56 protein-coding genes, 1 tRNA gene, 1 pseudogene and 1 riboswitch (1 of these 59 running past the window's edge) are annotated in these 54,878 nt (G+C 71.4%); of the genes and pseudogenes, 26 read left to right on the top strand and 32 right to left on the bottom strand.

The genetic code is table 11. From position 1 onward, the window contains the following. Window positions 1–129 precede the first annotated feature (129 nt). Complete coding sequence (locus AB0F04_RS14120) at window positions 130–405, bottom strand: MoaD/ThiS family protein (RefSeq protein ID WP_003991133.1); 276 nt, start codon at window positions 403–405, stop codon at window positions 130–132. A gap of 102 nt (window positions 406–507) precedes the next feature. Next, on the bottom strand, window positions 508–1,794 hold the full coding sequence (gene thrC, locus AB0F04_RS14115; RefSeq protein ID WP_362041117.1) for a threonine synthase: 1,287 nt from the start codon (window positions 1,792–1,794) through the stop codon (window positions 508–510). A gap of 18 nt (window positions 1,795–1,812) precedes the next feature. Then, window positions 1,813–1,969, bottom strand: a riboswitch (SAM riboswitch). A 180-nt stretch (window positions 1,970–2,149) separates the two neighbouring features. On the opposite strand from thrC, the gene AB0F04_RS14110 reads away from it, so the two are divergent. From AB0F04_RS14110 to otsB, 3 genes are all read left to right on the top strand, one after another. Then, complete coding sequence (locus tag AB0F04_RS14110) at window positions 2,150–3,094, top strand: glucosyl-3-phosphoglycerate synthase (protein WP_362041116.1); 945 nt, start codon at window positions 2,150–2,152, stop codon at window positions 3,092–3,094. A gap of 73 nt (window positions 3,095–3,167) precedes the next feature. Then, window positions 3,168–4,556, top strand: coding sequence for a trehalose-6-phosphate synthase (locus AB0F04_RS14105; protein WP_362041113.1), 1,389 nt, complete (start codon window positions 3,168–3,170; stop codon window positions 4,554–4,556). A 7-nt stretch (window positions 4,557–4,563) separates the two neighbouring features. Further along, a complete protein-coding gene (gene otsB / locus AB0F04_RS14100) occupies window positions 4,564–5,475 on the top strand; it encodes a trehalose-phosphatase (RefSeq protein ID WP_362041111.1) in 912 nt (303 codons plus the stop codon). An 82-nt stretch (window positions 5,476–5,557) separates the two neighbouring features. On the opposite strand, the gene AB0F04_RS14095 is transcribed toward otsB, so the two are convergent. Next, on the bottom strand, window positions 5,558–5,803 hold the full coding sequence (locus AB0F04_RS14095) for a DUF3263 domain-containing protein (protein WP_362041108.1): 246 nt from the start codon (window positions 5,801–5,803) through the stop codon (window positions 5,558–5,560). A 40-nt stretch (window positions 5,804–5,843) separates the two neighbouring features. Next, window positions 5,844–7,097: an extracellular solute-binding protein gene (locus tag AB0F04_RS14090; protein ID WP_362041105.1), complete on the bottom strand. Its 1,254-nt coding sequence runs from the start codon at window positions 7,095–7,097 to the stop codon at window positions 5,844–5,846. A 129-nt stretch (window positions 7,098–7,226) separates the two neighbouring features. Between AB0F04_RS14090 and AB0F04_RS14085 the strand changes: the two genes are divergently transcribed. The 3 genes from AB0F04_RS14085 (at window position 7,227) to AB0F04_RS14075 (ending at window position 10,430) form a co-directional block, all read left to right on the top strand. After that, the gene (locus AB0F04_RS14085; RefSeq protein WP_362041103.1) at window positions 7,227–8,168 is read left to right on the top strand and encodes an ROK family protein; all 942 of its coding nucleotides are present in this window, start codon (window positions 7,227–7,229) and stop codon (window positions 8,166–8,168) included. Window positions 8,169–8,248: 80 nt separating this feature from the next. Next, window positions 8,249–9,379 (top strand): N-acetylglucosamine-6-phosphate deacetylase, encoded by a 1,131-nt coding sequence (gene nagA / locus AB0F04_RS14080; protein ID WP_362041101.1) that lies wholly within the window; start codon window positions 8,249–8,251, stop codon window positions 9,377–9,379. 121 nt (window positions 9,380–9,500) lie between these two features. Further along, on the top strand, window positions 9,501–10,430 hold the full coding sequence (locus AB0F04_RS14075; RefSeq protein ID WP_362041100.1) for a 1-phosphofructokinase family hexose kinase: 930 nt from the start codon (window positions 9,501–9,503) through the stop codon (window positions 10,428–10,430). Window positions 10,431–10,435: 5 nt separating this feature from the next. On the opposite strand, the gene AB0F04_RS14070 is transcribed toward AB0F04_RS14075, so the two are convergent. After that, on the bottom strand, window positions 10,436–11,398 hold the full coding sequence (locus AB0F04_RS14070) for a carbohydrate-binding protein (RefSeq protein ID WP_362041097.1): 963 nt from the start codon (window positions 11,396–11,398) through the stop codon (window positions 10,436–10,438). 117 nt (window positions 11,399–11,515) lie between these two features. Further along, entirely contained in the window at window positions 11,516–13,174 is a 1,659-nt protein-coding gene (cdgB, locus tag AB0F04_RS14065; protein WP_362041095.1) for a diguanylate cyclase CdgB, read from the bottom strand. Window positions 13,175–13,511: 337 nt separating this feature from the next. Here cdgB and AB0F04_RS14060 point away from each other — a divergent pair, with 337 nt between their 5' ends. Next, a complete protein-coding gene (locus AB0F04_RS14060; RefSeq protein ID WP_362041092.1) occupies window positions 13,512–14,096 on the top strand; it encodes a flavin reductase family protein in 585 nt (194 codons plus the stop codon). Window positions 14,097–14,141: 45 nt separating this feature from the next. Next, the gene (locus AB0F04_RS14055) at window positions 14,142–14,609 is read left to right on the top strand and encodes a GNAT family N-acetyltransferase (protein ID WP_362041091.1); all 468 of its coding nucleotides are present in this window, start codon (window positions 14,142–14,144) and stop codon (window positions 14,607–14,609) included. Here AB0F04_RS14055 and arfB read toward each other — a convergent pair. Beyond that, on the bottom strand, window positions 14,606–15,043 hold the full coding sequence (gene arfB, locus AB0F04_RS14050; RefSeq protein ID WP_362041090.1) for an alternative ribosome rescue aminoacyl-tRNA hydrolase ArfB: 438 nt from the start codon (window positions 15,041–15,043) through the stop codon (window positions 14,606–14,608). The two genes, AB0F04_RS14055 and arfB, sit on opposite strands and share 4 nt — an antisense overlap. 160 nt (window positions 15,044–15,203) lie before the next feature. Between arfB and AB0F04_RS14045 the strand changes: the two genes are divergently transcribed. Beyond that, window positions 15,204–15,779, top strand: a complete 576-nt coding sequence (locus tag AB0F04_RS14045) for a TerD family protein (protein WP_010035999.1) — start codon at window positions 15,204–15,206, stop codon at window positions 15,777–15,779. 169 nt (window positions 15,780–15,948) lie between these two features. Further along, window positions 15,949–16,461, top strand: a complete 513-nt coding sequence (locus AB0F04_RS14040) for a GNAT family N-acetyltransferase (protein WP_362041088.1) — start codon at window positions 15,949–15,951, stop codon at window positions 16,459–16,461. Window positions 16,462–16,466: 5 nt separating this feature from the next. On the opposite strand, the gene AB0F04_RS14035 is transcribed toward AB0F04_RS14040, so the two are convergent. Then, on the bottom strand, window positions 16,467–17,912 hold the full coding sequence (locus AB0F04_RS14035) for a M1 family metallopeptidase (protein ID WP_362041931.1): 1,446 nt from the start codon (window positions 17,910–17,912) through the stop codon (window positions 16,467–16,469). A gap of 7 nt (window positions 17,913–17,919) precedes the next feature. Here AB0F04_RS14035 and AB0F04_RS14030 point away from each other — a divergent pair, with 7 nt between their 5' ends. Beyond that, window positions 17,920–18,420: a hypothetical protein gene (locus tag AB0F04_RS14030; protein ID WP_107457172.1), complete on the top strand. Its 501-nt coding sequence runs from the start codon at window positions 17,920–17,922 to the stop codon at window positions 18,418–18,420. 25 nt (window positions 18,421–18,445) lie between these two features. Here the strand turns inward: AB0F04_RS14030 and AB0F04_RS14025 are convergent, their stop codons facing one another. After that, entirely contained in the window at window positions 18,446–19,123 is a 678-nt protein-coding gene (locus tag AB0F04_RS14025; protein ID WP_362041086.1) for a pentapeptide repeat-containing protein, read from the bottom strand. A gap of 129 nt (window positions 19,124–19,252) precedes the next feature. Here AB0F04_RS14025 and AB0F04_RS14020 point away from each other — a divergent pair, with 129 nt between their 5' ends. Both AB0F04_RS14020 and AB0F04_RS14015 read left to right on the top strand, forming a co-directional pair. After that, window positions 19,253–20,413, top strand: coding sequence for an FAD-dependent oxidoreductase (locus AB0F04_RS14020; RefSeq protein WP_362041083.1), 1,161 nt, complete (start codon window positions 19,253–19,255; stop codon window positions 20,411–20,413). Between the two features lie 105 nt (window positions 20,414–20,518). Continuing rightward, window positions 20,519–21,502 (top strand): zinc-binding dehydrogenase, encoded by a 984-nt coding sequence (locus AB0F04_RS14015; RefSeq protein ID WP_362041081.1) that lies wholly within the window; start codon window positions 20,519–20,521, stop codon window positions 21,500–21,502. Window positions 21,503–21,571: 69 nt separating this feature from the next. Here AB0F04_RS14015 and AB0F04_RS14010 read toward each other — a convergent pair whose 3' ends face one another. Next, the gene (locus AB0F04_RS14010; protein ID WP_362041079.1) at window positions 21,572–24,775 is read right to left on the bottom strand and encodes a Tat pathway signal protein; all 3,204 of its coding nucleotides are present in this window, start codon (window positions 24,773–24,775) and stop codon (window positions 21,572–21,574) included. A 206-nt stretch (window positions 24,776–24,981) separates the two neighbouring features. Between AB0F04_RS14010 and AB0F04_RS14005 the strand changes: the two genes are divergently transcribed. Continuing rightward, window positions 24,982–25,890 carry an aminoglycoside phosphotransferase family protein gene (locus AB0F04_RS14005; protein WP_362041077.1) on the top strand — a complete coding sequence of 303 codons (909 nt, stop codon included), beginning with the start codon at window positions 24,982–24,984 and terminating at the stop codon, window positions 25,888–25,890. Window positions 25,891–25,927: 37 nt separating this feature from the next. Here AB0F04_RS14005 and AB0F04_RS14000 read toward each other — a convergent pair whose 3' ends face one another. The 5 genes from AB0F04_RS14000 to AB0F04_RS13980 form a co-directional block, all read right to left on the bottom strand. After that, complete coding sequence (locus AB0F04_RS14000; protein ID WP_362041075.1) at window positions 25,928–26,335, bottom strand: DUF2752 domain-containing protein; 408 nt, start codon at window positions 26,333–26,335, stop codon at window positions 25,928–25,930. After that, window positions 26,332–26,739 (bottom strand): CD225/dispanin family protein, encoded by a 408-nt coding sequence (locus AB0F04_RS13995; protein ID WP_362041073.1) that lies wholly within the window; start codon window positions 26,737–26,739, stop codon window positions 26,332–26,334. Before AB0F04_RS13995 ends, AB0F04_RS14000 begins: the two co-directional genes overlap by 4 nt. A 28-nt stretch (window positions 26,740–26,767) precedes the next feature. After that, window positions 26,768–27,202: a hypothetical protein gene (locus tag AB0F04_RS13990; RefSeq protein WP_362041072.1), complete on the bottom strand. Its 435-nt coding sequence runs from the start codon at window positions 27,200–27,202 to the stop codon at window positions 26,768–26,770. Beyond that, on the bottom strand, window positions 27,199–29,286 hold the full coding sequence (locus AB0F04_RS13985; RefSeq protein WP_362041071.1) for a CHAT domain-containing protein: 2,088 nt from the start codon (window positions 29,284–29,286) through the stop codon (window positions 27,199–27,201). Before AB0F04_RS13985 ends, AB0F04_RS13990 begins: the two co-directional genes overlap by 4 nt. Before the next feature lie 173 nt (window positions 29,287–29,459). Continuing rightward, window positions 29,460–29,533: transfer RNA gene (locus AB0F04_RS13980), tRNA-Thr, on the bottom strand. A 297-nt stretch (window positions 29,534–29,830) separates the two neighbouring features. Between AB0F04_RS13980 and AB0F04_RS13975 the strand changes: the two are divergent. From AB0F04_RS13975 to AB0F04_RS13960, 4 genes and pseudogenes are all read left to right on the top strand, one after another. After that, a pseudogene (locus AB0F04_RS13975) lies at window positions 29,831–30,438 on the top strand (WYL domain-containing protein). 187 nt (window positions 30,439–30,625) lie between these two features. Continuing rightward, window positions 30,626–31,714: a sn-glycerol-3-phosphate ABC transporter ATP-binding protein UgpC gene (gene ugpC / locus AB0F04_RS13970; RefSeq protein WP_362041069.1), complete on the top strand. Its 1,089-nt coding sequence runs from the start codon at window positions 30,626–30,628 to the stop codon at window positions 31,712–31,714. Between the two features lie 217 nt (window positions 31,715–31,931). Then, window positions 31,932–32,381: a hypothetical protein gene (locus AB0F04_RS13965; protein WP_362041067.1), complete on the top strand. Its 450-nt coding sequence runs from the start codon at window positions 31,932–31,934 to the stop codon at window positions 32,379–32,381. A 107-nt stretch (window positions 32,382–32,488) separates the two neighbouring features. Continuing rightward, entirely contained in the window at window positions 32,489–33,220 is a 732-nt protein-coding gene (locus AB0F04_RS13960) for a nucleotidyltransferase family protein (protein WP_362041065.1), read from the top strand. A 151-nt stretch (window positions 33,221–33,371) separates the two neighbouring features. Here the strand turns inward: AB0F04_RS13960 and AB0F04_RS13955 are convergent, their stop codons facing one another. The 6 genes from AB0F04_RS13955 to AB0F04_RS13930 form a co-directional block, all read right to left on the bottom strand. Continuing rightward, complete coding sequence (locus tag AB0F04_RS13955) at window positions 33,372–35,054, bottom strand: DoxX family membrane protein (protein ID WP_362041064.1); 1,683 nt, start codon at window positions 35,052–35,054, stop codon at window positions 33,372–33,374. A 128-nt stretch (window positions 35,055–35,182) separates the two neighbouring features. Then, window positions 35,183–36,124 carry a 23S rRNA (guanosine(2251)-2'-O)-methyltransferase RlmB gene (gene rlmB, locus AB0F04_RS13950; protein WP_362041061.1) on the bottom strand — a complete coding sequence of 314 codons (942 nt, stop codon included), beginning with the start codon at window positions 36,122–36,124 and terminating at the stop codon, window positions 35,183–35,185. A gap of 109 nt (window positions 36,125–36,233) precedes the next feature. After that, window positions 36,234–37,631 (bottom strand): cysteine--tRNA ligase, encoded by a 1,398-nt coding sequence (gene cysS / locus AB0F04_RS13945; protein WP_362041060.1) that lies wholly within the window; start codon window positions 37,629–37,631, stop codon window positions 36,234–36,236. 100 nt (window positions 37,632–37,731) lie between these two features. Further along, window positions 37,732–38,226, bottom strand: coding sequence for a 2-C-methyl-D-erythritol 2,4-cyclodiphosphate synthase (ispF, locus tag AB0F04_RS13940; protein ID WP_104785887.1), 495 nt, complete (start codon window positions 38,224–38,226; stop codon window positions 37,732–37,734). Beyond that, the gene (gene ispD / locus AB0F04_RS13935; protein ID WP_362041058.1) at window positions 38,216–38,980 is read right to left on the bottom strand and encodes a 2-C-methyl-D-erythritol 4-phosphate cytidylyltransferase; all 765 of its coding nucleotides are present in this window, start codon (window positions 38,978–38,980) and stop codon (window positions 38,216–38,218) included. Before ispD ends, ispF begins: the two co-directional genes overlap by 11 nt. 329 nt (window positions 38,981–39,309) lie before the next feature. Continuing rightward, window positions 39,310–39,792 (bottom strand): CarD family transcriptional regulator, encoded by a 483-nt coding sequence (locus AB0F04_RS13930; protein ID WP_003953493.1) that lies wholly within the window; start codon window positions 39,790–39,792, stop codon window positions 39,310–39,312. 612 nt (window positions 39,793–40,404) lie between these two features. Here AB0F04_RS13930 and AB0F04_RS13925 point away from each other — a divergent pair. Further along, window positions 40,405–41,091, top strand: coding sequence for a DUF461 domain-containing protein (locus AB0F04_RS13925; RefSeq protein ID WP_362041057.1), 687 nt, complete (start codon window positions 40,405–40,407; stop codon window positions 41,089–41,091). Between the two features lie 73 nt (window positions 41,092–41,164). Here the strand turns inward: AB0F04_RS13925 and AB0F04_RS13920 are convergent, their stop codons facing one another. Further along, window positions 41,165–41,845, bottom strand: coding sequence for a response regulator transcription factor (locus tag AB0F04_RS13920; RefSeq protein WP_030243122.1), 681 nt, complete (start codon window positions 41,843–41,845; stop codon window positions 41,165–41,167). Continuing rightward, window positions 41,842–43,131, bottom strand: coding sequence for an ATP-binding protein (locus AB0F04_RS13915; RefSeq protein ID WP_362041055.1), 1,290 nt, complete (start codon window positions 43,129–43,131; stop codon window positions 41,842–41,844). Before AB0F04_RS13915 ends, AB0F04_RS13920 begins: the two co-directional genes overlap by 4 nt. Before the next feature lie 246 nt (window positions 43,132–43,377). Here AB0F04_RS13915 and phoU point away from each other — a divergent pair, with 246 nt between their 5' ends. The 3 genes from phoU to AB0F04_RS13900 all read left to right on the top strand — a co-directional run bounded on the left by phoU (window position 43,378) and on the right by AB0F04_RS13900 (window position 44,951). Next, window positions 43,378–44,079, top strand: a complete 702-nt coding sequence (gene phoU, locus AB0F04_RS13910) for a phosphate signaling complex protein PhoU (RefSeq protein ID WP_351626475.1) — start codon at window positions 43,378–43,380, stop codon at window positions 44,077–44,079. 159 nt (window positions 44,080–44,238) lie between these two features. Then, window positions 44,239–44,394, top strand: a complete 156-nt coding sequence (locus AB0F04_RS13905; RefSeq protein ID WP_167345925.1) for a hypothetical protein — start codon at window positions 44,239–44,241, stop codon at window positions 44,392–44,394. 305 nt (window positions 44,395–44,699) lie between these two features. Continuing rightward, window positions 44,700–44,951, top strand: a complete 252-nt coding sequence (locus AB0F04_RS13900) for an SCO4226 family nickel-binding protein (RefSeq protein WP_053670838.1) — start codon at window positions 44,700–44,702, stop codon at window positions 44,949–44,951. A gap of 63 nt (window positions 44,952–45,014) precedes the next feature. On the opposite strand, the gene AB0F04_RS13895 is transcribed toward AB0F04_RS13900, so the two are convergent. From AB0F04_RS13895 to AB0F04_RS13880, 4 genes are all read right to left on the bottom strand, one after another. Further along, window positions 45,015–46,160, bottom strand: coding sequence for a DUF6596 domain-containing protein (locus AB0F04_RS13895; protein ID WP_362041051.1), 1,146 nt, complete (start codon window positions 46,158–46,160; stop codon window positions 45,015–45,017). Further along, a complete protein-coding gene (locus AB0F04_RS13890; RefSeq protein ID WP_362041929.1) occupies window positions 46,153–46,575 on the bottom strand; it encodes a YciI family protein in 423 nt (140 codons plus the stop codon). Before AB0F04_RS13890 ends, AB0F04_RS13895 begins: the two co-directional genes overlap by 8 nt. A gap of 131 nt (window positions 46,576–46,706) precedes the next feature. Continuing rightward, window positions 46,707–47,336 carry a DinB family protein gene (locus tag AB0F04_RS13885; RefSeq protein ID WP_362041050.1) on the bottom strand — a complete coding sequence of 210 codons (630 nt, stop codon included), beginning with the start codon at window positions 47,334–47,336 and terminating at the stop codon, window positions 46,707–46,709. Between the two features lie 461 nt (window positions 47,337–47,797). Continuing rightward, entirely contained in the window at window positions 47,798–48,262 is a 465-nt protein-coding gene (locus AB0F04_RS13880; protein WP_362041048.1) for a hypothetical protein, read from the bottom strand. A 201-nt stretch (window positions 48,263–48,463) separates the two neighbouring features. On the opposite strand from AB0F04_RS13880, the gene AB0F04_RS13875 reads away from it, so the two are divergent. Then, the gene (locus tag AB0F04_RS13875; protein ID WP_362041047.1) at window positions 48,464–48,868 is read left to right on the top strand and encodes a hypothetical protein; all 405 of its coding nucleotides are present in this window, start codon (window positions 48,464–48,466) and stop codon (window positions 48,866–48,868) included. Between the two features lie 126 nt (window positions 48,869–48,994). Here the strand turns inward: AB0F04_RS13875 and AB0F04_RS13870 are convergent, their stop codons facing one another. Next, window positions 48,995–49,756: a phosphoglyceromutase gene (locus AB0F04_RS13870; protein ID WP_362041045.1), complete on the bottom strand. Its 762-nt coding sequence runs from the start codon at window positions 49,754–49,756 to the stop codon at window positions 48,995–48,997. A 167-nt stretch (window positions 49,757–49,923) separates the two neighbouring features. On the opposite strand from AB0F04_RS13870, the gene AB0F04_RS13865 reads away from it, so the two are divergent. Continuing rightward, window positions 49,924–51,192 (top strand): MFS transporter, encoded by a 1,269-nt coding sequence (locus tag AB0F04_RS13865; RefSeq protein WP_362041043.1) that lies wholly within the window; start codon window positions 49,924–49,926, stop codon window positions 51,190–51,192. A gap of 101 nt (window positions 51,193–51,293) precedes the next feature. Here AB0F04_RS13865 and AB0F04_RS13860 read toward each other — a convergent pair whose 3' ends face one another. After that, a complete protein-coding gene (locus AB0F04_RS13860) occupies window positions 51,294–51,854 on the bottom strand; it encodes a GNAT family N-acetyltransferase (RefSeq protein ID WP_362041041.1) in 561 nt (186 codons plus the stop codon). Between the two features lie 245 nt (window positions 51,855–52,099). After that, the gene (locus AB0F04_RS13855) at window positions 52,100–52,435 is read right to left on the bottom strand and encodes a DUF6233 domain-containing protein (protein WP_362041039.1); all 336 of its coding nucleotides are present in this window, start codon (window positions 52,433–52,435) and stop codon (window positions 52,100–52,102) included. Between the two features lie 173 nt (window positions 52,436–52,608). Here AB0F04_RS13855 and AB0F04_RS13850 point away from each other — a divergent pair, with 173 nt between their 5' ends. Then, window positions 52,609–53,028, top strand: coding sequence for a nuclear transport factor 2 family protein (locus AB0F04_RS13850; protein WP_362041037.1), 420 nt, complete (start codon window positions 52,609–52,611; stop codon window positions 53,026–53,028). A gap of 89 nt (window positions 53,029–53,117) precedes the next feature. Here the strand turns inward: AB0F04_RS13850 and AB0F04_RS13845 are convergent, their stop codons facing one another. Together AB0F04_RS13845 and AB0F04_RS13840 are read right to left on the bottom strand one after the other, a co-directional pair. Continuing rightward, window positions 53,118–53,825 carry a hypothetical protein gene (locus AB0F04_RS13845; RefSeq protein ID WP_362041035.1) on the bottom strand — a complete coding sequence of 236 codons (708 nt, stop codon included), beginning with the start codon at window positions 53,823–53,825 and terminating at the stop codon, window positions 53,118–53,120. Window positions 53,826–53,971: 146 nt separating this feature from the next. Then, the gene (locus AB0F04_RS13840; protein WP_362041033.1) at window positions 53,972–54,409 is read right to left on the bottom strand and encodes a DUF2000 domain-containing protein; all 438 of its coding nucleotides are present in this window, start codon (window positions 54,407–54,409) and stop codon (window positions 53,972–53,974) included. Between the two features lie 49 nt (window positions 54,410–54,458). On the opposite strand from AB0F04_RS13840, the gene AB0F04_RS13835 reads away from it, so the two are divergent. Next, window positions 54,459–54,878, top strand: the 5' end (the start) of a protein-coding gene (locus AB0F04_RS13835) for an AraC family transcriptional regulator (RefSeq protein WP_362041031.1). The gene runs 441 nt beyond the window's last position; only the first 420 of its 861 coding nucleotides appear in the window; the start codon lies at window positions 54,459–54,461; the stop codon falls past the right edge of the window.

Genomic DNA, 54,878 nt, shown 5'->3' with positions numbered 1-54,878 from the left:
CCGCGTTCCCCAACTGTACCCCGCTCAACCACACAGAATTGCCCCCTCCGCTTCTCTCACGGAGGGGGCAATTCGATAAACTCTCAGTGACGGTCGTTACCGAAGGTAACAACCAGCCGACCGACCGGTTCAGCCGCCGGCGACGGCGGGAATGATCGACACACCGGCACCGTCCGGCGTCGCCGTCTCCAGACCCTGCTCGAACCGCACGTCGTCGTCGTTGACGTAGACGTTGACGAACCGCCGCAGCTTGCCCTGGTCGTCCAGCACGCGGGCGGCGATCCCGGTGTGGTTCTTCTCCAGATCGGCGATGACCTCCCCGAGGTTCGCGCCCTCGGCGGCGACCTCGGCCTGCCCGCCGGTGTAGGTACGCAGGATGGTGGGGATCCGAACGGTGACGCTCATCGGGATATGACCTCCGGTTTCGATTGAGCTACGGCTGGGGCGCGTCCTCAGGGGCGCGGGGAACTGCGCGACCAGCCCCCACCGGCCCGCAGCGAACGACGATCAGACGAGCCCGGCCTCACGGAACGAGTCCAGGTTGGGCCGGATGGTCGCGGTCAGCCCGGTCCCGGCCACCGCATCCAGCGTCTTGAGGCCGTCTCCGGTGTTGAGCACGACGGTGGTCTTGGAGGTGTCGAGAGCCCCGCTCTCGATCAACTTCTTCGTCACCCCCACCGTCACCCCACCGGCGGTCTCCGCGAACACACCCTCGGTCCGCGCCAGCAGCTTGATCGCCTCGACGACCTGCTCGTCCGTCACGTCCTCCACCGCACCGCCGGTCCGCCGCGCGATGTCCAGCACGTACGGCCCGTCCGCCGGGTTGCCGATGGCGAGGGACTTGGCGATGGTGTCCGGCTTCTGCGGGCGCACCACGTCGTGCCCGGCCTTGAACGCCGTGGACACCGGCGAACAGCCGAGCGCCTGCGCGCCGAAGATCTTGTACGGCTTGTCCTCGACCAGACCGAGCTTGATCAGCTCCTGCAGACCCTTGTCGATCTTCGTGAGCTGGGAACCGGAGGCGATCGGCACCACGAGCTGGTCCGGCAGCCGCCAGCCGAGCTGCTCACAGATCTCGTACGCCAGGGTCTTGGAACCCTCCGCGTAGTACGGCCGCAGGTTGACGTTGACGAAGCCCCAGCCCTCACCGGCCGGGTCGCCGATCAGCTCGGAGCAGAAGCGGTTCACGTCGTCGTAGTTGCCCTCGATGCCGACGAGCTCGCCGCCGTAGATCGCTGCCATGACGACCTTGCCCTGCTCCAGGTCGTGCGGGATGAACACGCAGGAGCGGAAGCCGGCGCGGGCGGCGGCGGCCCCCACGGCGCCGGCGAGGTTGCCGGTGGAGGAGCAGGAGAGCGTGGTGAAGCCGAAGGCGCGGGCGGCCTCCAGGGCCTGGGCGACGACACGGTCCTTGAAGGAGTGCGTCGGGTTGCCGGAGTCGTCCTTCACGAACAGCTTCCCGGCGTCGACACCCAGCTCACGCGCGAGGTTGTCGGCCTTGACCAGCGCGGTCCAGCCCGGGTTGATGTTCGGCTTGTCCGCCACGTCGGCCGGGACGGGCAGCAGCGGGGCGTAGCGCCAGATGTTCGCGGGACCCGCTTCGATGCGCTTGCGGAGCTCTTCGGTGTCGTAGGCCGAGAAGTCGTAGGCGATCTCCAGCGGGCCGAAACACTCCTCGCACGCGAAGACCGGGCCGAGGGGCACGCGGTGGCCGCACTCGCGGCAGCTGAGCGCGGCGGCGGGGCCGAGGTCTACGGTGGATTCAGTGGTGCTTGCAACAGTCTGCGCAGCCATGTGAGGCGAGGCCCTTTCTCCTCATCTTCCTCACGACGCATCTCGCCGTGAGACGGATTTGGCACCTTCCCGAGCCGGGAGCCTCGCGCGTGTGGTCGCCAGTGACCTACGAGTACCGACTGGAGGGTTGCCGGGGCTTCATCGGGCCGTTTCCCTCTGCCCCTCTGGATGAGCTGTATGTGGTTGTAGGCGGCGGGTGACCCCGGACATGTGATGGTCATCCGCGTTGTTCAAGACTGTAACCGACGACCAGGAGAGTTGAGATAGTCGTCCGAACCGCGAGATGACTGCATCCGTCAGCCGCTACCGCGGCGGGCAGTCCGTCCCGCCGAGAGCACGCAAAGGAGCCGCCACGGTGCTGGAAGAAGTCGAGCGCTGGCTGAGCACCCGTTCCTGGTCAGCGAACGAGCGCCCGCTCCACCAGATCCTCGCCGCCAAGCAGCGCACGGGCCGGTCGGTCAGTGTCGTGCTGCCCGCGCTGAACGAGGAGGAGACGGTCGGCGACATCGCCGCCGTCATCCGCCATGACCTGATGCTGCAGGTCCCGCTCGTCGATGAGCTGGTCGTCGTCGACTCGGGGTCGACCGACCGCACCTCCGAGGTGGCCGCCGCCGCGGGCGCGCGGGTGGTGCACCGGGACGAGATCCTCCCCCGCCTGCCCGCCGTGCCCGGCAAGGGCGAGGTGCTGTGGCGCTCACTGCTCGTCACCCGCGGGGACATCGTCTGCTTCGTCGACGCGGACCTGAGGGACTTCTCGTCCGACTTCGTCTCGGGGATCGTGGGCCCCCTGCTCACGGACCCGGACGTGGACCTGGTGAAGGCCATGTACGACCGCCCCCTCGGCGGTGCCGCCGGGCAGGGCGGCCGGGTCACCGAGCTGATGGCCCGCCCGCTGCTCAACATGCACTGGCCCCAGCTGGCCGGCTTCGTGCAGCCGCTCGGCGGCGAGTACGCGGCCCGCCGCTCACTGCTGGAGCAGCTGCCGTTCCCCGTCGGGTACGGCGTGGAGCTGGGCATGCTGGTGGACGCCCTGCACCTGGTGGGCCTGGACGCCCTCGCCCAGGTGGACGTGGGGGTGCGCAAGCACCGGCACCAGGACGGGCAGGCGCTGGGCCGGATGGCCGCCGCGATCTACCGCACCGCCCAGCTGCGGCTGGCCCGCGGGCATCTGATCCGGCCGTCCCTGACCCAGTTCGAGCGGGGGGCGGACGGCTTCGAGCCGCGGACTCACTCCGTGGACACCGAGGAGCGCCCGCCGATGGTGGAGATCGCCGAGTACCAGGCGCGGAAGGCGGCCTGACCGGGGCCCTTTTCGGCCGGGTGCGGCAGATCCGCACGTTTGAGCGTTCGGGGGCCGGGCTAGGTTGAGGCTTATGTCTTCGACGTACGGTGCTGCACAGGTGCTGGTGGCCTCCAACCGTGGCCCGGTCTCGTACACGGTGGGTGAGGACGGTTCGCTGGACGCCAAGCGGGGCGGCGGCGGGCTGGTGTCCGGGCTCTCCGCGATCGGCTCGGACGCGGACGCGCTGTGGGTGTGCTCGGCGCTCTCCGACGGTGACCGGGAGGCGGTGCGGCGCGGCGTCGGCGAGGACGGCGTGCGGATGCTGGACATCCCGGCCGACGTGCACGCCGACGCGTACAACGGCATCGCCAACTCGGTCCTGTGGTTCGTGCACCACATGCTCTACCAGACGCCGCTGGAGCCCGTCTTCGACGCGGAGTTCCGGCGGCAGTGGGCGTCCTACGAGGCCTACAACCGGGCGTTCGCCGAGGCGCTGGCGGAAGAGGCCGCGCAGGGCGCGGCGGTCGTGGTGCAGGACTACCACCTGACGCTGGTGCCGGGCATGCTCCGCGAGCTGCGGCCCGACCTGCGCATCGGGCACTTCTCGCACACGCCGTGGGCGCCGCCGGAGTACTTCCGGATGCTGCCGGACGACGTGGCCGGGCAGGTGCTGCGCGGCATGCTCGGCGCGGACCGGCTGGGCTTCCTCACCGAGCGCTGGGCGGAGGCGTTCACCGCGTGCGCCGAGCGGTTCGCGGGCGGGCTCGGCGGCACCAGGGTCGGCGTGCACGGCCTCGGCGCCGACGCGGACTTCCTGCGCGCGCGCTCCCACGAGCCGGACGTCGAGGAGCGGATCGCCGCGCTGCGCGAGGAGATCGGCGAGGGCCGCCGCACCATCGTCCGGGTGGACCGCACCGAACTGTCCAAGAACATCGTGCGCGGCCTGCTGGCCTACCGCCGGCTGCTGGAGACCCACGCCGAGTGGCGCGAGCGGGTGACGCACGTCGCCTTCGCCTACCCCTCCCGGCAGGACCTCGCGGTGTACCGGGACTACACGGCCGAGGTGCAGCGGCTGGCGGACGAGATCAACGCCGAGTACGGCACGCCGGGCTGGAAGCCGGTCGTGCTGCACGTCAAGGACGACTTCGCCCGCTCCCTGGCCGCCTACCGGCTCGCCGACGTGGCCCTGGTCAACCCCATCCGCGACGGCATGAACCTCGTCGCCAAGGAGGTCCCGGTCGTCTCCGACGCGGGCTGCGCGCTGGTGCTGTCGCAGGAGGCCGGGGCGCACGAGGAGCTGGGCGAGGACGCGATCACGGTGAACCCCTACGACGTGACGGGCACGGCGGCGGCCCTGCACGAGGCGCTGTCGATGCGCCCGGAGGAACGCGCCGAACGCACCAAGCGCCTGGCCGCGGCGGCGACGGCCCTGCCACCGGCCCGGTGGTTCCTGGACCAGCTCGACGCGCTGAGGGGCTGAGGACCGGATGAGCAGCCAGAGGGGCGTGTCGAGCCGGGGCCCGGCGAACGAGTCGCCGGCCGCGCAGCGCGGGCGGGGCGGCCTGCCCGGGCCCGACGCGGCGGCCCTCCCCACCCCCGCCACCCAGGCCGGTCAGGACGGTCTCGCCGCTCTCCTCGCGCAGCCCGGGAAGGCACTGATCGCCCTGGACTTCGACGGGACGCTCGCGCCGATCGTGGCCGACCCCGAGCAGGCCCGGGCCCACCCGCAGGCCCTGGGCGCGCTGACGGCGCTCGCCCCGAAGGTCGCCGCCATCGCGGTGATCACCGGCCGCCCCGCCGAGGTCGCCGTGCGCAACGGCGGCTTCGCGAACGCGCCGGGCCTGGAGCACCTCGTCGTCCTCGGGCACTACGGGGCCGAGCGGTGGGACGCCCGCAGCGGCGAGGTCACCGCACCCGACCCGCACCCGGGCGTCGACGCGGTCCGCGCCGAACTGCCCGGGCTGCTCGAAGGCAGCGGGACCTGGGTGGAGGACAAGGGCCGGGCGGTGGCCGTGCACACCCGCCGGGCCGCCGACCCGCAGGGCGCCTTCGAGGCCCTGCGCGAGCCGCTCACCGGCCTGGCGACCCGGCACGGGCTGATCGTCGAGCCCGGCCGCATGGTCCTCGAACTGCGCCCGCCCGGCATGGACAAGGGCGCCGCCCTCACCGGGTTCGCGCGAGAGATCGGCGCCGGCTCGGTCCTCTACGGCGGCGACGACCTGGGCGACCTGCCCGCCTACTCGGCCGTCGACACCCTCCGCACGACCGGCACCCCGGGCCTGCTGGTGTGCAGCGGCAGCGACGAGGTGACCGAACTCAGGGAGCGCGCGGACGTGGTGGTGGACGGCCCGGAGGGTGTCGTGGGGCTGCTGAGGGCCCTGGCTCACCAGATCGGCTGAAGGACACGTACCTCCAGGGGCGCGGGGAACTGCGCGAACAACCCCCACGCACCCGCAGCCCGCGACGGCCAGGAATCCCCACTCACCGCTCGGACCGACGCCGCTCCCGAACCCGCCGCAGCCGATTGACCGTCACCGGATCGTGTGCCAAGGCCCGCGCGTCGTCCAGCAGCGCATTGAGCAGCTGGTAATACCGCACAGGCGCGAGCCCCAGCTCCTCCCGTATGGCCCGTTCCTTCACGCCGGGCCCGGAGAAGCCCCGGCGTTCGAGCGCGAGAATGTCCCGCTCCCGGCGCCCGAGCCCCTGCTCACCCGTCTCCTCGTCCATACCCGGCACCGTAACGCCCGCCACCGACAGCACAGCGGAGCTACTCCCCGCTCTCCGCCCGGGTCGCCGCCACCTGGATGCCGCCGAGGACACCCGAGGGGCTGCCACCGGGCGCGACGGCCTTGCCGATGCGCTGCTTGACCTGTGCACTGACGTCGGCCCAGGAGGTCTTGCCGACCGGATAGAGCTCGGAGGCCAGCAGCTCCTCCAGGAACGGCTTGAGGTGCCGGTCCTCCTCGGACGCGGCCATGGTGCCGGACGCGGAGGAGGTCACCGGCAGCAGGTCGTACTCGCGGGAGAAGGCCAGCACGTTCTTCTCGCTGTACACGAAGTCGAGGAAGTCGCCCACCTGGTCGCGGTGGCCGTTCTTGCGGAACGCGGTCATCCAGTCGGAGACGCCGAGCGTCGACCTGCTCGGCCCCTCGTGTCCCGGCGTGGGCACCATCCCGTACTTCACCCCGCCCTTGGCGGCGATCCTCATCAGCGACGGGTGGCCGTCGAGCATGCCGACCTGGCCCTTGGCGAAGGCGGCGAACGCCGCGGCCCGGTTGAGCCGGCCCGGCGCGACCGGCCCGGTCAGGCCCTTGCCGACCAGGTCCTCCTTCAGCCAGGAGAAGGTGTCGATGTTCTGCGGGGAGTCGATGGCGTAGCTGTCGACGCTGTCGGTGTAGCCGCCCCCGCCGCTGAGCATCCACTGCATGGTCTCGGCCTGCGCCTCCTCCGGACCGAGGGGCAGCGCGTACGGGTACTTCACACCCTCCGCCTTGAGCGCCTCGGCGCCGGCGGCCAGGTCCTTCCAGGACTCGGGCGGGGTGATGCCGGCCTTGGCGAAGAGGGTCTTGTTGTAGAAGAGCACGCGCGTGGAGGCGGCGAACGGCATCCCGTACTGCACGCCCTTCACCTGGCCCGCGGAGGCCAGCTGTCCGACGAAGTCGGCCTGCACGGGTATGGAGAGCAGGTCGTCGGCCTTGTAGAGCTGGTTCTTCGCCGCGTAGTCCGCGTACGCGCCGATCTGCGCCATGTCCGGCGGGTCACCGGCGGCGACCATCTCACGGACCTTGCGGTCGACGTCGTTCCAGGAGTACACGCTGACGTCGACCTTGACGTCGGGGTGGCCGGCCTCGTACTCCTCGGCCAGCTTGTCCCAGTACTTCTTCGAGCTGTTGGCCGCGTTGTCGCCGTAGTCGGCGGCGACCAGTTTCAGGGTCACGTCGGACGAGCCGCCCGTGAGGCCGCAGCCGCCGAGGACCGCCGTCATGCCCAGTGCGGACACCACCGCGATCGTTCCTGCCATTCGCCGCTGCACCGCTGTTCTTCCCCAACCCCGGCATCTGAGCCGCCGACACATTTCGATATCCGGAACAAGGTCTACACCACGTGAGTGGACTAGACCTCTCGCGGGTCCCCGGGTCACACTGTTCCCGTGAGACATGTCATCGCCCTCGACGTGGGCGGCACCGGGATGAAGGCCGCTCTGGCCGGGCCGGGCGGCGAGGTGCTGCACCGGGCCCGCCGGGCCACCGGACGCGCCCAGGGGCCGGACGCCGTCGTCGCGGGAATCCTCGACTTCGCCGCCGAGCTGCACGCGTACGGCACCGAGCACTTCGGCACGCCCGCCTGCGCAGCCGGCGTGGCCGTTCCCGGCATCGTCGACGAGGCGCGGGGCGTCGCCGCCTACGCGGCCAACCTCGGCTGGCGCGACGTCCCGCTGCGCGACCTGCTGGCGCAGCGGCTGGACGTCCCCGTCGCCCTCGGGCACGACGTGCGCACCGGCGGCCTCGCCGAGGGCCGGGTCGGTGCGGGCCGGGGCGCGGACCGGTTCCTGTTCGTGGCCCTGGGCACCGGCATCGCGGGCGCCATCGGCGTCGACGGCCGGGTCGAGGCGGGTGCGCACGGCTTCGCGGGCGAGATCGGGCACATCGTCGTACGCCCCGGCGGGACGCCCTGCCCGTGCGGACAGCGCGGCTGCCTGGAGCGCTTCGCCTCGGCGGCGGCCGTGAGCGAGGCCTGGGCCGCGGCCTGCGGCGAGCCGGGCGCGGACGCGGCGGACTGCGCGAAGGCGGTGGACTCCGGCGACCCGAGGGCCGAGGCGGTCTGGCAGCAGGCCGTGGCCGCCCTGGCCGACGGCCTGGTCACGGCCCTGACCCTGCTGGACCCCCGCACCCTGATCATCGGCGGCGGCCTGGCGGAGGCGGGGGAAACCCTCTTCACGCCGCTGAGGGAGGCCATCCGGCAGCGGATCACCTTCCAGAAACAGCCGTCGCTCGTCCCCGCGGCGCTGGGCGACGGCGCCGGATGCCTGGGGGCGGGCCTACTGGCCTGGGATCTTCTGGCATCGACCAACCGCATGGAGGTAACGCCCTGATGGCATCCCCCCAAGGGGCGCGGGGAACTGCGCGACCAGCCACGACGCCCCCGCACCCCGCCACATCGGGAGCCCCCACTGTGCTCACCGGCGCGACCGTGGTCCTCCCCACCGGAACCGCCGAAAACGGCCAGGTGGCCATCGAGGGCACCCGCATCACCCCGCGGGCCCCCGAAAACGCCCACGTCATCGACGTAACCGGCCACTACGTCATCCCCGGCTTCGTCGACCTGCACAACCACGGCGGCGGCGGAGCCTCCTTCACCTCCGGCTCGGTCGACGACATCCTCAAGGGCATCCACACCCACCGACTGCACGGCACGACCACCCTGGTCGCCTCCACCGTCACCGGCGACATGGACTTCCTCACCCGCCGCGCCGGCCTGCTGAGCGAACTCGCCGAGCAGGGCGAGATCGCCGGTGTCCACTTCGAGGGCCCGTTCATCTCCCCCTGCCGCAAGGGCGCCCACTCCGAGGCCCTCCTGCGCGACCCGCACCCCGGGGACGTCCGCAAGCTGATCGACGCGGCCCGGGGCCAGGCCAGGATGCTCACGCTGGCCACCGAACTCCCCGGCGGCCTGGACTCCGTACGCCTCCTCGCCGACCACGGCGTGATCGCGGCGATCGGCCACACGGACGCCACCTACGAGCAGACGGTGGAGGCCATCGACGCGGGCGCCACGGTCGCCACGCACCTCTTCAACGCGATGCCGCCCCTCGGCCACCGCTCCCCCGGCCCGATCGCCGCGCTGCTGGAGGACGAGCGGATCACGGTCGAGCTGATCAACGACGGCACGCACCTGCACCCCGCCGCGCTGCGGCTGGCGTTCCACCACGCGGGGGCGGACCGGGTCGCGTTCATCACGGACGCGATGGACGCGGCCGGTTTCGGCGACGGACGGTACTGGCTGGGCCCGCTGGAGGTGGAGGTCGCGGACGGTGTGGCCCGGCTCGTGGAGGACGGCACGATCGCCGGCTCGACCCTCACGCAGGACCGCGCCTTCAAGCGGGCGGTCACCGTCGACGGACTGTCCGTCGAGGAGGCGGTGACGGCCCTGTCCGCCAATCCGGCCCGGCTGCTCGGCCTGGACGACACGATCGGCTCACTGGAGCCCGGAAAACACGCCGACCTGCTGATCCTCGACTCCGCGTACGAGTTGAAGGGCGTGATGCGACGGGGCGAGTGGGTGGTCGGTCCCCAACTGGGCTGATCCGTCCCGTAGTCGGGAGACGGTGGCCGACTCCAGGACTGGGCCGACCGCCGTCTCGTTTGGCATGATCGGGCTACCTGCACGTTCACGTCGGCAAGCGCATCGGGGGAGGTCGGCCCGGGTGATCCTCACGGTCACGCTGAACACCGCTCTCGACATCACCTACCGCGTACGGTCGCTCCGGCCGCACGCCTCGCACCGCGTCTCCGAGGTGACCGAGCGCCCCGGCGGCAAGGGGGTCAACGTGGCCCGGGTGCTCGCGGCCCTCGGGCACGAGGTGACGGTGACGGGGTTCGCGGGCGGGGCGACGGGCCGGGTCGTGCGGGAGGGGCTCGCGGCGGTGCCGGGCGTGGTGGACGCGCTCGTCCCGATCTCCGGGGCGACCCGCCGGACCATCGCCGTGGCCGACGAGCGCACCGGCGACACGACCCAGCTGAACGAACCGGGCCCGACGGTCACGCCCGAGGAGTGGTCGGCCCTCCAGAAGGCCTACGCGGACCTGCTTCCCTCGGCCTCCGCGGTGGCCCTGTGCGGCAGCCTGCCGCCGGGCGTCCCGGTGGGCGCGTACGCGGGCCTGGTCCGCACGGCCCGCTCCTTCTCGGTCCCGGTCCTCCTGGACACCAGCGGCGAACCCCTGCGCCGGGGTGTCGCGGCCCGCCCGGACATCATCAAGCCGAACGCCGACGAACTGGCGGAGCTGACCGGCTCCCACGAACCGCTGCGCGCGACACAGGACGCCCGCCGCAGGGGCGCCGGGGCGGTGGTCGCCTCCCTCGGCCCGGACGGCATGCTGGCAGTCACCCGGGAGGGCCGCTGGCGAGCCGTCCCCCCGACGTCACTGCGAGGCAACCCGACAGGCGCGGGCGACGCGGCGGTGGCGGGCCTGCTCTCGGGCCTGGCAGACCATCTCCCCTGGCCCGACCGCCTGACCCGGGCGACGGCCCTGGCAGCGGCGACGGTACGGGCACCGGCGGCCGGCGAATTCGACCGTGGGGTGTACGAGGAGCTGCTGGGAAGGGTGACGGTCTCGGGAGAGGTCAGCGCGGCCTAGCCGGCTCAGTCCTCGACCTGGCCCGCCTTCAGCCACAGCTTGTCCAGCAGGACGTTGCACTTGTCGCCGTCCTCGCAGGAGACCGTGATGGTGTTGGTGCCCTCGGTGAGGGTCGGGTAGGCGTAGGTCTTCGTCCAGCCCTTGGAGAAGTCGCCGTCCTTGGCGTGGGCGAAGTTGCCCAGGTTCAGCTTGGTGCCGAACGGCTTGCCGTTGACGGTCAGCGTCATCTTCTGGTCCTCGTCCGCCGTGCTGTAGCGGGCGAAGACGGTGTAGGGGCCGTCCTTGGGGACACCGTTGACGGTCCACGTCACCGAGGAACCGACCTGGTTGAGGTTCCCGACGTAGATGCCGCCCTCGGACTCGGCGCCCTTGACGTCCTGGGCGAGGGTCGCGGCGCCGCCGAGCCGCAGCGCCTTCGCGTCGGTTTCCGGCAGCTCCACCTTGTTCTCGCCGCCCTGGCTCGCCGAAGGGCTCGGCTTCGACTCCTGGGACTGGGTCGGCTTCGTGCCCACCTCGTCGGACGCGTCGTCCTTGTCCTTGTCGCCGCCCAGCATGGCCACGCCGATGCCGACGACGACCGCGGCGACCACCGCTATCGCGCCGATCAGCAGGCCCTTGTGGTTCGGGCCGCGGCCACCCCGGCCGCCGCCACCGCCACCGGCCGGCATGTGATGCTGCACGGTCTGCGCACCGCCCGGAAGCGTCTCCGGCGCCGCGTAGTGCGCGTTGGGCCGGCCGGGGCTCTGGGCAGCCTGCTGGGGGACCTGGCCGTAGGGCGCGGTCGGAGCGGCCTGCGGCTGCTGCTGGCCGTACGGGCGGGTGCCGACGGCCCGCACCCGGTTGACCGAGTTGGGGTAGCCGTAGCCCCCGGACGGCGGCTGGGCCCCGTTGGCCTGCCCGTCGGCGTAGAGATAGCCGAACGGGTCGTCGTCCTCGGGCGTGCTCGCGCCGTTGTTGCCGGGCGTCATCCCTTGGTCTCCTCAGTCAGGTGCGGTGCATGCGGTACACGGGTGAGTTAGCGAGCCTACCCGCTCCCAGGGGCCCAAACGGGTGACCCAGACCGCATCAACTCGCTGACCAGGGCTTCACCCGGCGCGTCTGTGTTGTTTGGGACGAGATCGTTTCTCGACGTACATCCGCTCGTCAGCGGATTTCAACACTTCGTCCGCCGTCATTCCACAGTGTGCCCATCCGATGCCGAAGCTGGCACCGACCCGTACGGCCCGCCCCTCGGCGCGGATGGGCTGGATGATCTCGTTGCGCAGCCGGACCGCGAGGTCCTGGGCGTCGGCGCGGCCGAGCCCGTCGGCCAGGATGACGAATTCGTCACCCCCGAGCCGGGCGACGGTGTCCCCGTCGCGGACGCCGTTGCTCAGCCGCCGGGCGACCTCGATGAGAACCGCGTCACCCGCGTTGTGCCCGAACCGGTCGTTGATCGACTTGAAGCCGTCGAGGTCGCAGAAGAGCACGGCGAGGCCCTTGGTGCCGTCGTCGTGGCCCCCGTCCGGGGCGACGGTGTGCACATGGTGGTCGTAGGCGTCGTACGGTTCGGCGCCCTGCCGGAAGTCGAAGCCGGGCCCGGCCACGTCGAAGTCGGGGTGGCCGTAGGCCGCGTCGACGGATTCCACGGCGGTGCGCGGGGATGACGCGCGTTGACAGAGCCGGGCGGACAGGCGCGAGCGCAGCTCCGCGGAGTTCGGCAGGCCGGTGAGCGAGTCGTGCGAGGCGCGGTGGGCGAGCTGGAGTTCGCGGCGCTTGCGCTCCTCGATGTCCTCGACGTGGGTGAGGAGGAAGCGCGGGCCGTCGGCGGCGTCGGCGACCACACTGTTGCGCAGGCTGACCCAGACGTACGTGCCGTCCCGGCGGCCGAGGCGCAGCTCCGCGCGTCCGCCCTCCGCCGAGGTGCGCAGCAGGGTGCCTATGTCCTCGGGGTGGACCAGGTCGGAGAAGGAGTAGCGGCGCATCGCGGAGGCGGGGCGGCCCAGCAGCCGGCACAGCGCGTCGTTGGTGCGCAGGATCCGGCCGTGCTGGTCGCCGCCCATCTCGGCGATGGCCATGCCGGACGGTGCGTACTCGAAGGCCTGCCGGAAGCTCTCCTCGCTCGCCCGCAGCGCCTGCTGCTCGCGCTCCAGGCGGACCAGCGCGCGCTGCATGTTGGCGCGCAGCCGGGCGTTGCTGATGGCGATGGCGGCCTGGAAGGCGTACATCTGGAGCGCCTCGCGGCCCCAGGCGCCCGGCCGGCGGCCGTTGCGCGGCCGGTCCACGGAGAGCACGCCGATCAGTTCGCCGCCCGCCGCGCTGCCCTGCGGGCCCGGCGCGTACATGGGGGCGAAGAGCCGGTCGGCCGGGTGCCACTCGTCCTCGAAGCGGGGGGCGGGGCCGTCGGTGTACCACTGCGGGACGTCGTCGTCGTCGAGGACCCAGCCCTCGGTGTGCGATATGAAGACCAGGTCGCCCCAGTGCTCGCCCATGCCGAGGCGGCGTTCCCAGGACTCGCGTGAGCCGACGCGGCCGGTGATGAGGGCCTCGGCGGCGGGGTTCCCGGCGAAGGCGGCGACCACGAGGTCGCCGTCCGGGCGGACGAGGTTCACGCACGCCAGCTCGTACCCGAGGGCGGTGACGACGCCCTCCGCGACGGTCTGCAGTGTGTCCGCCAGGCTGCGGGCCGTGTTCATGTCGGCCATGACCTGGTGCAGTTGTCGCAGGGACGCAAGACGGACGTAGGGCTCCGACTCGGTCTCCATGCTCGCCCTCCCCCCGATTACTCGCAGCGATTCAAGGGTTCTCGTCGGCGTATCGCCCTGGCAGCTTCCCCGCCACTGAATCACAGCGCGCTGCTCACTCGGTACACAGGGTCAACAATTCCTGCCCCTTGTGACTCAAGTCACAGGCAAACCTGAACAATTGAGTGGAGTTTCTGCGTTTTCACGTCCGTCTACCGAACGCAAACTTTGTCGGGTTGCGCACATGTATTTCCCCGGTACCCGTCACACGACCGCGGATGTCCGTCAGTGGTCCTAGGACCGTGATCGGGCGGGAGTCCGATGCGGGGCCCGCGGGGCGGAGATTAGCGTTCCGGGTGTGCCGAACACTCCCGCCGCCACGTCCCCGGTCATTCCGTCGCCCGCCTCCGGGCATGCTGAGGGGGTGAGCAACGACGAGTTCCGCGCCGCCATGTCCCGGCTTGCCTCGGGCGTGGTCCTGGTGACCGCGCAGGAGCCGCCGCTCGACCCGGACGACCCCACGGCGCCGGGCGGCGAGGACGTGGGCATGACGGCCACGGCCTTCATGTCGGTGTCCCTGGACCCGCCCCTGGTGCTGGTGAGCCTGCGGGAGGGCTCCCGCATGGACGAGCTGCTGGAGGAGCAGGACCTGTGGGCGGTCTCCGTCCTCTCCGAGAGCCAGCGGCACATCGCGGGCCGCTTCGCGATGAAGGGCCGCGTCAGCGACCGGCTGCTGTTCGCCGACATCCCCTTCACACGCGGCGAGTACACCGACGCCCCGCTGGTCGGCGGGGCCCTGGCCGTCCTGGAGTGCCGCACCGAGCAGCGCGTACCGGCCGGTGACCACACACTGGTGATCGGCCGGGTGCTGACGGCGGGGGTGCCGAGCGCGGAAGGGGGCCCGCTGACGTATTTCCGGGGCCGGTACCGCCACTTGGCCTGAAGAATCCGTTCGCCGGTGGGCTGGCCGCCTGCCTAGTGTGCGCCCATGACGACGACCGGCATTCGCCTCGAAGAGATCACTGCCGCGAACCTGGACGCCGCCCTCGGTGTCCGCGTCCGCCCCGGCCAGGAACACGCGGTCGCCCCGGTCGTGAAGTCCCTCGCCGAGGCCTACGTCCATCCCGGCGTCGCCTGGCCCCGCCTGATCGTCGACGGCGGCCGCCCGGTCGGCTTCCTCATGGCCTTCCTCGACATCGACTGGCACGAGGACGGCAGCGTCCGCCGCTCGGGCCTGTGGCGGTTGAACATCGCGGCCGCGGAGCAGGGCAAGGGGTACGGGCGGTTCGCCGTCGAGTCGGTCGCCGCCGAACTGCGCCGACGCGGCAGCGCACAGCTCTACGTCACCTGGCACCCGGGCCCCGACGGCCCGGAGGACTTCTACCTCGGACTCGGCTTCCGCCCGAACGGGGAGGAAAGCGGAGGCCAGACGGTAGGCGTCCTGGAGCTGTCCTAGTTCCAGTTCCGCGCGGAGCGCCCCTGCTTGGTCTCCGAGCGCTGCTTCTTCTCCCGCAGCCGGCGTTCGTTGATGCCCCGGGGGATCCGGGTCGGCTTGCGGGGCTTGGGCGGGGGCGCGGTGGCCTCGGCCAGGAGCGCGGTGAGGCGCACGGCCGCGGCCTCGCGGTTGCGCCACTGGGAGCGGTGCTCGGAGGACCGCACCGTGACGACCCCGTCGACCAGGCGACCGGCCAGCCGCTCCAGGGCCCGCTGCTTCCACACCGCGGGCAGCGCCTCGGTCTTCGCCAGGTCGAAGCTCAGCTCGACCTTCGAGTCGCTGGTGTTGACGTGCTGCCCGCCCGGCCCCGACGACCGCGAGAAGCGCCACATGAGCTCGGCCTCGGGCAGGGAGACGGAGCCGCGGATGACGTGGTGACCGGACATGCCGTCCATGTTCCCGCTTCTGTCCCGTCCACGTCATCCCAATAACGGCGGGTAAAGAAAGTAAAGGACCTGGAACCTCGCGTACCCCTCTCCACGTTCATGGGGGTAGCTGTAGCTTCGGTGCCGCAGCTTCTTCGCCGCATGTAAACGAGGGAAGGGACTCCCAACAATGGCTGTAAGCCTGTCCAAGGGTGGCAACGTCTCGCTCACCAAGGAGGCTCCGGGCCTGACCGCCGTCACCGTGGGCCTCGGCTGGGACGTCCGCACCACCACCGGCACGGACTTCGACCTCGACGCCTCGGCGATCGCGGTCAACACGCAGGGCAAGGTCTACTCGGACGCCCACTTCGTCTTCTTCAACAACAAGCAGACGCCGGACAACTCCATCGTGCACACCGGCGACAACCGCACGGGCGAGGGCGCCGGCGACGACGAGGCGATCAACGTCAACCTCGCCGCGCTCCCGGCCGACATCGACAAGATCGTCTTCCCGGTCTCGATCTACGACGCCGAGAACCGCAGCCAGAACTTCGGCCAGGTCCGCAACGCCTACATCCGCATCGTCAACCAGGCCGGCGGCGCCGAGATCGCCCGCTACGACCTGTCGGAGGACGCGGCGACGGAGACGGCCATGGTCTTCGGCGAGCTCTACCGCAACGGCGCCGAGTGGAAGTTCCGCGCGGTCGGCCAGGGCTACGCCTCGGGCCTGGTCGGCATCGCCCAGGACTTCGGCGTGAACGTCTGACACGCCCGCGCGTCGTGAAGAGAGCCCCCCGGGCCGGACAACCGGCCCGGGGGGCTCCTCCTCAGGGGCGCGGGGAACCGCGCCACCAGCCACGACCCGCCCGCACCGAACGGAGCACCTGAGCCCCTGCGGCGCGTCGAAACCCTCCCCGCCCGGGTACGTTCCCCACGTGATCCTCGACCCCCTGCCCACGACGCCCCTCGGCGATCCCCTCCTCGCCGAGCTGACCGCCCTCTACGCCTCCAACCACGCGTTCCACACCCTGACCGGTGACTTCCCCGACCCGAAGGACATCCGCCCCGAGCAGGTCGCCGCCGCGCTCTCGGCGGAGCGGGAGCAACCCGGCACCGAGATTCTGCTCGCCCGCAGCTTCGGCCGGCTCATCGGCATCGTCGTCACCCTCGCCCACCACCCCGACCCCGCCGACCCCGATCCCTGGATCGGCCTGCTGATGGTGGACGCGAGCCTGCACGGCCAGGGCCACGGACGCCACATGGCCGCACTCGTGGAGGACCGTTTCCGCGCGGCCGGCCGCAGCGCCGTCCGTCTGGCCGTCCTGGCGAACAATCCGAAGGCCCTGGCCTTCTGGACCGCCCTCGGCTACCAGGTCGTCGACCATCGTGAGGATCTGCGGCACGGGCGCCCCTGCGCGGTGTTGCGCAAGGAGCTGGCCACGTCGTAGCGCCCTCAGGGCCGCTCCGGCTTCCCCTCCCCGTACAGCCAGTCCTCCCAGATCCCCTCCAGGTCCGCGCCGGGCGCCCGCTTGTCGGCATAGGCCGTGAAGCCGGCGGTGTCGGCGTTGCCGTGCCGGTGGGTCGCCGCCCACCCCTTGAGAATCGAGAAGAACCGGTCGTCCCCGACGGCCTGCCGCACCTTCTGCAGCACCATCGCCCCCCGCCAGTACACCGGAGGGTCCGAGACCCGCGCGGCGCTCGGCGGGTCCGCCGGCGGGAACGCCCAGATCTCCTCCCCCGCCTCCGCCGTGTCGAAGTACGCACCGGAGTACACCGCGTCGAACGTCTCCCGGGCGCTCCGTCCGCCGTGGTCCTCCTCCCACAGCCACTCCGCGTACGTCGCGAACCCCTCGTTGAGCCACATGTCCCGCCAGCTCTCGGGCGTGACGGAGTCGCCGTACCACTGGTGGGCGAGCTCATGGACGAGGATCCTGATGCCGGGGGCGCCGGGGAACACCGGCCGGCTCTGGGTCTCCAGGGCGTAGCCGACGAAGCCCGCGCGGTCGACGATCGCGCCGGTGGTGGCGAAGGGGTAGGGCCCGAACCGCCGCTCCGACCACCGCAGTACCTCGGGAAGCCGCCCGAGCACGGGCCGGCTCGCCACCGCCTCGGCCGGGTCGACGGCCGCGTACACGGGCAGGTCCCCGGCCCGGGAGCTGCTGATGTCGAAGCGGCCGATCGCCAGGGTGGCGAGGTAGCTCGCCATCGGCTCACCGGTGTGCCACACGGACGTCGTACGCCCCCGCGCGGTCGTCTCGCTGCGCAACTCCCCGTTGGAGACGGCCCGCAGCCCCTTCGGCACGGTCACCGTGAGGTCGTACGCCGCCTTGTCCGAGGGGTGGTGGTTGCCGGGGAACCACGCCATCGACCCCGTCGGCTCGCCCAGCGCGAGCGCCCCGTCCGGAGTGCGCAGCCAGCCCTCCTCGGAGCCGTCCGGGTCGGTGACGGTCTCGGGCGCTCCGGAGTAGCGGACGGTCACGCGGAAGGTGTCGTCCCGGTCGATGTCGTCGTGCGGCCGGACGGTCAGTTCCTGCCCGGCGCGGTTCCAGCGGGCGACGTCCCGTCCGACGGTGATCCGCTCGACCTCCATGCCGAGCAGGTCGAGGTTGAAGGCGGAGAGGTCCTGGGTCGCGCGGGCGGTGAGGGTGGCCGTGCCGGTGAGGTGGTGGGCTTCGGGATCGTAGGCGAGGCGCAGGCCGTAGTGGGTGACGTCGTAGCCGCCGTTGCCGGCCTTCTCGAAATAGGGGTCGCGGACGCCGGAACCGCCCGGGGTGCCGTGCACCCCGCCGCCGCACCCGGTGAGGGTGAGGGAGCAGACGAGCAGGGTGACTGCGGGCAGCGTGGGGACAAGACGTACAGATCGGGCCACGTTCGCGATCCTACGGGCGCGTGACACCATCACCTCCGTGCTCGACATCGGCTACGCCCTCTCCAACCGCTTCCCCGACCCGCCGCAGACCGACTACCGCCGCGCGGACGTCCGGGCACTGCGGCACGACCTGTTCTGCGGGGACGTCTACCTGGCGGACACCAAGACGGACCACGAGGTGTCCACAGCCTGGGGATGGGTGCCGGTGCTCGACTTCGCGTGGGCGCTGTGCGACATCGTGGAGCGGATCGACCGGGACCCTGCGGGCTCCAGGGCGTCCCGGCCGCAGCGGGCGGAGCTGGACTTCACCGAGTCGACGGACCGGATGCTGTTCGAGCGCCGCTTCGGCTGGGTGGACATCGAGGCCGACTGGATGCGCGCGGAGGAGCCCGCGCTCACCGTCTCCCACGGCGAACTGCGCCGCGAGGCCCGGGACTTCCTGCACGACCTGATCGCCGACCTCACCGATCTGCACGACGACCTGGCGGAGAACCCGGCGATCTGGACCCTCCAGGCCCGCTTCCCCCGCCTGCCGTAGCCACAGCCGGCCCGGCTCAGGGGCCTCAGCCCTCGACGCGGATCCCCCATTGCGCCGCGAGCACCGGCGCCAGATCCAGCAGCTGTGCCGTGCTGATCACCGCCCCCGACAACCGGTCCAGGCCCCGGCTGATCTCCAGGGACGCGGCGCCGCGCAGGTCGACGTCCGTGAGGGTCGCCGCGTGCAGATCGGCGCCCTTCACTGCGCAGTCCACGAATTCCACGCGCGCCAGGCGGGCCCCGCCGAAGTCCGGCTCGACGAGGACGCAGCCCTCGAAGACGACGTCTGTGAGCCGGGCCGTGCGCAGGTTGAGGTAGTCGAACTTGCCGCCGCGGATCAGCACCCGCTCCAGCACCGCCCCGTGCAGCTGCGGCCCGCCGAGCCGCGCGTCGGTCAGCTCCACATCGCGCAGGGTCGCCTCGGCGAGATCGGTGCCGACGCCCCGGACGCCGGTGAGGGCCGAGTCCAGGAAACGGGCGTGCCGCAGCCGGGTCTCGTCCAGCGCGCAGCCCGTCAGGGCGCAGTCCATGAAACGCGCGCCCGATCCGTCCTGCCCGGAGAGAGCGGCGTCCCGGAACTCCAGCCCGTCGTAGTCCCCGTCCGGCTCCAGCTCCCCGCCGCCGTACGGCTCCAGCACCGGCAGCCGCACCTCCGGCCGCCGCGCGCCCTTCACACCCCTGCCGCCCACTGTTTCCCTCGCCATGCCCCCATGCTGCACCCAGCCCCTGACATACGTCCCTGACCTGCGCGGACACCGGCGATGTCACATTCCGGCGCCCTGCCTCGGTCGTACTCCCGGAAGGCGGCCACGACCCGAGGGAGATCCACAGTCATGCACCGCATCACCGTCATCGGCGGCGGCTTCGCCGGACTGACCGCGGCCATCACCGCCGCCGAGGCCGGCGCCAAAGTCACCCTCCACGAGGCGCACCACACCCTGGGCGGCCGGGCGCGCACCGCCGCGGGCCCGTACCGCACCAACGAGGGCCCGCACGCCCTCTACAACGGCGGCCCGCACTGGGCCTGGCTCAAGCAGCGCGACCTCATCGGACCGCTCGCCCCGCTCCCGCCCCTGGAGGCGGCCCGGGTCCGGCTGCGGCACCAGGGCGTGCTGCGCCGCACCCCGCCCTTCGCCATGCTGAAGCTGCTGCGCCGGACGGGCCGCCAGGCCCCCGTGGACGCCGACTTCCTCACCTGGGCGACGGACATCGCGGGCGAGGAGGGGGCCCGGGCCGCCGCAAGCTACTCGGCGGTCGCCCTGTTCCACCACGACCCCGGGTCGCTGTCGGCCGCGTTCGTGCAGGAGCGGCTGCGCCGGGCCACCAAACTGCCGCCCGAGGCGCACTACCCGCGCGGCGGCTGGGCGAGCCTCATCGACCGGATGGCCGCCCGCGCCTGGAACCTGGGCGTCCGGATGGAGACCCTGTCCCGTGTCGACGCGCTCCCCACCGACACGCCCGTCGTCGTCGCCACCTCCCTCGACGCCGCCCGCCGTCTGCTCGGCGACGCCTCCCTGAGCTGGCCGAGCGGCCGCACCGCCCTCGTCGACCTGGCCGTGCGCACCCGGCGCGGGGACGCCTTCGCGGTCTCCGACCTGGACACGCCCGGCTGGCTGGAGCGGTTCACCGCCCAGGACCGCGGCCTGGCCCCGGCCGGCGAGCAGCTGATCCAGGGACAGATCCCCCTCGCCCCGCACGAGTCGAAGGCCGACGGCACCGCCCGCGCCGAGCAGCTGCTCGACCTCGGTTTCCCGGGCTGGCGCGAGCGGCTCACCTGGCGGCGCGAGTCGGTGGCGAACGGCCGTACGGGCGCGGTCGATCCGCCCGGCACCAGCTGGCGCGACCGGCCGGCCGTGGACCGGGGCGAGGGGGTCTACCTCGCCGGCGACCAGGTCGCGGCCCCCGGAGTGCTGTCGGAGGTGTCCTTCAACAGCGCCCTGACGGCGGTCTCCCTGGCCCTCGGCCGAGGCGAGCTTGACCTCAAGCAAGCTTGAGGTTGCAAGCTGGTCGCAGCGAACGCCCCGTCAGAGCAAGCGAACGTCCCGTCAGAGCAAGCGAACGCCCTGCCAGAGCAAGCGAACGCCACCAGAGGAGCTGTCATGCACGCCATCCGCCTGCACGCCTTCGGCCCGGCCGAGAACCTCGCCTACGAGCAGGTCGAGGACCCCCGGCCGGGCCCCGGACAGGTGCGTATCGCCGTACGCGCGGCGGGCGTCCACCTCCTGGACGCCGCCCTGCGCGAGGGCATGCCGGGCGGCCCGGCGAACGAGCCGGCGGCCCTGCCCACCGTCCCCGGCCGCGAGGTCGCCGGTGTCGTCGAGTCCCTGGGCGAGGGCGTCGCCGGGCTGTGGCTGGGCAAGCGGGTCGTCGCGCACCTCGGCTTCGTGCCGGGCGGCTACGCCGAACTAGCCGTCACCGAGGCCGAGCGCCTGCACGAGATCCCCGGGAACCTGGACTTCGCCGAGGCCGTGGCCATGATCGGCACGGGCCGCACCGCGGTGGGGATCCTGCAGTTCGCCGACCTCGGCCCCGACTCCGTGGTCGTCGTCCCGGCCGCCGCCGGAGGCATCGGCACCCTCCTCGTGCAGTACGCCAAGAACGCCGGGGCGACCGTCGTGGGCCTCGCGGGCGGGCCGGAGAAGACCGCCCGTGTGCAGGCGGGCGGCGCCGATCTCGCCGTCGACTACAAGGACCCGTCCTGGCCCGCGAAGGTCCGCGCCCATCTGGGCGGGCGGACCGCGACCGTCGTCTTCGACGGCGTCGGCGGCGACATCGCCCGCGAGGCCGTCGCCCTCCTCGGCCCGGGCGGCAAGCACATCGTCTTCGGCTGGTCCGGCGAGGGCATCCGGGACGGCGGCCCCTACCTCGTCGACGGCGTCTCCGAGCAGGTCCTCGGCCCGGCGATGCTGGGGAAGGCCGGCGGACCCGACCCCCTGCGCACCCTCGAACTGCGCGCCCTCACCGAGGCCGCCGCCGGCCGCCTCACCCCGGCCGTCCAGCGCTTCCCGCTCCGCGAGGCGGCGGCGGCACACCGGGCGCTGGAGAGCCGGGGGACGGTCGGGAAGGTGGTTCTGGAGCCGTGATCGAAAAGGGGAGGTGCCCCACCACCTCGGGCCACCTCCCCTTCCGACGGCACGAACGGCTCGGACAGATCAGCGGGCGACCGCCTTCGTCCCCTTGCTCACCGCCGACCCGTCCTTGTGGCCCGCACGGTGCGCGACCACCTTCACGGTGACCTTCTTGCCCTGCTGCGCCGCCTTCAGCACGAGCGAGGCCTTCGTCGCCCCGCTGATGGCCTTGCCGTTCGCGTACCACTGGTACCCGTACGAGGAGGCGGCCGGGCTCCACGTCCCCGTGGACGCCTTGAGCGTGCCGCCGACCTTCACCGGGCCGCTGATCACGGGCAGCTTGGTCGCCCGCGGCGCGTCCCCCTCGGCCACCTTCACCGCCGGCGAGGACGCCGACCCGCTCCGCCAGCCGTCCTTGACCGCCGTCACGGTCACGGTGATCTTCTTGCCGACCCGCGCCGCGGGAACGGTGTACGACACTCCGGTCGCCCCGGCGATCGCCGTCCCGTCCGCCTTCCACTGGTACGTGTACGAGGACGGTGTCGTGGACCAGGTGCCCGGCGTGGCGGTGATCTTGGCGCCCACCTTGGGCGAGCCGGTCACCTTGGGTGCGGCCGTGTTCTCCAGCCCGGGCTGGGTGGTGACGGTGAAGGTGCCACGCTGGAACTCCCAGCCGCGCGTGAGCACGCTGATGTTCCAGGTGCCCGGGGCCGCGCCGGCCAGGTCGACGGTCGCGGTCACCGTCCGGTTGTCCGCGGAGACCTCCTCCGCCTCCGCCGTGATCGTCTTTCCGGCCCGGCTGAGCCGGACGGTGACGTCCGGGCCGAGCGCGGTGCCCGTGACCGTGAGCTTCACCTTGGCGCCCGCGGCCCCCGTATCCGGGCCGACCCCGGTGACGGACGTCTTCTCCGTGCCGCACAACGTGGACGAGCAGGTCAGTTTGACGCTGTAGGCCGTGCCGGAGGCCTTCTCCGGCAGGCCGAGCAGGAAGAGCGACGGCGCGTCGGCCGAACCGCCGGCCGAGCACTGGTAGCCGGAGCTCCACAGGCTGCAGCCGTTGGTCCACTCGCTGTTGTAGAGCACGGGCACGGCCGTCGTGGTGGCGCCGGTGGTGTCCTTGACGTCGGCCTCGAACCGGTCGAACCGGGCGGTGGGCAACACCGCGCAGACGGCCGTGTGCGATTCGTCCAGCGTGCCGGTGACGGGCCCGTACCCGAACGCCACGGACGGTACCCGGGCACACTCCGGGGCGGGCCCGTCGGCGGTCGCGACCCGCAGGGCGTCGAGGCGGTACTCGGGTGCCGCCTTCAGGTGCGCCGGCGTCTGGACGAGGACCTGGTGGGTCGTGGAACCGGTGGCCGCGCAGGACGTGTTGCGGAAGGAGCACTCCACCCGGCCGTCCCCGGCGATCACGGCGCTGTTGGCGGTACCGAGGGCGTCCCGCACGTTGAGGTGCACGACGTCGGTGGCCGCCCCCGTGGTCACCTGGTGGCAGTTGAGCGTGCCCGGTGCCGCGTACGGGCTCTTCACGGACGGCCCACCGACCTTCACCGCCGCCGTCTTCACGCAGCCGGAGGAGGAGGCGTTCGCGGTCACGTCCCGTCGGGACAGGGTGTACGTGGCGGCCGCGTCCCGCCCGGTCACCAGCACGGTGTGGGCCTTGTCCGGGGTGAGGGGGCAGACGGTCCAGCCGCCGGTGGTGGCGTACCGGTCACAGACCCGCTTGCCGTCCGAGTCCAGCACGGAGAACCCGGCCGGTGCCGTCCCCGAGGTCGCGGTCAGCTGCAGCACCTCGGCGTCCGAGTGCCCATCGGCCGGGATGCCCAGGCAGTGGGAGAAGACACCGTCGCCCGTGGTCAGCGTGGCTTTCGCGCCGCCCGGGGTGAAGCTGCCCGCGGGCAGGACGGGGCAGCCCTCCGCCACGTCGGTGCGGTGGAAGGCGACGGCGTACCGGCCCGTCGCCGTGTCGCCACTGTCCTCGGTGTGCACCAGCGCCCGGAACGGCGCCTCACCGGTCAGCGCGCAGTCACCGCCCTGGAGCGCCTCCCCGTCACACTGCGGGGTGCCGGCGCGGTCCAGGACTTCCACCTCGGGCGTCAGCCCGGCCGAGGAGCGTGAGGTGAGCGCGGCGAGACGGGCACCCTTCGGCACCGGCAGCGTCAGGCAGTCGTACTGCCCGACTGTGCGCAACTCCCCCTTGTACAGGCCGGTTCCGATGGCCTTGCAACCGGTGTCGCTCGCTCGGTCGAACACGACCAGCCGGTCACGGGAAGGAGTGAAGGCGTTGGTGCCGAGGACGGCCGTATAGGTGCCCGCCCGGGCGATCCGGCACGGGTCGGTCCCGGACCGGCACACGGTCCGGCCGTCGGTGTCGTACACCCGGACCGCACCGGCCGACCGGTCCTCGTCCACGTAGTGCACGGTGTACGGGCCGGCCCTGTCGGCGGAGAAGGTGTAGCAGGCGTCCGTGGTGAAGTCGTGCGGCTCCAGGGGGCCGTAGGGCAGGACCTTCGCGGTGGTGCAGCCCTGCGGATCGTTCAGCCGGCGTACCTGCAGCGCGTACTCGGCGGGGAAGCCGGTCTCGTTGCGGGATACCTCCGACAGCACCCGGTAGGGGCCGTCCCCGGGCAGCACGCAGCTGTCCTCTTCGTCCTCCGGGAAGTGCTCACAGACACGGGCACCGGTCGCGTCGGTGATCCAGGCGACCGAGTCGCCGTACACCTTGGTGCCGACCGTCAGCCGGATCCGCTCGCCGGGCCGGCCCTCGAAAGCCTGGCAGTCCACGGCCAGCGGGCTCGCCGCGCTCCGGACCACCGCCGGCCGGTCCCAGCCGGTGCCGACCGGATCGGCACAGCCGGGGGTGCCCGAACCGAGCGGGACGACGGTCAGATCGGTCTTCTCCTCGTCCACCCAGCCGCTGTTGACGACTTTCACCGTGTACGTGCCGGCCGCGGGGACCTCGCACCAGCCCTCGGTGCGGTACTCGTCGTCGAAGCAGTCGACCGCGGCGCCGTCGACGTCGAGCATCTGCGCGTAGGCGTTGTTCTGGCTGTCGTCCAGCATCATCCGATGCAGACCGGGTGACGTGGCCGTCACGGTGAAGCAGGCGCTGCCCTGGGCCGGGACGGTCGCCTTGCCGACGGCGTCACCCGGGTCCCCGAACGGCGCGAGCGCGAGCGGCGCACACTCCGCCTCGGCGGCCTGGGCGGACCCCACCCCGGTCAGGCTCAGCAGTGAAGCGAACAGCGAGACGGCGGCAGCGGACGCGACGGCCCGCCCGCGTCTCACCCGCGATCCGGGCCCGGGTCTCGGACAGACGTCGGTGTCTGACATGACAATCCCCCATGGGACAATGGTCGTTGGCCAGATGCTCGCACACAGATACGACACGGCGCTCCTCGGAATCGGACGCCCCGCGGCACGCGAACCGGCGCCGGAGGGTGACCGCGCCGCCCCGGCAAAATCGCATGACCCGCCCGGCGCACCCCACTACCGTGCCCGGAGTGATCGACATCCCCCGGGAACTGGCGGCATCACAGGAGAAGTTCAACGGCGAGGCGGGCCGCGCCTTCATCGCCGGTCTGCCGGAGCGGACGGCCCACTTCCTCGACCACTGGGACCTGAGACCCGACGGCACGCCCATGCACGGCGTCTCCGCGCTGGTCGTCCCGGTCGTCCGCACGGCCGACGGCACCCCGGCGGTCCTCAAGCTCCAGATCCTCGACGAGGAGAGCGAGGGCGAGCCGGTCGCGCTGCGCGCCTGGGACGGCGACGGAGCCGTCCGCCTCCTCGGCCACGACGAACCCACCGGCACGATGCTGCTGGAACGCCTCGACGAGACCCGCATGCTGTCCCACGTGCCGGACGCCCACCAGGCCGTGGTCACCATCGCCGAGCTCCTGGCGCACCTCACGTCCTTCCCGGCCCCGCCCGGCCTGCGCCGCCTCGGCGACATCGCCCAGCGCATGCTCGACCGGACCCCCCGGGCCCTCGGCCGCATCCCGGACCCCGAGGCCCGCCGCCTCGTCGCCGACTGCGCGGCCGCCGTACGCGAGGTCGTGGACGAGCCGGGCGACCGCCTCCTGCACTGGGACCTCCACGACGAGAACGTCCTCGCCTCCGGTCGCGCCCCCTGGCTGGCGATCGACCCCAAGCCCCTCGCCGGCGACCCCGGCTTCGAACTGTGGCCCGCCCTCGACAACCGCTACGACCCCGACGACGTCCTCTGGCGCTTCGACGCCATGACCGACATCCTCACCCTGGACCGCGACCGCGCCCGGGCCTGGACCCTCGCCCGCCTCCTCCAGAACACCCTGTGGGACATCGAGGACGGCCGCCCGGCCGACGAGAACCAGCTGGAGATCGCCCGACGGCTCCGTCATCGGTCCGCTCGCCGGTCATAGCGGCTCCTCGACTGCCGTCAGCCCCTCGACGCGGTGTTCAGGAGGCCAGTACGCCGCCGAAGACGGGGAGATTGCGGATCACGGTCCACAGGAGCAGCACGGCGAGTACGGCCGGCCCCCACCACACCGGGAGAACGCGTGGCCGGGACCTGCTGAAGACGAAGCGCAGCCACACCACCACACCGACCGGCAGAAAGGCGAGCAACAGGGCGTTGTAGTCCGCTGCCGCCGCCATGTGACCGCGGGTGAGCTCGTGCAGCGCACGCAAGCTCCCGCAGCCGGGGCAGTCGAGTCCTGTGGCGGCCCGGAACGGACAGGCGGGAAACGGACCGGATCGGGCGGGATCCGCAAGGGCGGTGGCGAGGGCGACCGCCGCCAGGAGAAGGGCACCCAACCACGCTTCGAGGGCGGCCCGTCCGCGCGGAGGGCGGCACCCTGCGGTCATGGCGCGGGCATGTACGCGGTAGATGTGTCGGACATGCTCATGGCGATGATGAGGATCAACCAGAACACGACGCCGACGCCGACGCTCACGAGGATGAGAATCCGGGCTCTGCGGGAGGCCTGTGCGGCCCCCTGATAGTCGCCCGCCGTGGCTTTCGCCGAGACCTGTGAGGCGAAGACGATGGCGGCGATCCCTGTCGGCAGGAAGCACAGGAGCGTCACGAGGATGGCCGGTGTCATGTAGGACTCGGGAACCGGCCCCTGTGGCGCATGAGTCTGGCTCCACTGCTGGTGCTGGGGCTGTTGTGCCTGTTCCTGGTGCGGTGGGAAGGAGGAATCCTGCCACTCAGTGCGCTCCCCCCAGTCGTCGTCGTCGGGCGGCGGCACTCGATGCTTGTCTGCCATGGCTGATGCCTCCTTTCGAGCGAGCCGTCTAGCTGGGAACCCACATGGCGGCCCGCGCATCCCAGGACCAGCGCTGATCGCGGACGTCCAGCCCGACGGCCTGCTCGTACGCCCCTACGGGGAGGTCCGGGGTGAAGGTGACCCGGCCGCCCTCCGGTACCTCGAAGACCACACCCTGCGGTGCCGGTGCCCCCTGTCCGGCCGCCGGTGAGAACAACCGGTCCGTGAAGGCCTTGAGTCCCCTGTGGGCATCCTCGGCGACCTTCTGGAACACCGTGCGCAGGAACGGGTCCAGAACCGCCGTCATCACGAGCACCAGCACCACCTCGGCCGCTCCTCTGCGGGTCGGCAGCAGCATGCACCGGGTGTCGACTCCGGCTTCACGCAGCAGATCCTGTCCCTCCTCCGCCGGATCGGAGGGCAAGGACGAAGGCCAGAGAATCTCCACAGCGGGAACTGTCATGGTCCGTCTCCCTCATCGGTCAGCCAGTCGGGCAGCTCCCAGCATTCGATCGAACCCTCGCGGGAGGTGGTCAGGAGTCCCTTGTCGTCCTCGAGGAATGCGAGCCCCACGGGCCGGCTCTCCAGCTGCGTCACGATCGAGGGGGCTCCGGTGTCCAGATCGCGCACGGCCACCTCGCCGCGTTGATGGGCGACAGCCATCAGCCTGCACTCGTTGGCGAACGCCAGTTGGTAAGCAGTGAGACCCGGCTGTGTGCGCCACAAGAGCTGCCCCTGCCACGACCACAGGCGCACCCGGCCGTCCACGCAGGCGGTGGCGAGAAGGTCTTCCGTGGCAACAAGCGCCTTCACGGGCTGGGGGTGTGGCCACGTCATGACGGCCAGTCCTTGTACGTTCAACTGCCGCACCACACCGTCACCGCAGGCCACGACCACGTATCGGTCTCCGGGAGCGAAGGTGAGGGGCCCGAGCGGGGGCTTCTGGCCCGACGACCAGGCTTTCGCCTCCCTCGGTGAAGCGACGGCCAGGTCCCGCACTCGGGCGCCCCGCGGGTCGTAGACGTGCACGTGGTTCCCGACGGTCAGCGCGAGCCAATGGCCGTCCGAGCTGAAGGCGAGAGCGGCACCGCGGTCTCCGACGGAGATCACTCGCGCGGGCAACTCGGTCTCCAGGTCCCAGATGACAACCGTGCCGTCCTTGTGCCGACTCGCCACGTGCCGTCGCCAGGGGCTCCAGGCCAGTCGGACCGGCTTCTCGCGCTGCACCGGCATGCACTGGGCGGCCGGCTCCCCGCGCGCCGCGTCGAAGACCCGGACGACGCCGTCGTCACATGCGACGGCCACAAGGCCAGCGGGCCCGAGTGCCATGTGCCCACAAGGCCCGACCTGGGCGACCAGCCGCGATTTCGCTGGTTCCTGCGGGGCCTCGTCAGGCGGTGTCGACGGCTTGTTCCGTGCCCCGCCCTTCGGCTCCCCAGGCGTCGACTGCGAGGCGAATATCTGTGCCGTCTCGGACGCGAGAAACAACACAGGTGTGGCCCACTCCAGAGTGCCTTGGCGAACCTTCACCTCTTCGCGGGCACGGGTCACCGCCCGGTCCACCGGAAGTCCCTCGGCAAGCCACTCGTAGAAGGCGGAGGCGAAAGTGACGGCAGCCCGGTCGGTGATTTCGTACTGCATGGCCACCACGGCCGGCACCCCGGCTTCGAGCAGGGAGGCGGCGGTGCTCGTGAAAACATTCTTGGATCCGCTCACCGCGGACTCGCAGGCGTTCAGTACGACGAGCCGCAACTGAGGGCTGCGCTCGACCAGCCGACGGAAATCACGCGCGTGGAAGCGCATCGCCGATCCGTCGTCGCCGGAGAGCTGAATGTACCCCTCGTCGCCCTCCTCGTCGAAGCCGCCGTGACAGACGCAGTGGAGCACGTGCCACGTGCCACTGCTCAGCGCCCTCTCGAGATCCTTCCAACGGTCCCCGGGCAGCCAGTGCACTTCCACTTTCTCGGAACTGTCCTGTTGCAGGACCTGTACGATCCGATCTCTCTCCTGCTGCGCTTCCAGCGGCGGAAGGTCCTCCGGGAGCGCCGAAACACCCAGTACCCGAAGCGGCAGGGCCAGCGGCATGGGGGAGACCGGGTTCATGAGCCGCAAGTGCCGCACGACGGGTACGCGAAGAGCGAGATAGTCATGGCGAGCCGGGTCTGCCGGATCGACCATGTACTCCCACGGAATCCGCGAGACCTGCGGGCCGTCCGGCCGCAGCAGTACACGCAGCGACTTTCCCTGCTCTTTGGCACGGATCCGGCACCGGTCGAACTGCGTGAAGATCTGATCCCGCAGGATGGTCCCGGCCAACAGCTTTCCGAATTCGCGAACGGATTTCTCCGGCGCCGACGCGCCCCGTACAATGTTCAAGCTGTACGACTTCATCAGGGATTTCTGCACGCTTTGCAGCTCGGACTGCATTTCCTCCTTGGGAAACGGTGGCGGTACCCTCATGCTCGCTTCGCCGAGCTCCGACGAGCACTCGACAAACCATTCAGTACCGGATTCAATGATTTTGAGCCGAAACGGCAGACTTTCCATTCCTGCCACCTCCGATGCCCATAACTCCAGTGCACACCCGATGTTCCGGTGCGTCCACTCGGCCGTCGGGCGGTCAGGGCAGGGACGACGGGGCCTTCGCAGGACATCCGGCGAAGGCCGACGGCACGCGAAAAACCCCAGACCAGATGAACTCTGACCTGGGGTTTCAGCAGAGCCCCCTGTCGGATTCGAACCGACGACCTACGCATTACAAGTGCGTTGCTCTGGCCAGCTGAGCTAAGGAGGCGTGTGCCGTGCAGCGCGTTGCCGCGCATGAGGGCGGCACCACTGTACACAGAGCCCCTTACGCGGAGCCACGGCGTTCCGTTCCACCGGCTGCCTCCCCGAGCTCGTAGGTGTACCGATACGCCACCGACGTCTCACCGTGCCGTGTGATGAACGGTTCCGTCCCCGCCGCACCGCCCTCCTCCTCCACGCGAAGCTCCCCCTCGCGGCCGGGGAAGGAGTTCCATGCCGCTGAAGGACCGGCACCCGCAGGCCGTCCCTGCCGCCTCGATGCCGCCGGTGAAGGTGTTCCGGACCGATGCGTGGGCGAGGCGGGGCTTCGCGTCCTCCGCCGGGGGCGATCACCGCGCCCGAGCTCGCCGCCGAGCAGGAGGTGTCGGTACGGACGGCCAGCCGGGACGTCGAGGCGCTGGGGCCGCCGCCGGTGTGCCGGTGTGCGCAGATCGGGGGCCCGAGGGCGGCCACCGGCTGGTCGCCGGGTACCGGAACACGGCTGAGACCTTGGCCGCGGCCGTGTGGGAGCGGCGGGTGCTGCGGCTGCGCTACCGGCGTCCTGAAGGGCGGCATCTGGCACCTGGTTGCCTTGGCGGAGGAGACGGTGCGGACGTACCGGTCTCGCGCGTGCTGGCCGTGCATGACACAGGCGAGGTCTTCGAGCGTCCCGCGGGGTTCGAGCTCGCCGCCCCCCGGCGTCTGGAGGCCGCCCTGCGCCAGGGCACCCCCCAGGTGCGGATCTCGCCCCGCGCGCGGCGGCTGCCGCCGATGTGGTTCGGTGCGGTGGGCGTCCACCCCCGAAGAGCGCGGCCCGGCCGAGGGGACGGCTGGGTGGCAGGCGGGGGCCCGGGCGGTCGCGGTACCCGCGGGCCGTTACGGGGACCGGAAACGAACACGCCCGATCAGCCGTAATGTGCCGCTTCGAAAATTTCCGCGAAGTTCACAGGCCCGGAACTACTGACATACGTGTGAACGCCGGGTACCGTCCTGAGCCAGTTCACACGCGTGGACTACACCACAACGGCAATCACCGTCGTGGCACCGCCTTCCTACTCGGATCGTCCGGCACGTTCCTGCCGGTAGAAGGGGTCTATTCACCATGGCCACTGTGCAGTTCGACAAGGCGACCCGGATCTACCCGGGTTCCACCAAGCCCGCCGTCGACGCTCTCGACATCGACATCGAGGACGGCGAGTTCCTCGTCCTCGTCGGCCCCTCCGGCTGCGGCAAGTCCACCTCGCTCCGCATGCTCGCGGGGCTCGAGGACGTCAACGGCGGAGCCATCCGCATCGGCGACCGCGACGTGACGCACCTGCCGCCCAAGGACCGGGACATCGCCATGGTGTTCCAGAACTACGCCCTCTACCCGCACATGACGGTCGCCGACAACATGGGCTTCGCGCTCAAGATCGCCGGCGTGAACAAGGCGGAGATCCGGCAGAAGGTCGAGGAGGCCGCGAAGATCCTCGACCTCACCGAGTACCTGGACCGCAAGCCCAAGGCCCTCTCCGGCGGTCAGCGCCAGCGTGTCGCCATGGGCCGCGCCATCGTGCGTGAGCCCCAGGTCTTCCTCATGGACGAGCCGCTGTCGAACCTGGACGCCAAGCTCCGTGTCTCCACGCGTACGCAGATCGCCTCGCTCCAGCGCCGCCTGGGCATCACCACCGTCTACGTCACCCACGACCAGGTCGAGGCCATGACGATGGGCGACCGTGTGGCGGTCCTCAAGGACGGTCTGCTCCAGCAGATCGACACCCCTCGCAACATGTACGACAAGCCCGCCAACCTCTTCGTGGCCGGCTTCATCGGCTCCCCGGCCATGAACCTCGTCGAGGTGCCGATCACCGACGGCGGTGTGAAGTTCGGCAAGTCGGTCGTGCCGGTGCAGCGCGACGCGATCGCCGCCGCCACCGACAAGACGGTCACCGTCGGCGTCCGCCCCGAGCACTTCGAGGTGGCCGGCGCGGACGCCGAGCTGGGCCTCGCGGTCACCGTCAACGTCGTCGAAGAGCTCGGCGCCGACGCGTACGTCTACGGCACCGCGAAGGTCGGCGACGACTCCAAGGACCTCGTCGTCCGCGTCAGCGGCCGTGACGTCCCGGAGAAGGGCAGCCAGCTGCACGTCGTGCCCCGCTCCGGCGAGACCCACGTGTTCTCGACGTCGACCGGTGCGCGCCTGTCCGACTGATCAACCAGCAGACTCACAACCCCGGGTGAATCACCCGGGTTGACGAAGAGGGCCCCGCGGCGAGCCGCGGGGCCCTCTTCGTGTCGACAAATACCCCGGCAGAACGGACGTTTCGAGCGCTGTGCGTCAACGCCTTACCCAGAAAACATCCCTTTCTCATCCCCCGAACCGGTGACTAAATGTCTACAAACCATTACGGGGCGCTACCCTCACACGCGTGAAGCACTCCATGAACCAACAGACGCGACGCGGCCGGGGCCCCGCCCGCCGGATCGGCCGCACCCTCGCTTTCGTCCTGCCCGTCGTCCTGGTGCTCTCCGGGACCCTCGCGGTCACCCGAGTCAACTGGTCGGGGAACACCACCGACCCGGTGCTCACCGCCGCGGACACCTCCGTGGGCACCCCGCGCGCCGCCAAGCGCGCGCCTCAGGAGGTCCTGCGCGACAAGCTGCTGACCGAACTGCAGGAGGAGGACCCGGGCGTCGCCCTCAGCCACCTCCAGCAGGCCGTCAACGGCCGCCCGTCGCTGGCGAAGCACTGCGCCTCCATCGCCCGCGCCCTCGGCCAGGCCGCCGTCGCGGTCTACGGCCCGACCCGCGCCCAGTCCTACGCGCGCCCGGTCTGTGACACCGCCTTCGCCACCGGCGTCGCCGCCGCGCACAGCTGAGCACCCGCCCTGCCACCGGGTGGGAAGTTCATAAAGTCCATAACGGCCGACGCGGGTTCGATCGTCGGCCGCCGACCCGGGCGGGACGCCACGTACAGTTCGTGTCCATGAGCGATCCGAGCGCCGCGTCCCGCCCCGTTCAAGCCGTCGTTCTGGCCGGTGGCCAGGGCTCCCGGCTGCGTCCGTACACCGACGACCGGCCCAAGCCGATGGTCGAGATCCCCGGGACGGGGACGCCGATCATCGGCCATCAGCTGTCCTGGCTCGCCGACGAGGGGGTGACGGACGTCGTGGTCTCCTGCGGCCACCTCGCCGAGGTGCTGCAGAAGTGGCTGGAGACGGCCGAGCTGCCCGTCTCCGTCACGACGGTCGTCGAGCCGGAGCCGCTCGGGCGCGGCGGCGGCCTCAAGTACGCCGCGGCGCACCTTCCCCACCCCGACCGGCCCTGGTACGCGACGAACGGCGACATCTGGACGCGGTTCTCGCTGCGGGACATGGCCGACTTCCACGCCGAGCGGGACGCCGTCGCGACCCTGGCACTGGCGCGGCCCCGGCTGCCGTGGGGTGCGGTGCGGACCGACGGCTTCGGGCGCATCACCGACTTCATCGAGGCACCGCCGTCGACGTTCGAGATCAACGCCGGCGTGTACGTCTTCTCCCCCGAGTTCGCCGGGCTGTTGCCGCACCGGGGGGACCACGAGCGGACGACGTTCCCTCATCTGGCCCGTGAGCGGCGCCTGGCCGGGTTCACGATCCCCCAGGGGTCGTACTGGCGGGCCATCGACACGGCGAAGGACCTGACGGAGGCGGCGAAGGAACTGGCGGCGTTGGGACGCTGAGAGCTCGGCCGGTTGCTTCCCGTCGGTGACTGACCGCTCGTCGCGGCTTGTCGGGCCGTTCCCTGCGCCCTTGAGGGGGCGTCTCTCCCCTACGCGCCAGAAGGCCCCGCATCTGCCTGATGCGGGGCCCTTCTGGCGCTCTGGCCGGGTGTCAGCCCAGGAGGCCGCCCACCAGGCCCGGGCGGCCCGTGGAGGACGAACCGCCGTCGCCAGAGCCGCCCGTCGAGCCCGAGCCGCCCGTCGCCGTGCCGCCGGAGGTGGGGCCGGTGGTGGTGCTGGGGGCCTGGTTCTCCGGGGTGGACCGCTGGGGCGGTGCCTGACCCGCGGTGCCCTGGGTCTGGCTGGGGGAACCACCGGTGACGGTGCCGGTGTCGCGGGTGGCGTCGGGCCTGGTCGTGGTGCCCGCGCTGGGGCTCGCCGAGCCGGCCGTGGCGCCCTGGGTGGGCGAGGAGGAGGCCGACGGGGTCTGCTTCTGCTTGCGCTTGCCGGGCTCACCGGGGAGCGGGGAGCCGGGCAGCTCGTTGCGCGGGGCCTCGCCGGGGCCCGGGACGACGACCCGGTCGGCGTCACGGACGGCGCCGCCGAGCAGCGAGCCGACGAGCAGGGTGACGCCGGTGGCGATGGCGGTGACGAGGGCGCCGCGCCGCAGCACGTAGCGGCGCAGGTCCCAGATGTCGGCGCGCGGGCCGAGACGACGCCAGGCACTGCCGGCCAGGCGGCCGTCGACGGAGTAGACGGGGGCGCCCGCGATGATCAGCGGGGACCAGGCGGCGAGGTAGATGATGTCGGGGGTCTCGTACGCGGGGACGCTCTTCCAGCTGACCGTGACCAGCAGCGCCGCCGACAGCAGGGCACCCAGGCAGGCGGCGACACGCTGCCAGCAGCCCAGCACCGTCAGGACGCCGACGATGACCTGCGCGAAGGCGATGACCAGGCCGGCGCCGACCGGGTGCTCCAGGGCGAACTGGCGCAGCGGCTCGGCGACTTCCCACGGGTGCAGGGTGTTGAGCCACTTGACCATGGAGCCCCGCTTGCCGCCTTCGAAGTAGACGGGGTCGCACAGCTTGCCCATGCCGGCGTAGATGGAGATGAAGCCGAGGAAGACGCGCAGCGGGAGCAGGACGACGCCGAGGTTCATCCGGCGCCCGGGGTAGTAGGCGTGCCGGGCCGGGTCGTCGCCGTGCCGCTTGGCCCGGTGCCCGAAGCCGTCCGCTTCGGCGTCGGACTCCTCGAACCCGTCGTCGTCGTAGGCGGGTTCGTCGTAGGCGCTGCCGACCGTGCGCATGGGCGGCAGCAGCCGGGCGCCGTCGGCGGGATCGTGGGTGCGCTGCGGGCCGACGACCGGGGTCTCGACGGTCTGGGCGAGGTCGCCCTCGTAGCCGTCGTCGCCGTAGCCCGCGCCCTGGTGGCCGGGGCCGTCGTAGCCCGGGCTCACGCGGGAGATCACCTGGGTGGCTCCCGCGTCGGGGGCGGGCTCGTCGGCGTGGCGGACGCTCTCGTGCCGCACGGCCTGCAGGAGCCGGTGCGCGCCGGTGTCGTCGGGGGCGGATCTGCCGCTCCAGACGACGGGCCGGCGGCGGGCGGTGGCCCCGTCCGCCCCTCCCCTCACCTGGGGGATGCGGGCGGTGTCCTCGGTGGCGGTCAGATGCCGTGCGACCCGGGCGGACTGGACGCGACGCGTCGAGCCGCCCAACTGCACGCGGAAACTCGCGTGATTGACGATGACCTGCGCCGGGTCGCTCGGCACCTTCACCATGCTCAGCGCGGGAGCGTCGTCGAGTCCCGACGAGCGGTCCCCCGTGGGTGTGCGGGGTGTTCTGGTGTCCACACTCATCTAACCGAGTGACGTCGCGTTAGGACACTGCTTTGACCCGCCGGATCTGTCCGGACCCCGTCAAGCTTGCCCTTGTCGCCCCGATGACACCGAAATTACCCCGTACGGGTGGAGTTCCGGACATCTGTTCAGTGACGTCGGCGCGCCGCCTCGTACAGCACGATCCCCGCCGCCACACCGGCGTTGAGCGACTCGGCACCACCCGGCATCGGGATCCGCACCCGGAAGTCGCAGGTCTCCCCGACCAGCCGGGACAGCCCCTTGCCCTCGCTGCCGACGACGATGACCACGGGGCCGTCCAGCGCCTCCAGCTCACCGAGCTCCGACTCGCCGTCGGCGGCCAGGCCGACGACCGCGATGCCGGCCTTCTTGTACGCCTCCAGCGCCCGGGTCAGGTTGGTGGCGCGGGCGACCGGGGTGCGGGCCGCCGTACCGGCGGACGTCTTCCAGGCACCGGCCGTCATGCCGGCCGCGCGGCGCTCGGGGACGACGACGCCGTGACCGCCGAAGGCGGACACGGAACGGACGACCGCGCCGAGGTTGCGCGGGTCGGTGACGCCGTCCAGCGCGACGATCAGCGGGTCCTCGCCGTCGTCGTGGGCGGCGGCCACCAGGTCCTCGGGGTGCGCGTACTCGTACGGCGGGACCTGGAGGACCAGGCCCTGGTGGTTGAGGCCGTTGGTCATCCGGTCCAGCTCGGGACGCGGGGCTTCCATGAGGTTGATGCCACCGCGCTCGGCGGCGACCTGGAGGGCCTCGCGCACCCGCTCGTCGTTGTCGATGAACTGCTGGACGTAGAGGGTGGAGGCCGGCACGCCCTCGCGCAGCGCCTCCAGGACCGGGTTGCGCCCGACGACCAGCTCCGACGTGCCCTTGCCGCCACGGCCGCGCACGGTGGGCCGGCGCACGGCCTGCTTCGCCTTGGCGTTGGCGACGCGGTTCTTCTTGTGTCCCTTGCGCATCTCGGCGGGCGGGGTGGGGCCCTTGCCTTCCAGGCCCCGGCGCCGCTGGCCGCCACTGCCGACCTGCGCGCCCTTCTTGCCGGACATGCGGCGGTTGTTGGCTGCCATGACCTACCTGTCTCTGCTGTCGCCCTGAGGCGGTGAAGTGCGTACGTCTGTGAAGTGTGCCGCCCGGAGGCCCGGACGGCACAATCGATCTTCCGGCCGCGGCCGGGCCCTAGCGCGGGCCGAGGCTCCAGCGCGGCCCCTGCGGGCTGTCCTCGATGACCAGGCCGGACTGGCTCAGCTGGTCGCGGATGGCGTCCGCGGTCGGCCAGTCCTTGCGGGCCCGGGCGGCCTCGCGCTGGTCGAGGACCATGCGCACCAGCGTGTCGACCACGCCGTGCAGGTCGTCGCCACGGTCGCCCTCCCCGGCCCACTGGGCGTCCAGCGGGTCGAGGCCGAGCACGCCGAGCATCGCGCGGACCTCGGCGAGCCGGGCCACGGCGGCTTCCTTGTCGTCGGCGGCCAGCGCGCTGTTGCCCTGCCGGACGGTGGTGTGCACCACGGCGAGGGCCTGCGGCACGCCCAGGTCGTCGTCCATGGCCTCGGCGAAGGCGAGCGGCACCTCGGCGGCGGGCTCGACGACGCCGGCCTTCTCCACCACGCGCTGCACGAAGCCCTCGATCCGCGCGAAGGCCGACTCGGCCTCGCGCAGCGCCTCCTCGCTGTACTCGATCATCGAGCGGTAGTGCGGGGTGCCGAGGTAGTAGCGCAGCACGATGGGCCGCCAGCGCTTGACCATCTCGCTGACCAGGACCGAGTTGCCGAGCGACTTGGACATCTTCTCGCCGCTCATGGTGACCCAGGCGTTGTGCACCCAGTACCGGGCGAACTCGTCGCCGTAGGCCTTGGCCTGGGCGATCTCGTTCTCGTGGTGCGGGAAGACCAGGTCCAGGCCGCCGCCGTGGATGTCGAAGGCGGCTCCGAGGTACTTGTGCGCCATCGCCGAGCACTCCAGGTGCCAGCCGGGCCGGCCGCGTCCCCACGGCGTCTCCCAGTCGGGCTCGCCGGGCTTGGTGGCCTTCCACATGGCGAAGTCGCGCGGGTCGCGCTTGCCGGTGATGCCCTCCTCGGCGGGCTGCCGCATCTCGTCGAGGTCCTGCCGGGACAGCTCCAGGTAGGAGGGCCAGGAACGGACGTCGAAGTAGACACTGCCGTCGGCCTCGTAGGCGTGCCCGCGCTCGATGAGGCCGCGCATCATCTCGACCATCTCGGTGATGTGGCCGGTGGCACGGGGCTCGTAGGTGGGGGGCAGGCAACCGAGCGCGGTGTAGCCGTCGTTGAAGGCCCGCTCGTTCTCGTAGCCGATGGCCCACCAGGGGCGGTTCTGGTCGGCCGCCTTCCAGATGATCTTGTCGTCGATGTCCGTCACGTTCCGCACGAACGTGACGTCGTAGCCGCGGTGGGCGAACCAGCGGCGCATGATGTCGAAGTTCAGCCCGGAGCGGATGTGGCCGATGTGCGGGGCGGCCTGCACGGTGGCACCACACAGGTAGATCGAGACGCAACCCGGCTGGAGCGGGGAGAAATCACGGATCTGCCGGGCGCTGGTGTCGTACAGGCGAATAGTCACCCCTCCAGGGTAGTGGGCCCCGGGGTGTGCCAGGGGTACTTCACCTCGGGGCGTCCGGATTCGTGATCAGGACGACGGGAACGCCCCGGGCATCCGCCCCTCAGCCGGCGCGCACGACCAGGGCCGTGGCCACGGCCATCAGCCCTTCCTCCCGGCCGGGGAAGCCCAGCCCGTCCGTCGTCGCGCCCGAGACCGACACCGGTGCTCCGGCCGCCTCCGACAGGAGCTTCTGGGCCTCGTCCCTGCGCTTGCCGATCTTCGGGCGGGGGCCCACCACCTGTACGGCGATGTTGCCGATCCGGAATCCGGCCTCGCGCACGATGCGCGCGGCCTCCGTCAGGAGGGTGACGCCGGAGGCGCCCGACCACTCGGGGCGGCCCGTGCCGAAGTGCTGCCCGAGGTCGCCGAGGCCGGCGGCGGAGAAGAGCGCGTTGCAGGCCGCGTGGGCCACGACGTCCGCGTCGGAGTGGCCGGCCAGGCCCGGACCCGCGTCCTCCCACTTCAGGCCGGCGCACCACAGCTCACGGCCTTCCTCGAAGGCGTGGATGTCGGTGCCGATGCCCACCTGGGGCAGAACAGGCTGGTCAGAAGCCATCGTTGAGCCTCCTGCGGGCGAGGACCGCCTCCGCGAGGACCAGGTCCAGGGGGCGGGTGACCTTGAAGGCCTCCTCGTGGCCGGGTACGGCCACGACCGTGAGGCCGAGCTGCTCGACCATGCCGGCGTCGTCGGTGACCTCGCCGGTCACCGTCTCGTGCGCCCTGACCAGGGTGGTCCGGTCGAAGCCCTGCGGGGTCTGCACCGCCCGCAGCAGGGCGCGCTCCGGCGTGGCGACGACCGGCTCCGGCTCGCCGGGGGTGCCGGCGGGCCGGACCTGCTTGACGGTGTCGGCGAGCGGCAGCGCCGGCACCACGGCCGGAGCGCCGTCCCGTACGGCCTCGATCACGGCGTCGACCGTGTCCACCGGCACCAGCGGCCGGGCCGCGTCGTGGACCAGCACGATGTCGTGGCCGGGTGGCAGCGCGTCCAGGCCGAGCTTCACGGACTCCTGGCGGGTCTGCCCGCCCGGGACGACGAGGAAGTCCGTCCGTTCGGGCAGGGCGTGCGCGTCGAGCAGCGACCTGACCTCGGCGGCGCCGCCGGGCGGGGCCACGACGACGACCAGGCCGACGGCACGGGACGCGGCCATCGCGCGGACCGCGTGGATCAGCATGGGGGTACCGCCGAGCGCGCGGAGCGCCTTGGGGGCGCCCGGGCCCAGCCGGACACCACGGCCGGCGGCCGGGATCACGGCCGCCGTTCGGGCCGTGGAGGGGCCGGCGGACGGCGAGGGACGCGAATCGTCAGACATCGGTTCCTGTCAGGTTTGTGTGCTGGCCTGGCGTGGGTATGGCCTGGAGGAGTGCCGGGCGCGACGCGCTCGACCGGACCCTTCCGTGACGCTGGTCGAGCCGGCTGCCCGGGCCCGGCACCCCTGAACACCGGGGCGTGAGTGATAACACATTCCGGGGTGACGGCGCATCGGCGCCGGAGTACGAACATGCCGCAGCGCCCGGCGACAGGAATTCCGTCATCGGGCACCGCGGCATTTCGATGTGCAGCGCGCGCTTGATCAGCTTCGACCAGCAGCCTTGGTCAGCAGCTTCGATCGGCGCAGTGCGCTGAGCGACGGGCTTCGCCTCAGGAGGCGAGCACCTCGTCGAGCAGAGCCTCGGCCTTGTCCTCGTTGGTGTTCTCCGCGAGGGCGAGCTCGCTCACCAGGATCTGGCGGGCCTTGGCGAGCATGCGCTTCTCACCGGCGGACAGTCCGCGCTCACGCTCACGACGCCACAGGTCACGCACCACTTCCGCGACCTTGATGACATCGCCCGAGGCGAGCTTCTCCAGGTTTGCCTTGTATCGACGGGACCAGTTCGTGGGCTCCTCGGCGTACGGTGCGCGCAGCACCTCGAAGACCCGGTCCAGCCCGTCCTGACCGACCACATCACGCACGCCGACGAACTCCGCATTGTCCGCTGGCACACGTACCGTCAGGTCGCCCTGGGCGACCTTCAGCACCAAGTAGGTCTTGTCCACGCCTTTGATCTGGCGAGTTTCGATGGCCTCGATCAGCGCGGCCCCGTGATGGGGATAGACCACGGTGTCGCCAACCTTGAACGTCATGTGACAGGTACCCCTTCCGTGGCTATCCAGGGTAACACGGAAACTGCGGGTTCTGAATGGCGTTTTCGCAGGTCAGGGCATATCTCGGGGCTTGACAACTCCGACAGGAACGTGCTTCGGACAGGGATCGGAAGAAGGTATTCGCAGGTGGGAGCGGCTCTTCGGGGCGAGGGAAACGCGTACGTTACACACATCCGGAGCATCCTCCGGAGGGCCGAACATCCCCATATGTCCGGTTCCGTGTGATCGACTTCCGCTACTCCGTTCGGCGGCCCCGGCCGGGTTCCGGTCGAATCCGGAATTGATCACCGGGCACCGCGCCGGGGCGCCGGTGATCAATTCCGGGGCGCCCCGCGCATTCCTTCACGGAACATTTGCGGTGCCGCCCGGGTCTCTTATGTGAATGCCGGACGGACAGCACACCAATGTGACGCGGGAGTCTCCTGTGACTCCGGTGGGATCACACGAGTCACGTGAGACTCAGCTGGGATCAACGGTGCCGGGGGGTCGGGTGCGGCCGGACGAGGGCGGCTCGGTAACCTAAGGCCCGCTGACAGACACTTAGGGCGGCTTTATCGGCCGCTCCGCTCGAGTCAAGGAGTTGCCGCCGCCGTGAGCAGCAGCCTTCGACGCGGCACCCTCGCCGCGGTCGCCCTCACGTTCTCGATCGCCTCGCTCGCCGCGTGCGGCGCCGGCAACGACGCCCAGACGCTGGAGATCAAGCCGGACAACGCGGCGACGAGCGTCGGTGACATCAAGGTCCAGAACGCGATCGTCATCACGCAGCCCGACCTCGAGTCCACCGGCCCCGCCGCGATCTCCGCGACCTTCTTCAACTCCGGCAGGACGGCCGAGACGCTGGAGTCCATCACCCTCCCCGGCACCGGCAAGACCGCCGAGCTCAAGCCCGCCAAGGGCGGCAGCCTCAGCATCCCGCCCGGCGGTTCGCTGATCGTGGGCGGCAAGGACAACGCCACGGCGATGCTGCCCAGCAGCCGTGAGGCCGTGCGGGACGGCAACGCCCAGAAGGTCACCTTCACCTTCAGCAAGACGGGCGCCGTGAGCCTGCGCGCGTTCGTCGTCCCCGCCGAGCACTACTTCAAGGAGTGGGGCCCGACCGAGGTGCCGGCCGCGCCGGGCGCCTCCTCGTCCCCCTCCGGTTCGCCGTCGGGCTCGCCGTCCGGTTCTCCCGCCGAGGGTGAGTCGGGCGCGCCCGCGGGCGGTGGGACGCCGGGTGGCCACGGAGCGTCCGGCACGCCGACCGACGCGGCCTCCGCGAGCGCCGGCGCCGGGCACTGAGCAGACGCGACGAAGGGCGGGACCTCTCCCGGGAGAGGTCCCGCCCTTCGTGTCGCCGTCGTCAGCGGTCGGTCTACGGCTCGAACTTGTAGCCGAGACCGCGGACCGTCACCAGGTAGCGCGGGGCGCCCGGGTCCGGCTCGATCTTGGCGCGCAGGCGCTTGACGTGGACGTCGAGGGTCTTGGTGTCACCGACGTAGTCGGCACCCCAGACGCGGTCGATGAGCTGCATGCGGGTCAGGACGCGGCCGGCGTTGCGCAGCAGCATCTCCAGCAGGTCGAACTCCTTGAGCGGCAGGTCGATCTTGGTGCCGCCGACGGTGACCACGTGCCGGTCGACGTCCATACGGACCGGACCGGCCTCCAGGGCCGCCGGGGTGACCTCCTCGGGCTCGCCGCGGCGGCGCAGCACGGCACGGATCCGCGCGACCAGCTCGCGCGAGGAGAACGGCTTGGTGACATAGTCGTCGGCTCCTATCTCCAGTCCGACGACCTTGTCGATCTCACTGTCCTTGGCGGTCACCATGATGACGGGGACGTTGGAGCGGCCGCGCAGCTGGCGGCACACCTCGGTGCCCGGCAGGCCGGGCAGCATCAGGTCGAGGAGGACGAGGTCGGCGCCGTTGCGCTCGAACTCGTCGAGTCCGTCGGGCCCGGTGGTCGCGACGGCGACCTCGAAGCCCTCCTTGCGGAGCATGTACGACAGGGCGTCGGAGAAGGACTCCTCGTCCTCGACGACGAGCACACGGGTCACGGAAGGACCTCCGGGGCGGGAAGCGTTTCGTACGCGGTTGATTCGGGGGATGTGGGGGTGGACCGCCCGGCCTCCTCGTCGAGGCCCGCGCCTCCTGCGCGTGTCTCTCGGGCGGGCTGCTGATGTGCGCCGCGGGCCGCACCGGCCTCCGGCAGCCGCAGGGTGAAGGTGGAGCCCTGGCCTTCGGCGCTCCACACCGTGACCTCCCCGCCGTGCGAGGCGGCCACGTGCTTCACGATCGCCAGCCCGAGTCCGGTGCCGCCGGTGGCACGGGAGCGGGCCGGGTCGACGCGGTAGAAGCGCTCGAAGATGCGCTCCTTGTCCTTGTCGGAGATGCCGATGCCCTGGTCGGTGACGGCGATCTCGATGTGGTCCCCGCCGGGGGCGTTCACACTGCGGGCCGCTATGCCGACGCGGGTGCGGGCGGGTGAGTAGTTGACGGCGTTCTCGACGAGGTTGCCGAGCGCGGCGGCGAGCTGACCGCGGTTTCCCCAGACGCGCAGGTCGGCGGTGCCCCCCGTGGCCATGGTGATCTGCTTGGCACCGGCCTGGTGCCGGCAGCGGTCGATGGCCTCGATGACCAGCTCGTCGACACGGACCGGCTCGGCGTCCTCCAGCGGGTCGTCGTTCTGCACGCGCGAGAGGTCGATGAGTTCCTGCACCAGGCTGGTCAGCCGGGTGGCCTCGATCTGCATGCGCCCGGCGAACCGCTGGACGGCCTCGGGGTCGTCGGAGGCGTCCATCACGGCCTCGGAGAGTAGCGAGAGGGCTCCGACCGGTGTCTTCAGTTCATGGCTCACGTTGGCGACGAAGTCGCGGCGGACCGCTTCGATGCGGCGGGCCTCGGTCAGGTCCTCCACCAGCAGCAGCACCAGCCGGGAGCCGAGCGGCGCGACCCGCGCGGAGACGGCCAGGGCCTCTCCGCGTCCGGTGCCGCGCCGGGGCAGGTCCAGCTCGACCTGGCGTATCTCGCCGTCCCGCCGGGTGTCCCGGGCCATCTGCAGCATCGGCTCGACGGCGAGCTTGCCGCCGCGGACCAGGCCGAGGGCGTACGCCGCCGAGCTGGCCTTGACCACGCCGTCGGCCTCGTCGAGGACGACGGCGGACGACCGGAGGACCGACAGGACCGTGTCCACGCCGGGCGGGAGGACCGCGTCGGTGTGCAGGGAGCTGCGGGTGGGGCGCTTCTGCTCGCGCTCGCTGAAGCGGAACGCCAGCATGGCGATGACACCGGTGAGCACCCCGGCGATCGCAGCCGCTGCGGCGACCGCCGCGTTCACGTCCATGCACCCAGGTTAGGCATGGCTCGGGCACCCTCCACAGCCGTCCGGGTGCGAGCTCGAACACTCGTCGCCCAGAGTTCACCTTGGAGCCAGTATTGGTTCATTTGGGATGCCGGAAACGGACGCGTACGAGGCGGATCGTGGGAGCGTGGGGTTCGGACCGCCGGTCATACGACGGTCGTACTGCCGGTCGTCCGGTGGGCCCCGGCCCTTGGACCCCCGACTGAGACGTACGAGAGGGAAAGCCTGATGCGGGACGCGTACCACGAGGAACTGGACTCGATCGGCGACGGTCTGGTGGAGATGGCCCGACTGGTCGGGTCGGCGATCGGGCGCGCCACGACCGCCATGCTCGACTCCGACCTGAAGCTGGCCGAGAACGTGATCGAGGCCGACCAGCGGGTCGACGAGCTCCAGCACGAGCTGGAGGCCCGGGCCATAGCCCTGCTGGCGCGGCAGCAGCCGGTGGCGACGGACCTGCGCATCGTCGTGACGTCGCTGCGGATGTCGGCCGACCTGGAGCGCTCGGGCGACCTCGCCCAGCACGTGGCGAAGCTCGCGCGCCTGCGCTACCCGGACCGCGCGGTCCCCAGCGATCTGCACGCCACCATCCTGGAGATGGGCCAGCTCGCGCAGCGCCTGATGGCGAAGGCCGCCGAGGTGATCATCACCAAGGACGTCGACCTGGCACTCCAGCTGGAGCAGGACGACGACGAGATGGACCTGCTGCACCGCACGCTCTTCCAGCACCTGATGGACGACCGCTGGAAGCACGGCATCGAGACGGCCGTGGACGTCACGCTGCTCGGCCGCTACTACGAGCGGTTCGCCGACCACGCGGTGTCGGTCGCCAAGCGGGTGGTGTACCTGGTGACGGGCGAGCACGCGGACGAGCTCCAGGCGGATGTGCAGCCGGAGATCCAGGCGGCCCCGGGGGCGGAGAGCGCCTGACGGTTCGGACGTTCGGGCCGAGGGGCGGGCCGGGTGTCCGGCCGGAGCGGCCTGGCAGCGGGGCCGGGGTTGGGGCGCGGGGGCGCCTCAGTGCGCCGTTGATGCGCCCGGCCGGGCGGGGCTCCAATGGGCTCAGGCACCAGCCTCGAGGAGGGACCCATGGCCGAATCCCCCAGCACGACGCCAGACCCCGCCCGGCAGCGTGAGACCGAGCAGCCCGCCGAGATCAGGAGCCTGCCCCTGATCGCCGCGTGCGGCTGCGGCTCGGGCTGCGGCTGCGGGTGTCAGTCGGGCAGCCCCTGCCAGTGCGGCTGACGCCGGCGCTTCGTTGTCCGTACGACCTGTGGGGCCCCGGCCGTGTCGCCGGGGCCCCTAGGTCGTGTCCGCAAAGTCCCGCCTGCCCCACGACGCCTGGCACGCACTCTCGCCGCACCGGACGAAGCCCCAAGTACATCCAGTACGAGGGACTCCGCCCGGCACGCCGAGAGCACGCACCAGACGCCGCGGGGCCCGCCCTCCGGGCGGACGACGGGACTTTGCGGACACGACCTAGGCGTGGGGTCGCCCGGGTGGCCGTACGGGCGGAGCATGAGAGGGAGGCAAGGAAGGAGGCGCGAGGCATGCCCAAGTTCATGGATGTCCATCGCGGCATGGAGGGCATCACGGAAGAGCAGCTGCGTGAAGCCCACAACGCGGACCTCGCGATAGAGAAGGACGAGCAGGTCCACTTCGAGATGGCCTGGGCGGATCCGGAGTCCGGCCACGTCTACTGCCTCTCCGAGGCCCCCTCGGCCGAAGCGGTCCAGCGCATTCACGAGCGCGCCGGGCACAAGGCGGACGAGGTGCACCCCGTGCCGTTGACGGTGCGGTGACCTGCCCGGCCCGCGGTTCCCGGCGTGCGCCCCCGCCCGCCGGGTGCCGCGGGACACGGCCCGTCAGCGGCGCCGGCCGACGTTGAGGCGGGCCGCCTGGCGGGTCAGGTAGTCGCGTTCGGCGAGGTCGGTGGCCTTGTGGGCCGCCTCGGCGTACAGCCGGGCCGCCGTTTCCGGATCGCCGTCGCGTTCGTGGAGGTAGGCCGCCACCGCGTCGTAGCGGGGCAGCGAGTCGTCCAGCGCGGCGAGCGCCGCGAGACCGGCACGCGGTCCGTCGGCCTCGCCCACGGCCACCGCCCGGTTGAGCCGGACGACCGGGCTGTCGGTGAGGCGCGCGAGTTCGTCGTACCACTCCACGATCTGCACCCAGTCGGTCTCCTCGGCGGTGGGCGCGTCGGCGTGCAGTGCCGCGATGGCGGCCTGGGCCTGGAACTCGCCCAGCCGGTCGCGGGCGAGTGCCGCCTGGAGGATCCGGACGCCCTCCGCGATCAGGCGCGTGTCCCACCGGCCGCGGTCCTGCTGGGCGAGCGGTACCAGGCCGCCGTCGGGCGCGGTACGGCCGGCGCGCCGGGCGTGGTGGAGCAGCATGAGCGCGAGCAGCCCCGACACCTCGGGGTGGTCGATCGCGGCCGAGAGCTGCCGGGTGAGCCGGATGGCCTCGGCGGCCAGGTCGAGGTCGCCGGAGTAGCCCTCGTTGAAGACGAGGTAGAGAACGCGCAGCACGGTCGCGACGTCGCCGGGCCGGTCGAACCGCACGTCGGAGACGGTGCGCTTGGCGCGGCTGATGCGCTGCGCCATGGTCGCCTCCGGCACCAGGTAGGCCTGGGCGATCTGCCGGGTGGTGAGCCCGCCGACGGCGCGCAGGGTGAGCGCGACCGCCGACGACGGCGTCAGCGAGGGGTGGGCGCACAGGAAGTACAGCCGGAGCGTGTCGTCCACGTCGGACGTGGGCCCGGGCGCCGGCTCCTCCTCGACGAGGTCCTCACGCCGGCGGCGGGCGCTGTCGGCCCGCGCCTGGTCGAGGAACCTGCGCCAGGCCACGGTGACCAGCCAGCCCTTCGGGTCCCGGGGCTGCTCGGCCGGCCAGACGCGGAGCGCCTCGATCAGCGCGTCCTGCACGGCGTCCTCGGCCGCAGCGAAGTCGGCTCCGCGGCGGACGAGGATCGTGAGCACGCCGGGCGTGAGGCTGCGGAGCAGTACCTCATCCATGGACGGAGCACTCCGGGATGGTGGGCGGCGCGGTCAGGAACGGACGCACCTCCAGCCATTCGTGGATCGGCTTCCCGCCCGCCCCGGGGGCGGCGGACAGCTCCCCGGCGAGCTCGACGGCCCGCTCGTAGCTGTCGACGTCGATGATCATCCAGCCTGCGATCAGGTCCTTGGTCTCCGCGAACGGCCCGTCCGTGACCGGCGGGCGCCCCTCACCGTCGTACCGGACCCACGCCCCCTCGGGGGCGAGCGCCTGGCCGTCGACGAACTCGCCGGTCTTCTCCAGCCGCGCCGCGAAGTCGTTCATGTACTGGATGTGGGCCGAGATCTCCTCCGGCGTCCACTGGTCCATGGGCACGTCGTTGACCGGGGACGGGGCGCCTCGGTAGTGCTTCAGAAGCAGGTACTTGGCCATCGTCTTCTCCTCGGTGCCGGTGCGACCCATCCTGGCCGCTTTCACCCCGGGGACGGAGCCGGACGCGGGTTCTCGACATCGCCGCCGAAGATTTTTTCGGCGGCGTCTGCGAGGGGCCCGGCCGAGGGTGCTCACTGTCCGACGCGGCCGTCGATCCGTTCGCGCAGGAGGTCGGCGTGGCCGCAGTGCCGGGCGTACTCCGCGATCTGCGCGACCAGGATGTCGCGGAGCTGGATCTGACCGCCGGGTTCGGGGCCGTAGTCGGAGTGGCCCGCGTTGCGGGTGGCGAGGTCGGAGACGCCGGCCAGGAAACGGTCGGTGCGCTCGGTCTCGGCACGCCACTGCCGCCAGGCCTCGTCCACGACCGCCTGGTCGGCGACGGCACCGTTGAAGTCACCGTCCCGGTCCTCCTCCGTGCGGTACAGCTTCGGCGCGTCCTCGCCGGCCATCACCCGGCGGAGGTGCCGCTCGTCCTCGGTCAGGTGCCGCACCAGTCCGAGCAGGGACATCGTCGACGGCGGGACGGATCGCCGGGCCATCTGCTCGGCGTCCAGGCCCGCGCACTTCATCTCGAAGGTGAGGCGGTAGTTGCGCAGGTAGTCGAGGAGGATGCCGCGTTCGTCGACGGGCTGTTCGCCGGTCTCACGGGGGTCGTCGTCGGGGTCGACCCACATGTCGGGGTACACGGTCGCCCGCGTCCACCGAGTCGTGTCCGCCGCCGCGGGCGCCACTGCTTCGCCGGTGTGCTCACCTGAGACCATGCGGGCATGGTGGACGGGGCGGGGCGGGGCCGCCACCGAATATCGGGGTGCCGGCCGATCTGCAGAGGCTCTCGGTCGCGTCGTGAGGGTGCTTTGCGCACGGATGCTCCGTTGCCCGCATCAGGTGACAATGAATGCAAGTACACGCTTCTCTACTGTGAAACGAGGGAAGACGGTGGCTCTCCACACGTATTTGACCGATGCGCAGGAGCAGGCGTTCAAAGAGAACGCGGACGAGCTTGCGAAGCTGCAGCCTCACGTCGCCGAGGTGCGCAGTAGGGCCATGTCCCGCCTGGAAAGCGTGGGATTGGCGGGGGGAACGGACGCGCTCAATTGCCTGGCCTGCATCGGGTGCGAGGGGTACACCCCCGGGGACAACGGATGTGCCAATTGCTCCCACGACTTGCACGCCCACAACGTGAAATAGCGGTGATCATGAACCGGTCCGACCGCAATTAACCTCATAGGTGCCGCTTGGCTGCCCTGACCAATCGGCTGATGTCGTCACGGGTCCGGACCCTGGCATCGTCGAGTTCTGTTCTGCTGTCTGTTCCGGACAGCGCCGTGACGTCTGCGAGCACGTCCTCCGCTGCCCGGCTGAGCGTCTCGTCCTCGGTGAGCATCTGCAGCCGGAACAAGGCCTCTTGGGCGCTGGAGCGTAGATCGTAGGCGCGGATCCGCACCACGTCCGGGTCCTCCGGTGGGGGCTGTTCGTGCTCGCAGAACCAGAGATGGACCAAGCAGCGACGGTAGTTGACCAATGCGCCGGCGTAGGCGGAGTAGGCATCGAGTCGTTCCTGGCGCACTTTTTCCCGGCGGGTGAACTGGTGGCCCCGGTCGGCCGTGCGCTGCTGGAACGCCAGGGTGATCCCCGAACCGAGCAGCGTTCCCAGGACGGCTATGCCGCTGGCGATGATGGTCTCCACATCCCCAGCTGATCACGCATGGCCGCCCCTCGTGGGGTGTTGCGCGACGCAGGGGCCTTCCAAAGAGCAGACGGCGACGAGTTGAGCCGAACCATCGCGAGCAGCGCCTGTGTGCGCGCCCGGGAGGGTACGTCTCGAAAGGACGGTCAGCTTCTCTCGTACACCGGAGCGTGCACAGGCATGTGGGATGCAGTCGGTGCGGTGAGTTCAGCCCTGAGCACGGTGAGCGTGATCGCCGCGCTCGTCTTCGCGGCTCGACAAGTGAGGGAGGCCAAAGACTCCCGCGCCATGACGACCTTGCTGGCAGTGCACAAGGAATGCCAGTCAGCCACCCTGAACACGATTCGCAGGCGCCTTCGGGACGGTGACCTGGGCGATCTGAGCCAATTGAATGCAGAGGACCGCGGCGCCCTCACCGATCTGCTGCAGCAGTTCGAGCTGGTCGGTTTCCTCGTGGAGCGGGGACTGGTTGATCTGGGCGATGCCAAGAGCATCTTTCCGAACCTGCCCAGGACCTACGCCAGAGCGTGGCCGTACATCGAACATCGCCGAGAACAGGACGCCGGCTACGCCGCCAAGCTCGAGCGTCTCGTCCGGCGGTACTGAGCCTCGTGCTGTCCGGCCGTCGCTGTGAAGTCCTCGGCAGACTCTCGGCAAGGCCGGAGAGATCCGGAGCACGAAAAGGCCTCCCACCCGCACCGCGGGTACGGGTGGGAGGCACGCTCACAGTCCCTACTTCTTCTTCCCCTGGTTCTTGACCGCCTCGATCGCCGCGGCAGCCGCCTCGGGGTCGAGGTACGTGCCGCCCGGGTTCAGGGGCTTGAAGTCGGCGTCGAGCTCGTAGGACAGCGGGATGCCCGTGGGGATGTTCAGGCCCGCGATGTCCGCGTCGGAGATGCCGTCGAGGTGCTTGACCAGGGCGCGGAGCGAGTTGCCGTGGGCCGCGACCAGGACCGTGCGGCCGGTCAGCAGGTCGGGGACGATCGCGTCGAACCAGTACGGCAGCATGCGGACGACGACGTCCTTCAGGCACTCCGTGCGCGGGCGCAGCTCCGGCGGGAGGGTCGCGTAGCGCGCGTCGGAGAACTGGGAGTACTCGGCGTCGACGTCCAGCGGCGGGGGCGGGGTGTCGTAGGACCGGCGCCACAGCATGAACTGCTCCTCGCCGAACTCGGCGAGCGTCTGGGCCTTGTCCTTGCCTTGGAGGGCGCCGTAGTGGCGCTCGTTGAGGCGCCAGCTGCGGTGGACCGGGATCCAGTGGCGGTCCGCGGCCTCCAGGGCCAGCTGGGCCGTGCGGATCGCGCGCTTCTGGAGGGACGTGTGGACCACGTCGGGCAGGAGGTCGGCGTCCTTCAGGAGCTCGCCACCGCGGACTGCCTCCTTCTCGCCCTTCTCGTTGAGGTTCACGTCCACCCAGCCGGTGAACAGGTTCTTCGCGTTCCACTCGCTCTCGCCGTGGCGGAGGAGGATCAGCTTGTACGGTGCGTCGGCCATGCCTCAGAGCGTAATCCACGCATTCGCCCGTTCGCGTGGCTGCCCGGCAGGCGGACGTTTGACGGGATCTGTTAATCGAGTGGCCCCGTCAACCGCCCGTCGGTAATTTGCGCTTACCGCCAGCGCTTCTTACATGCGCCATCACGCCTGTTACCTCCGGGGGACCCATGCCGTACGCCCTGCGTGCCCGACGCGCCGTCCGGGAGACGGTCTCCGGTCTCCCCGGCGCGTTCTGGTGGCTGTGGACCAGCACGCTCGTCAACCGCCTCGGCGGCTTCGTCGCCACGTTCATGGCGCTGTACCTGACCCTCGACCGCGGCTACTCCGCCACCTACGCCGGTCTGGTCGCCGCCCTGCACGGGCTCGGCGGAGTGGTCTCCTCGCTGGGCGGCGGGGTGATGACCGACCGGCTGGGCCGTCGGCCCACCCTGCTGATCGCGCAGTCCTCGACCGCCGTGTCCGTCGCGCTGCTGGGCTTCGTGAGCGACCCGGTCGCGATCGCCGGTGTCGCCTTCCTCGTCGGCATGGCGAGCAACGCCTCGCGGCCCGCGGTGCAGGCGATGATGGCCGACATCGTCCGGCCCGAGGACCGCATCCGGGCCTTCTCCCTCAACTACTGGGCCATCAACCTCGGCTTCGCCGTCTCCTCCATGGCCGCCGGGTTCATCGCCGAGGTCAGCTACCGCGCCGGGTTCCTGATCGAGGCGGGGATGACGCTGGTCTGCGCGATCCTCGTCTTCCTGCGGCTGCCGGAGTCCAAGCCGGCCGAGCGGGTGGTGACGGGGGGCGTCCGGGACGACTCCGTGAACCTGCGCACCGTGCTGCGCGACGGGCGGTTCATGAGTGTCGTCGGGCTGTCCTTCCTCGTCGCGCTGGTCTTCCAGCAGGGGGCGGTGGGGCTGCCGGTGGCCATGGGCGAGGCCGGCTTCTCCCCGGCCGAGTACGGCATGGCCATCGCCGTCAACGGTGTGATGATCGTCGTCCTCCAGATTCCGGTCACCCGCTTCATCGAACACCGCGACCCCCGCCGGCTGCTGGTCGTCTCGTCCGTACTCGCGGGCTACGGCTTCGCGCTCACCGCCTTCGCGGGGTCCCTGGGCGTCATCGCGCTCACGGTGTGCGTGTGGACCCTGGCGGAGATCGTCAACGCGCCGACGCAGACCAGTCTCGTCGTACGGCTGTCCCCGGTGCACGGGCGCGGGCGCTACCAGGGCATGTACACGATGTCCTGGTCGGTGGCCGCCCTCGTCGCCCCGTTGCTGTCCGGGTTGGTCATCGACCGGTTCGGGGCGGCGTGGCTGTGGGGGCTGTGCGCGGTCGTGGGGACGGTGGCCGGTGTCGGGTACGCCGTGTTGATGCGGCGCCTGCCCGGCGAGGAGAAGGTGGCCGAGCCGCCGGTGGCGGTACAGCCGCAGCCCGAGGTCGGTGCGGGGTGAGGCGGGGCCTGCCTCCGGTGGCGGTGGCCGCCCCGGCAGGAGACCGCGTCCTGGCGTGACCGTGGCAGGGAGGCGCGCGACGTCGTGCCCCTCTGGGCCCGTCACATCGGCAGGGAGTACAGCCGCACCCGCCCGGGAGGCCAGTGCGCGTCGTCGTGCAGGGGCGTCACCATCGTGCGCAGCGGCATGGTGACCACGCCGGAGCCGGGTTGTTCGACGAGTACGTCCGTGTGGAGCGGGTGCCATCCGAGGCGCTGGTACAGCGGCACGAGGGGCGGCCGGCAGAACAGGAGCGCGTGCCGGGGGCCCCGCGTGCGAGCGTGGTCGAGGGCCGCCGCGAGCACGAGCCGTGCCAGGCCCCTGCCCCGTACGCCGGGCGCCACGGCCACTCCGCCCACGCCCATCACCTCGGTCTTCTCGCCCTCGACCGCGACCGGCAGTCGCAGCAGACCGGCATGGGCCACGAGCCGGCCGTCGAGCCGGACACCGACGTGCTCCTCCTTCGGAAGCCAGGTCAGACCGGCTGCGGCAACACCGAAGGGGTCCTCGCCGCTGCCGAGGATCTCCTCCTGCTCGGTCTTCGTATAGCGCGAGAGCCGGGTGACGGCCGGTGCCCCCGGGGGCTCGTTCACGGACGGGGTCGCGCGCTGGTTCGCAGACATACCGGCATGATGATCCAGGGTGCGCGGCCGGCGCTGGCAGGTCTCCTCCTGGCCATCGACGAAGCCCGACCGTCGGTTGGGTCCCGGACGACTTCTCCGGGCCACCCCCGGACAGATCGGGGATAGCAACCATTCTCTTCAGAGCTGGAACCCCCGGAAGCCGGCCGCGCGCTTGCGACCATAGCCCCGGGCACTGACAACGGGGCAGGGGTTCCGGCGCCGCACCCCGCGTGAGCGCGGCCGCCCTACCCGTCCACGAAGCCCAGCTCCGTATCCGGCCTGCACTGCGGGCAGGCCTTGATCCCTTCGGCCAGGGCCCGCAGGGCGTGATCGCGGTCGACGCCCTTGCTGCGCCGGCCCGCGTTCCAGCAGCCGCCGGCATGGACGTACACGGCTTCCCGTCCGGACAGGCCGTGCTCGATCAGCCAGTCCGGAGCGGGTGGCCGGGCCAGGAGGCCGCGCCGGTGCTCGGTCTGGCGGCGTTCCTCGTCCGCGATCCACCGGCGGGTGCGTGCCAGGTCGCGTTCCTGCACGCGCTCCAGGAAGCGGAGCAGCGCGAGCCGCGACTCTGGGTCGTTCATACGTTCGATTCTAGGAGCAGGGTGCTCAGTCGGCCCACCCCCACCCCCGCCTCACCTCTCAGGCCGGCACCCCTTCGGGGCATCCGGTGGCGCGGGCCAGTGGCACCCGGAGGGAAGCGGGGTTACCTGCGAGGTAATCGACGCGCCCCGCGCGCCCCGGCAGGCTGGGTTCCATGACACCTGCCGACACCGCCGAAGCCACCCGCTCGACCGTCCAGAAGTTCCTCGAACTCCGGCTCGCCGGCGACACCGAGGGGCTGACGGCTCTCTTCGCCGACACCGTCGACTGGATGCTCGCCGAGAACCCCGCCGTGCCCTGGATCCGGCCTCGGTCCACCGCTGCCGAATGTGCGGCGCAGGGTGAGGAGCTGGCCCGGTACACCGTTCCCGAGGACGCCCGCGCCTCCGTGGACACGTTCCTCGTCGACGGGACGGACGCCGTGCTGATGGGGCATCTGTCCGGGACCGTCCGGGCGACCGGCAAGCCCTTCGCGGGGCCCTTCGCGCTGCGCCTCACCGTCGAGAACGGGCGGATCACCCGGCACCACCTGTACGAGAACAGCGTGTCGATCGCCGCGGCCTGCACGCCGTGAGCCGGGCGCCGGACCACCAGGGCCGAAGACGCGTTGACCGGGCCTGAACGCCCCTGGGCCCGGCGCGCGGCCGGCAGGGCGGGACGATGTCACCCCGTGCGCTCGCCCCGGACGACGCGGACGTACTGCCGCCGGTCCTCGTCCCGCACGACCACCCCCAGCCGCAGCAGCTCCCCGCGCAACTCCCGGGCGTCCTCGGCGCCGCCCTCCCCCGTGCGGGCCTGCGCGCGGGCCCGCAGCAGGGCGTCCGCGCCCCTGGGCAGGCCGGGAATACCGGGGACCCAGCGGCGGAACTCGGCGCGGTGCGGGTCCTCCTGCTCCCACGGGTAGCCGTGTGCGGTGAGGGCGTCCGCGAGGCGCCGCCAGTTCAGGCCGCAGTTCTCCCGCGCCAGTTCGAGGCTGTCCGGGCCGAGCAGGACGAGCTGCTTGCCGTCCCGGAAGCACACGGCGATCTCGTCGCGGGTGAAGTCCTGGACGCCGTCCCGGACGGCCAGGGTCACGTGGGTGTCGTGGACGCGGACGGACAACGACTCGTGCGCCGCCGTGAAGCCGAGCAGCAGGCCGCCGAGCACACCCACCGCGGTCGTCCCGAGGGTGAGGGCGGGTTCCGGGACAGAGGTCAGCAGTTCGGCCGGGCCCTCGAGCGGCGCCCACGGCAGGGCGAGCAGCAGGCGCGCGAGGAGCGGGAGCAGCGCCCCGGCCACGGCACCGCAGGTCACGCAGAAGAGCACGATGACCCAGGCCGGTTCGGCGAGTTCCGTCGGCCGGCCCGTCCGCGCCCGGGGGCTCTTCCGCATGGGAACGTTCCTGGCTTCCTCCATACGGCCAGTCTCTTGAGCGGCCGTCCGCCCTGTCGTCAGCCGTTGGTCTACGCCCCCGCGACTTTGGTCGCCCGCGGTGCTGAACGAGCCGTCGCTCAGCGGCTCCGCCTCGGCTCGCCGGCTCACGGGTGCATCCGCGCCCCCTTCACCACCTTGTCCACCGCGTTCTTCGGGCCGTACACGGCGAGCCCCACGAGATCCAGGTCCGCGGTCGGCACGGCCCGCACGGCGGCGCGGTTGTCGCGGTCGTTGCCCGTGGCGAAGAGGTCGGCGGTGAAGACCGCACGGGGCAGGGCGCGGGAGAGGGCACGGGTGTGGGCGGCGGTCAGGGTCTCCTTCGTGGCCTCGAAGACCATGACCGGCTGGCGGAACATGGGGAGGTAGGGCACGCCGTCCGCGTCCTCGTACGGTTCGCCGATCACCTCGGGAGTCTGTGTTCCGAGGCCGCTGACCAGGAACGATGTCACGTTGAGGCGTTGCCAGGGTTCCAGGTCCGCGCGCAGCAGCACGGCGATCTTCGTGTCGAAGCGGATCGGCTCCGGGGAGGGTTCGGTGTCCATGCTCCGAGCGTGCCCGCCAGCCCCCGCCGGGGTCTTGTACGTTCTTTGCATGGCCTCCGAGTCATCCTCCCGGAACGTCGCCGGGTCCTCCCGGAACGTCGCCGGGTCCTCCCGGAACGTCGCCGGGTCCTCCCGGATCGTCTCCGCCTGGCGGCCCGCCGTCGAAGGTGTCGTCGAGGTCTTCCACGCACGGTTCACCGAGTACGCGTATCCGATGCACGTCCACGACTCCTGGACGCTGCTCATCGTCGACACCGGCGCCGTGCGGTACGACCTCGACCGGCACGAGCACGGCACCCCGAACGACACCGTGACGCTGCTGCCGCCGCACGTGCCGCACAACGGCTCGCCCGTCACCGCCGAGGGCTTCCGCAAGCGGGTGCTGTACCTCGACGGGACGTACCTCGGGGACGAGTTCATCGGGGCCGCCGTCGACCGGCCCGATCTGCGCGATCCGCTGCTGCGGCGG

This window comes from Streptomyces sp. NPDC029041, from assembly GCF_040637515.1.
GTDB lineage: Bacteria > Actinomycetota > Actinomycetes > Streptomycetales > Streptomycetaceae > Streptomyces.
The sequence above is the reverse complement of the archived record's forward strand: the minus strand, read 5'-3'. Positions and strand labels throughout refer to the sequence as shown.

Excerpts from the sequence above, each read along its gene's own strand:
- AB0F04_RS13895 (WP_362041051.1), bottom strand. The coding sequence starts at position 46,160 with ATGGATGAGGTACTGCTCCGCAGCCTCACGCCCGGCGTGCTCACGATC.
- ugpC (WP_362041069.1), top strand. The coding sequence starts at position 30,626 with ATGGCCACTGTGCAGTTCGACAAGGCGACCCGGATCTACCCGGGTTCC.
- ispF (WP_104785887.1), bottom strand. The coding sequence starts at position 38,226 with ATGGCTTCTGACCAGCCTGTTCTGCCCCAGGTGGGCATCGGCACCGAC.
- AB0F04_RS13985 (WP_362041071.1), bottom strand. The coding sequence starts at position 29,286 with ATGGAAAGTCTGCCGTTTCGGCTCAAAATCATTGAATCCGGTACTGAA.
- AB0F04_RS13915 (WP_362041055.1), bottom strand. The coding sequence starts at position 43,131 with ATGGACGTGAACGCGGCGGTCGCCGCAGCGGCTGCGATCGCCGGGGTG.
- AB0F04_RS14055 (WP_362041091.1), top strand. The coding sequence starts at position 14,142 with ATGACGACGACCGGCATTCGCCTCGAAGAGATCACTGCCGCGAACCTG.
- AB0F04_RS13960 (WP_362041065.1), top strand. The coding sequence starts at position 32,489 with ATGAGCGATCCGAGCGCCGCGTCCCGCCCCGTTCAAGCCGTCGTTCTG.
- AB0F04_RS14090 (WP_362041105.1), bottom strand. The coding sequence starts at position 7,097 with ATGGCAGGAACGATCGCGGTGGTGTCCGCACTGGGCATGACGGCGGTC.
- AB0F04_RS13890 (WP_362041929.1), bottom strand. The coding sequence starts at position 46,575 with ATGGCCAAGTACCTGCTTCTGAAGCACTACCGAGGCGCCCCGTCCCCG.
- AB0F04_RS13855 (WP_362041039.1), bottom strand. The coding sequence starts at position 52,435 with ATGAACGACCCAGAGTCGCGGCTCGCGCTGCTCCGCTTCCTGGAGCGC.
- cdgB (WP_362041095.1), bottom strand. The coding sequence starts at position 13,174 with ATGGAGACCGAGTCGGAGCCCTACGTCCGTCTTGCGTCCCTGCGACAA.
- AB0F04_RS13865 (WP_362041043.1), top strand. The coding sequence starts at position 49,924 with ATGCCGTACGCCCTGCGTGCCCGACGCGCCGTCCGGGAGACGGTCTCC.
- thrC (WP_362041117.1), bottom strand. The coding sequence starts at position 1,794 with ATGGCTGCGCAGACTGTTGCAAGCACCACTGAATCCACCGTAGACCTC.
- AB0F04_RS14000 (WP_362041075.1), bottom strand. The coding sequence starts at position 26,335 with ATGACCGCAGGGTGCCGCCCTCCGCGCGGACGGGCCGCCCTCGAAGCG.
- AB0F04_RS14015 (WP_362041081.1), top strand. The coding sequence starts at position 20,519 with ATGCACGCCATCCGCCTGCACGCCTTCGGCCCGGCCGAGAACCTCGCC.
- AB0F04_RS14120 (WP_003991133.1), bottom strand. The coding sequence starts at position 405 with ATGAGCGTCACCGTTCGGATCCCCACCATCCTGCGTACCTACACCGGC.
- rlmB (WP_362041061.1), bottom strand. The coding sequence starts at position 36,124 with ATGGCAGCCAACAACCGCCGCATGTCCGGCAAGAAGGGCGCGCAGGTC.
- AB0F04_RS14035 (WP_362041931.1), bottom strand. The coding sequence starts at position 17,912 with ATGGTGTCACGCGCCCGTAGGATCGCGAACGTGGCCCGATCTGTACGT.
- phoU (WP_351626475.1), top strand. The coding sequence starts at position 43,378 with ATGCGGGACGCGTACCACGAGGAACTGGACTCGATCGGCGACGGTCTG.
- AB0F04_RS13995 (WP_362041073.1), bottom strand. The coding sequence starts at position 26,739 with ATGGCAGACAAGCATCGAGTGCCGCCGCCCGACGACGACGACTGGGGG.
- AB0F04_RS13860 (WP_362041041.1), bottom strand. The coding sequence starts at position 51,854 with ATGTCTGCGAACCAGCGCGCGACCCCGTCCGTGAACGAGCCCCCGGGG.
- AB0F04_RS13885 (WP_362041050.1), bottom strand. The coding sequence starts at position 47,336 with ATGGTCTCAGGTGAGCACACCGGCGAAGCAGTGGCGCCCGCGGCGGCG.
- AB0F04_RS14020 (WP_362041083.1), top strand. The coding sequence starts at position 19,253 with ATGCACCGCATCACCGTCATCGGCGGCGGCTTCGCCGGACTGACCGCG.
- AB0F04_RS13850 (WP_362041037.1), top strand. The coding sequence starts at position 52,609 with ATGACACCTGCCGACACCGCCGAAGCCACCCGCTCGACCGTCCAGAAG.
- AB0F04_RS13845 (WP_362041035.1), bottom strand. The coding sequence starts at position 53,825 with ATGCGGAAGAGCCCCCGGGCGCGGACGGGCCGGCCGACGGAACTCGCC.
- AB0F04_RS14095 (WP_362041108.1), bottom strand. The coding sequence starts at position 5,803 with ATGGACGAGGAGACGGGTGAGCAGGGGCTCGGGCGCCGGGAGCGGGAC.
- otsB (WP_362041111.1), top strand. The coding sequence starts at position 4,564 with ATGAGCAGCCAGAGGGGCGTGTCGAGCCGGGGCCCGGCGAACGAGTCG.
- AB0F04_RS14025 (WP_362041086.1), bottom strand. The coding sequence starts at position 19,123 with ATGGCGAGGGAAACAGTGGGCGGCAGGGGTGTGAAGGGCGCGCGGCGG.
- AB0F04_RS13900 (WP_053670838.1), top strand. The coding sequence starts at position 44,700 with ATGCCCAAGTTCATGGATGTCCATCGCGGCATGGAGGGCATCACGGAA.
- AB0F04_RS14045 (WP_010035999.1), top strand. The coding sequence starts at position 15,204 with ATGGCTGTAAGCCTGTCCAAGGGTGGCAACGTCTCGCTCACCAAGGAG.
- arfB (WP_362041090.1), bottom strand. The coding sequence starts at position 15,043 with ATGGACGGCATGTCCGGTCACCACGTCATCCGCGGCTCCGTCTCCCTG.
- AB0F04_RS13990 (WP_362041072.1), bottom strand. The coding sequence starts at position 27,202 with ATGACAGTTCCCGCTGTGGAGATTCTCTGGCCTTCGTCCTTGCCCTCC.
- AB0F04_RS14070 (WP_362041097.1), bottom strand. The coding sequence starts at position 11,398 with ATGACGCCCGGCAACAACGGCGCGAGCACGCCCGAGGACGACGACCCG.
- ispD (WP_362041058.1), bottom strand. The coding sequence starts at position 38,980 with ATGTCTGACGATTCGCGTCCCTCGCCGTCCGCCGGCCCCTCCACGGCC.
- AB0F04_RS13930 (WP_003953493.1), bottom strand. The coding sequence starts at position 39,792 with ATGACGTTCAAGGTTGGCGACACCGTGGTCTATCCCCATCACGGGGCC.
- AB0F04_RS13905 (WP_167345925.1), top strand. The coding sequence starts at position 44,239 with ATGGCCGAATCCCCCAGCACGACGCCAGACCCCGCCCGGCAGCGTGAG.
- AB0F04_RS14105 (WP_362041113.1), top strand. The coding sequence starts at position 3,168 with ATGTCTTCGACGTACGGTGCTGCACAGGTGCTGGTGGCCTCCAACCGT.
- AB0F04_RS13870 (WP_362041045.1), bottom strand. The coding sequence starts at position 49,756 with ATGGCCGACGCACCGTACAAGCTGATCCTCCTCCGCCACGGCGAGAGC.
- AB0F04_RS13955 (WP_362041064.1), bottom strand. The coding sequence starts at position 35,054 with ATGAGTGTGGACACCAGAACACCCCGCACACCCACGGGGGACCGCTCG.
- AB0F04_RS13840 (WP_362041033.1), bottom strand. The coding sequence starts at position 54,409 with ATGGACACCGAACCCTCCCCGGAGCCGATCCGCTTCGACACGAAGATC.